The organism is Microcystis sp. M169S2 (assembly GCF_020245865.1).
Classification (GTDB): domain Bacteria; phylum Cyanobacteriota; class Cyanobacteriia; order Cyanobacteriales; family Microcystaceae; genus Microcystis; species Microcystis ichthyoblabe_A.
The window spans coordinates 1-57,671 of the sequence record NZ_JADBUB010000012.1 but is presented as its reverse complement, the minus strand read 5'-3'; the positions used below and the strand labels follow the sequence as shown (position 1 = coordinate 57,671).

At 43.8% G+C, this 57,671-nt stretch carries 54 protein-coding genes and 1 pseudogene; 31 read left to right on the top strand and 24 right to left on the bottom strand.

Annotated features, from left to right (window positions below; genetic code table 11):
- Window positions 1-94 precede the first annotated feature (94 nt).
- The 7 genes from IM485_RS01435 to glmM form a co-directional block, all read right to left on the bottom strand.
- Window positions 95-595, bottom strand: a complete 501-nt coding sequence (locus IM485_RS01435) for a Spy/CpxP family protein refolding chaperone (RefSeq protein ID WP_104398214.1) — start codon at window positions 593-595, stop codon at window positions 95-97.
- 20 nt (window positions 596-615) lie between these two features.
- The gene (locus IM485_RS01430; protein ID WP_104398215.1) at window positions 616-990 is read right to left on the bottom strand and encodes a hypothetical protein; all 375 of its coding nucleotides are present in this window, start codon (window positions 988-990) and stop codon (window positions 616-618) included.
- Complete coding sequence (locus IM485_RS01425; RefSeq protein ID WP_104398216.1) at window positions 990-1,574, bottom strand: sigma-70 family RNA polymerase sigma factor; 585 nt, start codon at window positions 1,572-1,574, stop codon at window positions 990-992. The genes IM485_RS01430 and IM485_RS01425 overlap by 1 nt, the downstream gene beginning before the upstream one ends.
- Before the next feature lie 204 nt (window positions 1,575-1,778).
- Window positions 1,779-2,948: a hormogonium polysaccharide biosynthesis glycosyltransferase HpsO gene (gene hpsO / locus IM485_RS01420; protein ID WP_104398217.1), complete on the bottom strand. Its 1,170-nt coding sequence runs from the start codon at window positions 2,946-2,948 to the stop codon at window positions 1,779-1,781.
- Window positions 2,945-3,940: a hormogonium polysaccharide biosynthesis glycosyltransferase HpsN gene (gene hpsN / locus IM485_RS01415; RefSeq protein WP_104398218.1), complete on the bottom strand. Its 996-nt coding sequence runs from the start codon at window positions 3,938-3,940 to the stop codon at window positions 2,945-2,947. Before hpsN ends, hpsO begins: the two co-directional genes overlap by 4 nt.
- A 325-nt stretch (window positions 3,941-4,265) precedes the next feature.
- Entirely contained in the window at window positions 4,266-5,993 is a 1,728-nt protein-coding gene (gene hpsL / locus IM485_RS01410) for a hormogonium polysaccharide biosynthesis protein HpsL (RefSeq protein ID WP_104398219.1), read from the bottom strand.
- 57 nt (window positions 5,994-6,050) lie between these two features.
- Window positions 6,051-7,490: a phosphoglucosamine mutase gene (gene glmM / locus IM485_RS01405; RefSeq protein ID WP_104398220.1), complete on the bottom strand. Its 1,440-nt coding sequence runs from the start codon at window positions 7,488-7,490 to the stop codon at window positions 6,051-6,053.
- Between the two features lie 535 nt (window positions 7,491-8,025).
- Between glmM and IM485_RS01400 the strand changes: the two genes are divergently transcribed.
- The 15 genes from IM485_RS01400 to lepB all read left to right on the top strand — a co-directional run bounded on the left by IM485_RS01400 (window position 8,026) and on the right by lepB (window position 22,505).
- Window positions 8,026-8,967 carry a glycosyltransferase family 2 protein gene (locus IM485_RS01400; RefSeq protein WP_104395413.1) on the top strand — a complete coding sequence of 314 codons (942 nt, stop codon included), beginning with the start codon at window positions 8,026-8,028 and terminating at the stop codon, window positions 8,965-8,967.
- A gap of 258 nt (window positions 8,968-9,225) precedes the next feature.
- On the top strand, window positions 9,226-10,425 hold the full coding sequence (locus tag IM485_RS01395; RefSeq protein WP_104395412.1) for a hypothetical protein: 1,200 nt from the start codon (window positions 9,226-9,228) through the stop codon (window positions 10,423-10,425).
- Window positions 10,426-10,694: 269 nt separating this feature from the next.
- Window positions 10,695-11,351: a discoidin domain-containing protein gene (locus IM485_RS01390; protein WP_104395411.1), complete on the top strand. Its 657-nt coding sequence runs from the start codon at window positions 10,695-10,697 to the stop codon at window positions 11,349-11,351.
- 201 nt (window positions 11,352-11,552) lie between these two features.
- Window positions 11,553-12,074, top strand: coding sequence for a photosystem I assembly protein Ycf3 (locus IM485_RS01385; protein WP_002770118.1), 522 nt, complete (start codon window positions 11,553-11,555; stop codon window positions 12,072-12,074).
- Entirely contained in the window at window positions 12,061-12,228 is a 168-nt protein-coding gene (locus IM485_RS01380; protein ID WP_287740747.1) for a hypothetical protein, read from the top strand. The genes IM485_RS01385 and IM485_RS01380 overlap by 14 nt, the downstream gene beginning before the upstream one ends.
- On the top strand, window positions 12,206-12,502 hold the full coding sequence (gatC, locus tag IM485_RS01375; RefSeq protein ID WP_104395410.1) for an Asp-tRNA(Asn)/Glu-tRNA(Gln) amidotransferase subunit GatC: 297 nt from the start codon (window positions 12,206-12,208) through the stop codon (window positions 12,500-12,502). Before IM485_RS01380 ends, gatC begins: the two co-directional genes overlap by 23 nt.
- A gap of 94 nt (window positions 12,503-12,596) precedes the next feature.
- The gene (locus IM485_RS01370) at window positions 12,597-12,998 is read left to right on the top strand and encodes a phosphomannose isomerase type II C-terminal cupin domain (protein ID WP_002738428.1); all 402 of its coding nucleotides are present in this window, start codon (window positions 12,597-12,599) and stop codon (window positions 12,996-12,998) included.
- 769 nt (window positions 12,999-13,767) lie between these two features.
- On the top strand, window positions 13,768-15,984 hold the full coding sequence (locus tag IM485_RS01365) for an Hsp70 family protein (protein ID WP_104395409.1): 2,217 nt from the start codon (window positions 13,768-13,770) through the stop codon (window positions 15,982-15,984).
- Window positions 15,985-15,986: 2 nt separating this feature from the next.
- Window positions 15,987-16,484 (top strand): LysM peptidoglycan-binding domain-containing protein, encoded by a 498-nt coding sequence (locus IM485_RS01360; protein ID WP_104395408.1) that lies wholly within the window; start codon window positions 15,987-15,989, stop codon window positions 16,482-16,484.
- Between the two features lie 20 nt (window positions 16,485-16,504).
- Window positions 16,505-18,964 carry a tetratricopeptide repeat protein gene (locus IM485_RS01355; protein ID WP_104395407.1) on the top strand — a complete coding sequence of 820 codons (2,460 nt, stop codon included), beginning with the start codon at window positions 16,505-16,507 and terminating at the stop codon, window positions 18,962-18,964.
- Window positions 18,964-19,350: a J domain-containing protein gene (locus tag IM485_RS01350; protein ID WP_238141816.1), complete on the top strand. Its 387-nt coding sequence runs from the start codon at window positions 18,964-18,966 to the stop codon at window positions 19,348-19,350. Before IM485_RS01355 ends, IM485_RS01350 begins: the two co-directional genes overlap by 1 nt.
- A 2-nt stretch (window positions 19,351-19,352) precedes the next feature.
- Window positions 19,353-19,820 carry a nucleotide exchange factor GrpE gene (locus IM485_RS01345; RefSeq protein WP_104395406.1) on the top strand — a complete coding sequence of 156 codons (468 nt, stop codon included), beginning with the start codon at window positions 19,353-19,355 and terminating at the stop codon, window positions 19,818-19,820.
- A gap of 392 nt (window positions 19,821-20,212) precedes the next feature.
- Window positions 20,213-20,584, top strand: a complete 372-nt coding sequence (locus IM485_RS01340) for a hypothetical protein (RefSeq protein ID WP_002797213.1) — start codon at window positions 20,213-20,215, stop codon at window positions 20,582-20,584.
- Window positions 20,585-21,096: 512 nt separating this feature from the next.
- The gene (gene mazG, locus IM485_RS01335; RefSeq protein ID WP_287740739.1) at window positions 21,097-21,930 is read left to right on the top strand and encodes a nucleoside triphosphate pyrophosphohydrolase; all 834 of its coding nucleotides are present in this window, start codon (window positions 21,097-21,099) and stop codon (window positions 21,928-21,930) included.
- Entirely contained in the window at window positions 21,930-22,505 is a 576-nt protein-coding gene (gene lepB, locus IM485_RS01330; protein WP_002797216.1) for a signal peptidase I, read from the top strand. The genes mazG and lepB overlap by 1 nt, the downstream gene beginning before the upstream one ends.
- Window positions 22,506-22,515: 10 nt before the next feature.
- On the opposite strand, the gene IM485_RS01325 is transcribed toward lepB, so the two are convergent.
- The gene (locus IM485_RS01325; RefSeq protein WP_287740732.1) at window positions 22,516-23,004 is read right to left on the bottom strand and encodes a universal stress protein; all 489 of its coding nucleotides are present in this window, start codon (window positions 23,002-23,004) and stop codon (window positions 22,516-22,518) included.
- Between the two features lie 18 nt (window positions 23,005-23,022).
- Between IM485_RS01325 and IM485_RS01320 the strand changes: the two genes are divergently transcribed.
- Window positions 23,023-23,430 carry a ribonuclease D gene (locus IM485_RS01320; protein ID WP_287740729.1) on the top strand — a complete coding sequence of 136 codons (408 nt, stop codon included), beginning with the start codon at window positions 23,023-23,025 and terminating at the stop codon, window positions 23,428-23,430.
- Window positions 23,431-23,485: 55 nt separating this feature from the next.
- Window positions 23,486-24,340, top strand: a complete 855-nt coding sequence (gene pheA, locus IM485_RS01315; RefSeq protein WP_287740727.1) for a prephenate dehydratase — start codon at window positions 23,486-23,488, stop codon at window positions 24,338-24,340.
- Window positions 24,341-24,381: 41 nt separating this feature from the next.
- Here pheA and IM485_RS01310 read toward each other — a convergent pair whose 3' ends face one another.
- Complete coding sequence (locus IM485_RS01310; protein ID WP_104395399.1) at window positions 24,382-26,307, bottom strand: sensor histidine kinase; 1,926 nt, start codon at window positions 26,305-26,307, stop codon at window positions 24,382-24,384.
- A 91-nt stretch (window positions 26,308-26,398) separates the two neighbouring features.
- Between IM485_RS01310 and IM485_RS01305 the strand changes: the two genes are divergently transcribed.
- Both IM485_RS01305 and IM485_RS01300 read left to right on the top strand, forming a co-directional pair.
- A complete protein-coding gene (locus tag IM485_RS01305; RefSeq protein WP_287740723.1) occupies window positions 26,399-27,079 on the top strand; it encodes a RibD family protein in 681 nt (226 codons plus the stop codon).
- A gap of 36 nt (window positions 27,080-27,115) precedes the next feature.
- On the top strand, window positions 27,116-28,306 hold the full coding sequence (locus IM485_RS01300; RefSeq protein WP_287740721.1) for a GNAT family N-acetyltransferase: 1,191 nt from the start codon (window positions 27,116-27,118) through the stop codon (window positions 28,304-28,306).
- A gap of 30 nt (window positions 28,307-28,336) precedes the next feature.
- Here IM485_RS01300 and IM485_RS01295 read toward each other — a convergent pair whose 3' ends face one another.
- Window positions 28,337-28,921: a MiaE family protein gene (locus tag IM485_RS01295; RefSeq protein ID WP_104395396.1), complete on the bottom strand. Its 585-nt coding sequence runs from the start codon at window positions 28,919-28,921 to the stop codon at window positions 28,337-28,339.
- Between the two features lie 146 nt (window positions 28,922-29,067).
- On the opposite strand from IM485_RS01295, the gene metH reads away from it, so the two are divergent.
- The 4 genes from metH (at window position 29,068) to IM485_RS01275 (ending at window position 35,826) form a co-directional block, all read left to right on the top strand.
- On the top strand, window positions 29,068-32,631 hold the full coding sequence (gene metH, locus IM485_RS01290; protein ID WP_287740719.1) for a methionine synthase: 3,564 nt from the start codon (window positions 29,068-29,070) through the stop codon (window positions 32,629-32,631).
- Between the two features lie 234 nt (window positions 32,632-32,865).
- On the top strand, window positions 32,866-33,468 hold the full coding sequence (locus IM485_RS01285; RefSeq protein ID WP_287740716.1) for a J domain-containing protein: 603 nt from the start codon (window positions 32,866-32,868) through the stop codon (window positions 33,466-33,468).
- A gap of 2 nt (window positions 33,469-33,470) precedes the next feature.
- Window positions 33,471-34,535: a hypothetical protein gene (locus IM485_RS01280; protein WP_287740713.1), complete on the top strand. Its 1,065-nt coding sequence runs from the start codon at window positions 33,471-33,473 to the stop codon at window positions 34,533-34,535.
- A 232-nt stretch (window positions 34,536-34,767) separates the two neighbouring features.
- Window positions 34,768-35,826: a D-alanine--D-alanine ligase family protein gene (locus tag IM485_RS01275; protein ID WP_104395392.1), complete on the top strand. Its 1,059-nt coding sequence runs from the start codon at window positions 34,768-34,770 to the stop codon at window positions 35,824-35,826.
- Window positions 35,827-35,883: 57 nt separating this feature from the next.
- Here IM485_RS01275 and IM485_RS01270 read toward each other — a convergent pair whose 3' ends face one another.
- The 6 genes from IM485_RS01270 to IM485_RS01245 form a co-directional block, all read right to left on the bottom strand.
- Window positions 35,884-36,648, bottom strand: a complete 765-nt coding sequence (locus tag IM485_RS01270) for a Uma2 family endonuclease (RefSeq protein WP_287740710.1) — start codon at window positions 36,646-36,648, stop codon at window positions 35,884-35,886.
- A gap of 66 nt (window positions 36,649-36,714) precedes the next feature.
- Entirely contained in the window at window positions 36,715-38,391 is a 1,677-nt protein-coding gene (gene ribBA, locus IM485_RS01265; protein WP_287740707.1) for a bifunctional 3,4-dihydroxy-2-butanone-4-phosphate synthase/GTP cyclohydrolase II, read from the bottom strand.
- A 137-nt stretch (window positions 38,392-38,528) separates the two neighbouring features.
- Complete coding sequence (locus tag IM485_RS01260; RefSeq protein ID WP_104395389.1) at window positions 38,529-39,407, bottom strand: phycobilisome linker polypeptide; 879 nt, start codon at window positions 39,405-39,407, stop codon at window positions 38,529-38,531.
- A gap of 176 nt (window positions 39,408-39,583) precedes the next feature.
- The gene (gene cpcA / locus IM485_RS01255) at window positions 39,584-40,072 is read right to left on the bottom strand and encodes a C-phycocyanin subunit alpha (RefSeq protein ID WP_004268966.1); all 489 of its coding nucleotides are present in this window, start codon (window positions 40,070-40,072) and stop codon (window positions 39,584-39,586) included.
- A gap of 66 nt (window positions 40,073-40,138) precedes the next feature.
- Complete coding sequence (gene cpcB, locus IM485_RS01250) at window positions 40,139-40,657, bottom strand: C-phycocyanin subunit beta (protein WP_002771747.1); 519 nt, start codon at window positions 40,655-40,657, stop codon at window positions 40,139-40,141.
- Window positions 40,658-41,062: 405 nt separating this feature from the next.
- Complete coding sequence (locus IM485_RS01245) at window positions 41,063-41,215, bottom strand: hypothetical protein (protein ID WP_287740703.1); 153 nt, start codon at window positions 41,213-41,215, stop codon at window positions 41,063-41,065.
- Window positions 41,216-41,312: 97 nt separating this feature from the next.
- Here IM485_RS01245 and IM485_RS01240 point away from each other — a divergent pair, with 97 nt between their 5' ends.
- The 7 genes and pseudogenes from IM485_RS01240 to IM485_RS01210 all read left to right on the top strand — a co-directional run bounded on the left by IM485_RS01240 (window position 41,313) and on the right by IM485_RS01210 (window position 47,901).
- Complete coding sequence (locus IM485_RS01240) at window positions 41,313-42,536, top strand: M20 family metallopeptidase (RefSeq protein ID WP_287740700.1); 1,224 nt, start codon at window positions 41,313-41,315, stop codon at window positions 42,534-42,536.
- Between the two features lie 79 nt (window positions 42,537-42,615).
- A complete protein-coding gene (gene argB, locus IM485_RS01235) occupies window positions 42,616-43,503 on the top strand; it encodes an acetylglutamate kinase (RefSeq protein WP_104395387.1) in 888 nt (295 codons plus the stop codon).
- A gap of 168 nt (window positions 43,504-43,671) precedes the next feature.
- Complete coding sequence (locus IM485_RS01230; RefSeq protein WP_002737463.1) at window positions 43,672-43,893, top strand: DUF4327 family protein; 222 nt, start codon at window positions 43,672-43,674, stop codon at window positions 43,891-43,893.
- A gap of 43 nt (window positions 43,894-43,936) precedes the next feature.
- Window positions 43,937-45,157 (top strand): efflux RND transporter periplasmic adaptor subunit, encoded by a 1,221-nt coding sequence (locus IM485_RS01225; protein ID WP_104395386.1) that lies wholly within the window; start codon window positions 43,937-43,939, stop codon window positions 45,155-45,157.
- 416 nt (window positions 45,158-45,573) lie between these two features.
- Window positions 45,574-47,055 carry a DNA methyltransferase gene (locus tag IM485_RS01220; RefSeq protein WP_287740695.1) on the top strand — a complete coding sequence of 494 codons (1,482 nt, stop codon included), beginning with the start codon at window positions 45,574-45,576 and terminating at the stop codon, window positions 47,053-47,055.
- 257 nt (window positions 47,056-47,312) lie between these two features.
- Window positions 47,313-47,528: a hypothetical protein gene (locus IM485_RS01215; RefSeq protein ID WP_016515691.1), complete on the top strand. Its 216-nt coding sequence runs from the start codon at window positions 47,313-47,315 to the stop codon at window positions 47,526-47,528.
- Window positions 47,525-47,901, top strand: a pseudogene (locus IM485_RS01210) (type II toxin-antitoxin system VapC family toxin). Before IM485_RS01215 ends, IM485_RS01210 begins: the two are co-directional and overlap by 4 nt.
- A gap of 41 nt (window positions 47,902-47,942) precedes the next feature.
- On the opposite strand, the gene IM485_RS01205 reads toward IM485_RS01210, so the two are convergent.
- From IM485_RS01205 to IM485_RS01170, 8 genes are all read right to left on the bottom strand, one after another.
- Entirely contained in the window at window positions 47,943-48,788 is an 846-nt protein-coding gene (locus IM485_RS01205; RefSeq protein WP_287740765.1) for a hypothetical protein, read from the bottom strand.
- A gap of 62 nt (window positions 48,789-48,850) precedes the next feature.
- On the bottom strand, window positions 48,851-51,331 hold the full coding sequence (locus tag IM485_RS01200) for a CPBP family glutamic-type intramembrane protease (protein WP_287740690.1): 2,481 nt from the start codon (window positions 51,329-51,331) through the stop codon (window positions 48,851-48,853).
- 402 nt (window positions 51,332-51,733) lie between these two features.
- Complete coding sequence (locus IM485_RS01195) at window positions 51,734-54,088, bottom strand: GH116 family glycosyl hydrolase (RefSeq protein ID WP_287740687.1); 2,355 nt, start codon at window positions 54,086-54,088, stop codon at window positions 51,734-51,736.
- Window positions 54,081-54,236: a hypothetical protein gene (locus IM485_RS01190; protein ID WP_287740768.1), complete on the bottom strand. Its 156-nt coding sequence runs from the start codon at window positions 54,234-54,236 to the stop codon at window positions 54,081-54,083. Before IM485_RS01190 ends, IM485_RS01195 begins: the two co-directional genes overlap by 8 nt.
- Before the next feature lie 23 nt (window positions 54,237-54,259).
- Window positions 54,260-54,703: a DUF3531 family protein gene (locus IM485_RS01185; RefSeq protein ID WP_079206944.1), complete on the bottom strand. Its 444-nt coding sequence runs from the start codon at window positions 54,701-54,703 to the stop codon at window positions 54,260-54,262.
- Window positions 54,704-54,819: 116 nt separating this feature from the next.
- On the bottom strand, window positions 54,820-55,401 hold the full coding sequence (locus IM485_RS01180) for a CPBP family intramembrane glutamic endopeptidase (RefSeq protein WP_287740684.1): 582 nt from the start codon (window positions 55,399-55,401) through the stop codon (window positions 54,820-54,822).
- Window positions 55,398-56,456, bottom strand: coding sequence for a DUF3326 domain-containing protein (locus IM485_RS01175; protein WP_104395382.1), 1,059 nt, complete (start codon window positions 56,454-56,456; stop codon window positions 55,398-55,400). Before IM485_RS01175 ends, IM485_RS01180 begins: the two co-directional genes overlap by 4 nt.
- Complete coding sequence (locus IM485_RS01170) at window positions 56,453-56,629, bottom strand: DUF8621 family protein (protein ID WP_002734354.1); 177 nt, start codon at window positions 56,627-56,629, stop codon at window positions 56,453-56,455. Before IM485_RS01170 ends, IM485_RS01175 begins: the two co-directional genes overlap by 4 nt.
- Before the next feature lie 200 nt (window positions 56,630-56,829).
- On the opposite strand from IM485_RS01170, the gene IM485_RS01165 reads away from it, so the two are divergent.
- The gene (locus tag IM485_RS01165) at window positions 56,830-57,384 is read left to right on the top strand and encodes a Uma2 family endonuclease (RefSeq protein WP_287740679.1); all 555 of its coding nucleotides are present in this window, start codon (window positions 56,830-56,832) and stop codon (window positions 57,382-57,384) included.
- Window positions 57,385-57,671 lie beyond the last annotated feature (287 nt).

Genomic DNA, 57,671 nt, shown 5'->3' with positions numbered 1-57,671 from the left:
GTAAATGATAAGTTGAGGATGGGTTACTTGCCCATCCTTTGCGTTTTTCTAATGTATCGCCATCAAACTCGATCTTAATCCGCACTGATGGGAATTATTGTCGTCCGCGATTGCGGGAATTAGCGCGACGTTCTTGCATTAACTGGGAAAATTCCGTTCTTTGAGCGGGAGTTAACACTTGACGAATTTCCAAAAAACTCTCAAATTGCAGGTTACTCATTTCTTGGCGATTGCGAGAGATTTGCTGATGTTTAGCACGGATATCTCGATCGGAGGCATTATTCGATAATAAACTATTTAATTCTTGTTCGTTGTTTCTAATGGTTTCTCGCAACTTTTTGGTTTTTTCCTGATATTTCTGACGAATAGCGGCAATTTTCGACTTTTGGTCATTGGTAAGGTTTAATTGTTCGATTAGTCTTTCTCGAGAATTATTCATCCCACGGGGACGACTCTCAGGACGCTGGGGAGAGCTAGTTTGAGCGATAAATAGACGATCTTGGGGATAGGATAGCACAGTGGCAGTTGAGGCCAGGTTAGCGGCCAGAGTTAAAGCCATGGTTGTGCCGAGAATCGAGAGAGTAGAAAGGGACATAATTGACCTCGACAAAGAAATTAAGGATTATAGGTAGAATAGGTGAGTTGAGGCTCGTTTAAGCTCATCCAAGGGGAACTATAAACGCTAGAAGCAGCAATCGGTGGAGCGATGCTATGGTTCCAACTTTCCACTAAAAAAGCTTCTAACTGCTCGTCGGAAATTTGGCTCAGTTGTGGATGAGGATCGGACCAACGATAGGAAGCAAAAATCAGCACAGATAAGGCAGTAATACCAGTTATCCACCCCAATAAAGGCGGCAATTTTGGGAAATTTACTGGCTTTTCTTCCCTAATCATTTGCATTAACTGTTCTTCTTCATCTATCGGTCGAGGTGGCAGCGATGGACGATAGCGACGCAGAAAATTAACCACTTTGTCATCTTCTGGGGACATTAGAGAACTCCTTGTTTTTGCAAAAATTGACCCATGGTTTTACGCGCATAATGAAGACGTGATTTCACGGTACCGAGGGGAATTTCTAAGATTTGAGCGATTTCCTTTTGGGGTAAGTCCTCTAGATCGTGAAGGACAAGGACAGCGCGATGTTCTAAACTGAGAATTTCCAACCCTTGTCGGACCACTTCCTCATAATGCAGTTGCATCAAATCGGGACTATCTTGGGGACGGGATTCGCTATCAAGGGAGTTTTCCTCATCAGTGCTTTTGGCGATCCTCATTTGTCTTTTGGCTAATTGTCGCCGACCATCGATCGCCACATTCCAAGTGATCCGATAAACCCAAGTGGAAAAGTATTCAGGTGAACGCAATTTCGGCAACCCGTGCCACACTCTTAAAAAGACCTCTTGGACAAAATCCTCTAGGAATTCCCGTCCACAGAGTTGATAGAGAGTAGAGCGGATTTTTGGTTGATAAAGACGGTAAAGGTGACGAAAAGCACCCCGATCACCCCTTTGACATTTTAAAATTAACTCTCGATCGCTCACACTTTTTTGCTTCTCGGTTATCACCTCGATCATTCCCCTCACCCCTAGCTACTTGTCCCTTTAGACTAGGGGGTGTCAAGAATGGTTCATAACCAGTGATCAGTTATCAGTGATCAGTTATCAGTTATCAGTGATCAGTTATCAGTGATCAGTTATCAGTTATCAGTTATCAGTGATCAGTTATCAGCTTTTTTCTCCCCACACCCCACACCCCACACCCCACACCCCATCTCCCCATCACCGAAGGAGTAATTGTTGATAGAAATCCAATTGTTTTTGAGCGAGGGCTTTATTAGTATAATTGGTCATTACTCTCTGATAACCCCTCTGGCCTAATTCTTGAGCGAAGCTGGGATTATCTAAGAGAGTTTGTATAGATTTAGCCAGTGCTTCCCCATCTTTTTCGGGAAAAATTAACCCCGTATCAGCAATAACAAAGGGAATTTCTCCTGAATCAGAACCAATAACAGGAACCTGACAGGCCATAGCTTCAATTAAAACATGACCGAATTGTTCTTTCCAACCGACGGCCGTTAAAGTTTTGACCTGATAGGTGATTTCTGAAGGCAAAACTAAAGTGTTCATCAGGTTAATATAATTAACTACTTGATCGTGGGGAACACTTTCCACTATCATCAAGCGATCGCTTATTCCTGCGGCTGTAGCTTCGCTGACTATTTTATCTTTCAAGATGCCCCGACCTAACAGTAATAATTTCCAGTTACCTGTTAATTTAGTTACAGCTTTAATCAGCGTTAGAATGCCTTTTTCTTCCACAAAACGACCGACAAAACCAATCACAAATTCATCGCTTTCAATGCCTAAAGATCGGGCTAAATCGGGTTGCTCGCTGGGGGAAAAAAGAACTTCATCCACGCCTAATTGTGGTAAAACGGTGTATTTACCCCTGTAACCCCGTTCTTTTAAAACATCTACTCCGTCCTGATTACCAGCGATTAAACCATCGGTATTTTTCAGGTTATAAGCTTCTAACCAAGAGATGGGAAATTTAGGAGTATAGGGAAGATTCCACCAAGTAAAAAATACATTTTTAGCTCGTAGATTTAAGAAACGGTTCAGAGTAATAAATTGTGCATAACCGAGAGATTTAGAACCCTGTTCTACTTGAATAATATCAGGTCTAAATTTTTGCAATAAAGGAATTATATCAGTGCCAAAAGTTAATAAAGATTGATTATTTTGGCTAAAATTAGAGATAGGAATGACTTGGAAATTGTCGGCTATTTTCGGTTGACTTTCAATGATTTTATTTTGGACTCCTCCCGGTTGCCAACGTTGGGGAACAACAATAGTAACCTCAATATTGGGATTTAATCTTGTCAGGGAGCGCAGTTTCTCACAGTTGAGATCAACGACATAGGTATGACTAGCGACTAAAATTCTCATAGATTATCTAGTTTTGTATAAATTTGGCCATCATTCCAGAGGGACTTAACTTGAGTTTTCAGAGCATCCAGAAAACCTAAACTATAAAAAATTCCCCTAGAGAGGATTTTAATCGGGGAACCACCCTTATTACAGGGAGGATTGCCAAGAACGTGACAATCAAATAATTTAGCATAGAGTCGCAATTGTTGCGCGGGAGTGAGATTTTTCAGAGCCATCAGAAAGTGATTATGATAAAAAGTCGTCTGATAACTCAAAGAACGAGTGCTAATATCATGACAGCCGCCGGTTTCTTCCCCTAAATGAACCAGATAAGCGGTGGGATCGTACCAGACATGATAGGGAGTCTGGCGTAACCTTAAGCAAAAATCCGATTCCTCGCGCACGGCACTGCCACGAAAGCGTTCATCGAACCAAATGCCGTATTTAGTAAATATATCCCTTCTAAAAGACATATTACAGCCCCGGGCCGAGATTACCTGCTGGGGTTTAGTGGTGTGGACAAGATCGATGTAATACCAAGCAATGCCGGGATCCATGGCTTGGGGGGGTAAAAAGTCGATTTCGTAGGGTTTGCTGGTATCTGTCACCATTTTTTGGGAGTCACCCAATTTCATGCGATCGAATACTCGACCGGCCACTACACCTATCTCAGGATTCTTGACAAAATTCTCACTATGTGCTTTGAGATAATTATCCGGTAGCCGCACATCATCATCGATAAAAAGAACGATATCGCCCTGGGTCCGACGGACTCCATAATTTCTGGCACCGGGTAAACTCGCCCAATCTAGCCGATACCAGCTAATTTTGTGCTGATTAGCCAGATTTTCTAGATAGGATTGTATTTCAAGGCTATGGGTAGCGGTTTGGTCGATAACTAACACCTCAAAATTGGGGTAATCTTGTTTGAGTAGGTCATCGAGAGTATCTTTAAGGGGTTCTTCACGTCGATAGGTGGGTATGATGACAGAAATCGAGGGAAAATTCATAGCAGTAATCAGTAAACAGTAATCAGTAAACAGTAATGGCTCTTCGGTTTGTGTTATGCAATGGACGGGGGTTATAAGGGATGTAACCCTTATATAGAAAGGCATTTAGCGATTTTTGTTGATTTTTTTTGTCTAGAGCGAACTAATCAATTAAGTCTCTTGCCAGATAAGGATTTAGTCGATTTATGCCCCCCGATCAAACCAGACCAAGTAACGAAGAACCACAGTAATCAGTAAAAAGACAGTAGAAAACCGCACACTTAAAAACTCACATCTGATAACTGATAACTGATAACTGATAACTGAAATCTCCAGCACCCATATTTCAAGATAAAGAAACACCCTTGCGTTTAAAATTTAAGCCCTTTTTGGAGGATTTTGTTTCGGTTTCTCCCGCTAGAATTTTAGCCTCTTTTTCCTGTTTTTCAATCACGGGTAATTTAAAAATTACGCCCGCAAATATCCAGTAATAAACCCCCACAGGATCCGTATCGAGGGCATACCAATAGGGAAGATAGGCAACAAAGAGCAGCAAAACCGAATAACTACCAGCAAAACCTCGCAGAGTCGGATCTTTGAGGGAAAGATAGGTGCGAAAAGCCAGATAAACTAGATAGGTCATGAATATCATGTACAAGGCAAAACCAATGTATCCCAACTCCAATAAAACTTTACTGTGATAGGTTTCCAGGAAAGAAATATCACCAAAAACCCTAGCAGAAGCTGTGGCCACACCAAGTCCACGCCCTAAAATACCGCCCTGATTACGGATAGCAAAATCCAACTGTTCTTGAAGAAAAGCGGTGGGGGGACTGCTTTGCCAACGGCTGATGGCACTATCGTAGCGTTGTTGGACAAAATCGGGGTTAAGGAAGGAAAAACCGATAGCTAGGAGTAAAGCGGCGGCAAAAATAATCGGCAAAAATCGTTTTAAGTTAGCGATTTGTCCCGTAAGAATCGTCAGCAGACCAACAATTATCGGTACAGCAAAGAAAGCTAATCTTTGCCCGGATATCACTGCATTAATAAAAACTAGGGTTAAACCCACTAGGGCTGCTAGTCGCCATTTTTGGGAAATTTCACTAAAGGCACTGGCATAACAAATTACGGCACTAGAGACCAAAAACCAAGCCCAGTGCCAGGGAGAAACAAAGGTACCAGGTAAACGTATCATATTCACTTCTGGACTATAGACTAATCCCCCACCGACCAAACACCTTGCCTCTAAGGTGGCTTTGAATAGTGCATCAGCCACATAGCCTCTAGTTCCTACACAACGGCCTGTTTTCAGCATCCAGTATTGCATTAGTCCTAGGACACAACAAATAATCACTAAAGTCACCAAAAGACGACCAAAAAATAATAGGGTGGGTTTATCTTTGATCAAGTAATAAGTGCAGAAGATCAAGGGTACATAACCTAGCAAAACTTTAAACCCTAATAGTCCTTGCAGAAAAGGCTCACTTTGCCGACAGGGAACCTGAACCAAAAAGCCGTTTCTGAAAACTCTCATTCCTTCTACAGATGCACAAGTAGGCAGAAATTGTCTCTGTAAATTGACGGCTAATAGACAGACTACACAGAAAACAAAGATTAATAATAGGGTTGTAGCTAATTGTTTCGGGACAATAATCGGTAATCGCTTTTTTCGACATTCTAAAACTAAGGCGATTAAAGCGGGTAGATAAAGGATATCTTTACTTAGCTGGAGGATTGGATTACCCCCAAACCAATAGACAATAGTTCCAGTGAAGGGGACATAGATAATAAATGTCCAAAGAGCCGTGCGAGGATAGCTAAAGGAGAAAACTCCTAAAATTAAGGCTAAACTTACTGCAGCTCCTATCTTGGGATCAAATAATAAGCTGAGGGGTAATCCGATCAAAATTGCTGCACAAATAGCAAAAACAATCAACCCCGTTAACTTTTGTTTACTTTGTCTTTCTTCTTTTTTGAGGGCAAGTTTCTCCTTGATGTTAGGCGGGCGACTATCGGCTTTTGTTTCCCCTTGTTTATGCTTTTTTTTCTTGCGATCAATACTTAGTCCAGTCATAATTATCCCTTGCTAGGCTAGGCTAAGGGCATTATAATCCCTGTTCCCCTCGATCGACTACAAAAGATAGCTTCGGACCGCTTCTACGAGCCTTTCTGTCCAAAAACTGGCTAATTCTAAGGTTTCTGCTTCCACCATTACCCGAATTAACGGTTCTGTTCCGGAAGCTCGTACCAAAATTCGGCCTTTTTCTGCCATGGCTATCTCAGCTTGGCGGATTTCTCGCCGCAAAGGTTCACATTGCTGCCAATTACGTCGCACTTCTCTATCTTCCACCCGCACGTTGCGTAAAATCTGCGGATAGGTGACAAAGCTATGATCGACTAAATTAGCCAAGGAAACCGCCGATTTCTGCACTAAAGCCGCTAAATGTAGGGCGGTTTGCATTCCATCCCCGGAAACTCCGTAATGATGGCAGAGAATATGGCCGGATTGTTCACCCCCTAGCATGGCTCCAGTTTCCCACATTTGCGCCTGAACGTGCTGATCGCCCACGGCAGTCCGCAAGAATTGACCCCCCAGTTTTTGCCAAGCGCGTTCAAAGCCTAAATTAGCCATCACCGTTGCTACTAATAACCCATCGGGTAGCTGTCCGGCTTCCAGGAGGGAACGACCCCAAAAATAGAGGATATAATCGCCATCTACTACTCTACCCTGACTATCCACGGCTAGAACCCGATCAGCATCGCCATCGAAGGCAAACCCTAAATCCGCTTGCTGATTAATCACCGCCGCCTGTAAGCTGTCTAAATGGGTAGAACCACAATTAACGTTAATGCGATCGCCATCGGCTCGATCGTGTAGGCAGATAACTTCCGCCCCCAAGGTTTGGAATACTAAAGGTGCTAGGTTAACAGCTGCCCCCCAAGCTAGATCCAAAACTATTTTTAATCCCGATAGGTTAATATCCGTCCCGACGGAATCAATCACAGCTTGATAATATTTTTGGATTAATTCGGGACAAAAAGTCGCTTTTCCCCAATTTTCTGGTTTATCTGCTAATTCTAAATTGCCTCTTAAACCCGCTTCTATCTGTCCTGCTAAAGTGCCAGATAATTTTAAACCGCTACTGTCAAAAAATTTAATGCCGTTATCTTCGGGAGGATTATGACTGGCAGAAATCATAATTCCCCCCATCGCTTCGCTTTCTCTGGTTAAATAGGCTACGCAGGGGGTAGGACATAATCCCAGTTGCCAGACTTCTATTCCCGCCCAGGTTAAACCCGCAGTGATAGCATTAGCTAACATATCACTGGAATTACGCGAATCTTGACCGATAATTACTGGTTTGGTGACACCAGCTTGATTTTTTAATACCTGTCCCGCCCAAAATCCGATTTGTAGCGCTAGGGGGGCAGTTAATAATTCTCCCACTTGACCGCGAATTCCGTCCGTGCCGAACAGGGGTGATGACGGTAATTCGATCAAACCCCCTAAGGATAACAGGGGATGCGATCGAGCTTTTTGCCCATTTTGATACGATAGAGACGCTACCATGGCCGATTCCTTTCCTCACACAACACATTCAGAGGATAACATGATCACCGATTTTTTAAAATCAATGTTCCCAGTTGACCTTAATCCTCCTCCCGGAGTTCCTTACATCTGGTGTGGGGTGTGGGGAGATGGGGTATGGGGTGTGGGGTGTAGGGTGTAGGGTGTGGGGTGTAGGGTGTGGGGTGTGGGGTGTGGGGTGTGGGGTGTAGGGTGTGGGGTATGGGGTGTGGTGTGTGGGGAGATGGGGAGATAGGGAGATAGGGAGATAGGGAGATAGGGAGATAGGGAAATGGGGAGATGGGGAAATGGGGAGATGGGGTGGTGGGGTGTGGGGTGTAGGGTGTAGGGTGTGGTGTGTGGGGAGATGGGGAGAATAAATAAAAATAGTCTCCTGAATCCTGCCTCCTGAATCCTGCCTCCTGTCTCCTGTCTCCTGAATCCTGTCTCCTGAATTAAAGATTGTTGATTTTTGCAGGAGGTCTAATCAAGAAACCGAGGTTATTTGGTAAGCTAAAACGATAATCTTGACCCCCGAATGCCTGTGTTGATCAGTGTTGTCATCCCTACCTACAATCGCCAAGCAATCTTAAAAAAATGTTTACTCGCCCTAGAAAATCAGCGTTTAACCGATAATAAGGTGGAAAACTACGAAATAGTCCTTGTCGATGATGGCTCTACCGATGGGACGATCGCTTGGCTAGAAACTCAAAAAGCCAATTTACCCCATCTGCAACTGTGGCAACAGGATCACGGCGGACCGGCGATCGCGAGGAATCTGGGGGTGGAAAAAGCTCGTGGTGATACAATTATTTTTATCGATAGCGATCTGGTGGTGACAGAAAATTTTTTGCAAGCCCACGCCGACGCTTTAACCGCCGGGGCAGCAAGTCTTGGCAGCGATCGCTTATTTACCTACGGCAGCGTCATTAATACCTGTAACTTCGATCATCCCACCAGTGAACCCTATAAAATCACCGATTTCTCCGCCGCCTATTTTGCCACTGGCAACGTGGCGATCGCTAAAAAATGGTTATTAGCAGCGGGATTATTCGACACCCAGTTTCAACTCTACGGTTGGGAAGATTTGGAATTAGGGGTGAGATTGAAGCAATTAGGACTAAAATTAATTAAATGTCCTGGAGCCGTCGGTTATCATTGGCATCCCCCCTTTAATCTCGCTCAAATTCCCAATCTCATCGACAAGGAAATTCAACGGGGACGAATGGGAGTGCTTTTTTATCAAAAACATCCCACCTGGGAAGTGCGGATGATGATTCAAATGACTTGGATTCACCGATTGTTGTGGGGTTTACTTTCCCTAGGCGGAACCCTGAATGAACGCAGCCTCTCCCCGCTGTTACAATGGTTAATCGATCGAGGTAAACCGCAATTAGCCCTAGAAATTGCCCGCATTTTTCTCAATTGGTACAACGTGCGCGGCGTTTATCAAGCTTATCGGGAAGTGCAGCCTCAGTGAAATGTCTTGCCAAACACCGATGGGGTGTGACAGGATTTAGCATCGACAACCGACTCCCTAAAACCAGAGACTTTGTACCTCACCATATTTGCCGAGAGAAAACTTAATATTTTCTTTCTTTTTCCGATAATTGCTGCCACAATCAAAAGCAATCGGCAGCGAGAGCAGCGGAAAACATTGACCACCTTTGCCCCTTGTCAATTATCGTCTGAGATTGGGCATATTAGAAGTAAATTTTCCTAGAGGAGGAATCCCATAATGAGTATCGTCGATATTTTAATCGGTTTTGTCGGTGGAGGTGCGATCGGGGGTGGGGCTTTATATGCCCTGCAACAGGGAAAAATCAGGGAAGCACTGCAAAAACAGGAGAAAATTCGGGCGGATTTAGGTGAAACCGAAGCGGAGTTAGAAGATACCAAAGGACAGTTAAAACGACTCGAACTCTCCCAAGAAGGAATTGGCAATATCGAAGCCACCCATAGAGAAGAAGTAGCTAAATTGCAAAAAGAGTTAGAAGACAGCCAAAGACTTTTACAAGAGGCAGTCAGCGCAAATCCAGTTCAAGCCATGGAAGTTGCCTATAAAACCCAAATTCAGGAACTTGAACAGGAATACGAAACTAAAATCGAGGAATTGCGCCAAAGCTATCAAAGTCAAATTCGCGAGATTATCGACGGCAAGCAAGCAGAAATGGAAGCTCTGCGTCAAAGTCAACAGGCGCAGATTCTAGAATTAGAAAAGGGCTATCAGTCGCAAATTCAACAACTAGAACAGGGTTATCAAAGCCAACTGTTAGAACTACAAAACGCCACCCAAACAATCCAACCTGGGGAAGAAATCAATCCTTTTGATGGTTTTATCACCGAAGAAACCCTAGGATTGGAAACGGAATTTGCTCCTGAAACTCTGCTAGAAGCCACAGTTTATGAACCAGAATTCGCCAGTGCAATCAATCCTCTTGATGGTTTTATCACTGAAGAAAATCTAGACTTGGCAGCGGAATTCACTCCTGAGATGGATAGGTTTGGCGAAGAGGAAGAAACTAGAATGATCGGTAGCCTAGAAGAATTATCGGGTAATTACGATCAGAACTACAGTCAAGAAACCCTTGACAGTGACACGGGGTTCCCTGATTTATTAGACACTGACTCGGAAAAATTCGCCGCTGCCCCAAATTCTCTAGATGACTTATTTGCCGATATTACTGACAGCAATAGCCCCGAACTATTCGAGCCTTTTGCTGAAGAAACTCCTAAAGTTGAATCTAACCGCCAATCTGTTCTCAGCAACCAAGAAGAACTAGATTTCTTTAGTATGTGGGATGATGCGGGAGTGAGTGATCTAGAATCCCTGCCTTCTGACGAAGAATTTCCCCTCGATGATCTGTTTAACGATAATTTATTCTCCGATGGGGACAATAGCAAAACCACAATGCCAGAATCTCATCGAAATTTTTAGGTGTGAAACCCCGTCCCTTGAGGACGGCTTTGTATTATAATACAACTGTCCATCGCTACCCCACGACGGTGGAGACATAAACCCTAACACCAAAGCTGGCAACACCACGGGACAGTGTCTCCGCATCCGTTCTCCTTCAATAACATAATAAAAATTGAAAAACTGTATCAAAAGTAACAGACGAGAGGAAAAAAAGCGAATAAGATATGCGAGGATATTCCATATCCGCTTGGCTTTACTTAACTTTACCTTCTTGAGTAGATTTCATGATGAAACTAACTACTAAATCACTTGTGTTATCCACTGCCACTTTCGGACTAATGCTAGGGGTGGCACAAAACGCCCAAGCTGCTCTGATTACTGGTGTCACCATCTCGAATACGAGCCCCAATCTCACCCAGAATTGGGCAGTAGGCAATGTCATCAATGGGAGCGGGTTGCCCGGCAACACACCAAGTCTGGGGGGAATACACGCTCTCTCGGCCTCTAATAATGCTTGGCGGACAAACAGCGGCAACCTTCCCAGTGTAGCTAATCCTCTCAGCATTACTTTTCAGCTCGGTGCTGTTCCCACTGATCTGATTGGATTTAGTTTCTGGAATATAACTGGTCCTAGTTCTGGAACTATTGCTAATACTATGGGAGTTCAAAACGCAAACCTTGAATACTCCACCGACGGAACTAATTTCTCTAGTTTATGGACTGGCTCCTTCCTAAGAGGAGGTGGTACTGCTAGTGGTCCACAAGTAGTCGATTTTAGCCTAGTCAAGGCCACTCATGTTAGATTGAATATCACCAGCAACCATGGTCAGGCACAACGTGTTGGCTTCAATGAGATTGCCTTTAAAACAATCCCCGAACCTTCTGCCTCCCTTGCTCTGTTGGGCTTAGGCTTAGCGGGTGTTGGTTTGAGAAAAAGAATTTAATCTTTAGATAGTAGGTTGGATGACACGATAATCTCATAACAGGGTATTTCTTGGGTTTCGTTCCCAAAGTCCAGCCTACTTACTCAAAATCTCGATTGAAGCCGCGTCATTCTAGCAGGAAAAACTAGAAAAACAGCCATTGAATTGCCCGCGAGTGCTATAAAGGTAGATAGTCATCTCGATCGCCCACTCGACCTAACTATGCCACGCACTCAACGTAACGATAACTTTATTGATAAATCTTTTACCGTCATGGCGGATATCATTTTAAAGATACTGCCCGCCAATAAAAAAGCCAAGGAAGCCTTTGTTTATTACCGCGATGGGATGTCTGCCCAAGCTGACGGCGAATACGCCGAAGCCCTCGATAATTACTATGAAGCTTTAACATTAGAAGAAGATCCTAACGATCGCAGTTATATCCTCTACAATATCGGTATTATCCACGCTAGTAATGGCGAGCATGAAAAGGCTCTGGAATATTACGAAGAAGCTATCCAACTTAATCCCAGAATGCCCTCCGCCTTGAATAATATCGCCGTTATTTACCATTTTCAAGGGGAAAAAGCCAGAGAAGACGGACAACAGGCCGAAGCAGAAGCACTCTACGACAAGGCGGCAGAATACTGGAAACAAGCCATCCGATTGGCCCCCAATAACTACATTGAAGCCCAAAACTGGCTGAAAATTACCGGGCGATCGGAAATTGATGTTTTCTTTTAAATTGAGGAGTCGATCGATAGGAGACGGGAGAGGGGAGATCATTTTTATTTATTCTCCCCACACCCTACACCCCACACCCTACACCCCACACCCCACACCCCACACCCTACACCCCACACCCCATTTCTCCCATGATCGATCGAGCAACAGTTGAAAAAATCGCCCATTTAGCCCGTTTAGAAATCACCACCGCTGAAGAAGAACAATTTGCGGGGCAATTAAGCGGGATACTGGATTATTTCGAGCAGTTAAGCGAATTAGACACAGAAAATGTGCTACCCACCACGCGAGCGATCGAGATTCAAAATATCACTCGCACTGATAGTAATAGACTTTATCCCGATCACGAGGTCTTAGTGCAGGAATCGCCGGCTCCAGAAGGGGATTATTTCCGGGTTCCCCGTATTCTCAACAGCGACGAAGAGTGAATCAGTGATCAGTTGATCACTGATTTAGATGCCATCTAGGGTTTTTGCTGCTATCTTGGACTAAGATCAGACCTAGCAATGGAGACATAATATAATGATCGCAGCCCAAGATGTGGCACCATTTCAGCTTATTTCGAGCGTAGAATCGGCAGCAACAGAATTTAGGCCCTGGGGTTCCTTCACCACCCTAGAGGAGGGTCCCGGTTATAAAATCAAGCGGATTGAAGTGAATCCGGGTCATCGTCTCAGTTTACAGATGCACTACCATCGCAGTGAACACTGGATTGTCGTTTCGGGGACGGCAAAAGTCACCTGTGGAGATAACGAGGAAATCCTCGGTGCTAATCAGTCCACCTATGTGCCGCAGTGTACCGCTCACCGTCTGGAAAACCCCGGGGTGATCAAATTGGTATTAATTGAAGTGCAGAATGGGGAATATTTAGGAGAGGATGATATAGTGCGTTTTCAGGATGATTATGCTCGTCATCAGAGCTAAGACCGTGTTTAGGGAGACAGAAAGGCAAGAAACTATATTTTCGCTCCAAAAACCTGTTTAGGTCAGTCTGCCTGACTGTCTTCCCTGCTGTCAAGGCTTGTCAAGTTCTAGAAAAAATTTCTTTTCGGGCTAGGTAGCGGTTTTCCTCCATGGCAGAAAAATAAACTTCCCCTAGACCCTGTGTGGGAAGCTTGAGGAAAGCTGGGCTAGGGGAAATAATTTATTCCTTTGCTGGATTAACTCTAGCATATAACTCTCATTTGTCAGGACTATAACAGCCAGATGTCAATTCTGTGACAAAGAAAAGCCGAGCAGGAGTCGGGCAAGAGACAAGGGGCAATGATTATTTATGTAGGGTTTGCTGAAAAAGTTTTTCCTGGGGGCAGGGTGTGGGGTGTGGGGTGTGGGGTGTAGGGTTTTACCGATTTTCAGGTGGTCAACTACCTAATTTTCAGGGAAAAAGTCCCGGAATTTTCCCCCCGATCACTCCAAGTGCTGGCACTTTTTGAGGGGAAAAAAGTCTAAAAGTCTTACCCAACAAGGTTTTTAGATTTATTCAGCAAACCCTATGTAGGATGGAGTGAGGAAACGGCTTGATCTTGTTGATAAATGCGGTAAAAAATCCCGAGAATTTGCCAAAAATCAACTATATGTGCATTGGTTAATATGTATAGAATAAAATCTATTAACGATAGATAGTATTTCCTTTAATAAATAGAGTAATCATGGGTATAATTAAGAGCAATCTTAGAAAAGATGAAGGTATCCGATGGGTAATATTGTCGGGATAGATTTGGGTACGACAAATTCAGTAGCGGCATTTAAATTAGCGGGGGTGGAGGTAGTGACCGCCGCAGATAACTCGCCTCCGGAGAGAAAATTAACCCGATCGCTCGTCTCCCTAGCCGGAGAGGGGCTGATCGTTGGAGAAGAAGCCTACAGACAGATCAAGGCGAACCCAGAAAACGTGATCATGTCGATCAAGCGTTTGATGGGTAGGAGTTTTAGCGATACTATCGTTCAGGAACAAATACCCCGTTTAAGCTATAAAGTCACTCGCTCGAGCTGGGGTACGGAGGATAGTCTATCGGTATGGTTAGGGGGCAAGGAATACGAACCGGAAGACATATCGGCCGAGATTTTAAAAAAAGTAGTAGCTAATGCCCAGAATTATCAAGGGGCTAACGGTCAGAAAAGCAGGATACAGGAAGCTGTGATCACTATTCCCGCCTATTTTAACGATAAACAGCGTCACGCCACCAAGATGGCGGCAAAACGGGCTGGTATCATCGCCCGGGAGTTACTCTCGGAACCGACCGCGGCGGCAATTTCCTACGGTTATAAACCGGATTCGGAGGAGGTAAAAAACATACTGGTGTACGATTTCGGTGGCGGTACTTTCGATTCTTGTTTGATCACCGCCGCAGGAAATCAATTTATAGAATCGGGGAAAGCTGGGGATCTCTGGTTAGGAGGAGATGATATAGATGCACAATTAATGCAATTTGTCAAGGAAAAAGTGGCACAAGAAGAAGATCTAGAGGATGTGGACGCTCTGATCGCCGCGATGCCCCATTATCAAAGAGTAAGATTTTTAGGGGATTTCAAGAGCGCCGTAGAGAGGGCAAAGATAGATTTAAGTAGTGCTGAAAGTGCCACCATTATCCCCGCGACCCCGCTGATCGATGAGATGGGTATGGCGATCACCATTGCCGTGACGATTAAGAGGAGTGAATTTGAAGAGATGATCCGGCCGCTAGTGGAGAAAACGATCGCCATCTGTCAAGAAGCGATCCGGTATTCCGACTATCCCGAAGATCTGATCGATGTGGTGTTATTAGTGGGGGGTTCCTCCCAGATTCCTTTCGTGCAAGAGGAAGTTAAAAAAGTTTTCGGTTGCGAGAGGGTGGTAGTTCACCGACGGCCGATGTATGCAGTAGCGGAGGGAGCAGCGATCGTGGCTGCTGGTTTAACAGAGAAGGTGATGACAGTATCGCGTGATTACTGTATCCATTTGGCCGACGGCAGCCAAGAGCTGATCATCAGACAGGGAGATATATTACCCGTTAAAACCATCAAAACTTTTAAAACCGAAGCGGATGATCAGAGTCTGATCCATTTTAAATTTTATAGTCCGGATCGGGTGCGGGCAGAAAGTACCGGGGAGAAGTGCGACGAGAAAATTGGCGAAATGTGGTTAGCTCTCGATCGACCCTATCCAAAGGGCACAGAAATATTACTAGCCGTTTCCCTAGACGAACAGAATAATTCTCTATCGATGGTGGCAAGTTTAAAAAATGACCCCTCGATCAAAGTGAGTTCCGATTTTTCCCGCGGGGGTGAGGACGAGGAGATCTCGCGACAGGTAGAAGAAAGTATCGAGGAGATGAACCGTAAGGAGTTATTAACCAAGGTGGGGGCCAAATACGTCTATCAAATAGCTGGGGAAATAGTTCGGGCGGCCAATCAAATCCGCGGAGAGGATGGAAAATCGCGGCAAGATCGGGTCAAGGTGGCCAGGGAAAAATTACGGGAGTTAAAAACTTACTCCTGCGAGGATAGTAGTCAGGGTCAAATCTTGATCTCCGAGTTCGACTTCGTTTTAAAATACTGTCAGATTCTGGTTCCGGAAGAACAAAAGGCACGCATCGAGCAACTGATCGAAGATTTAAATAAAGCTATCAATAACGGTAATCTCTCGGCTATACAGCGATTAAATGAAACAGCACTACAGGAGAGGAAAAATTTATCCGAATTGTTGCTGCTGCTGCTATTGTGTCGTAGCGTCATCACCCGTACTGGAGTGGTAAATCAAGCCAGCGCGGATAGTATGGCGAGAAAATTCCTAGGGGTTATCACCGCGTTGCAAGCGGGGGATCGAGAAACGGCGGAACGAGAATTACAGCGATTATTACCGGAAGTTCGCCAGAATTGCGAGATCGAATTACCCACAGGCAATGTGGCCACTGGATTAACCCGATTTTAATTATGAGTAAAATTAATTGTCCCGTTTGTCAACGATCGAACGTGGAGGGGAATGTTTGCCCCAATTGCGAGACGGATTTATCCTCTCTACGTCTTTTAATGGAACTATCCCCCGTTGTCGATAATCGGACTGCAACTAACCGCCGTGGTTTATTACTGGGATTGGCTCTTTTGCTGTTAATTTCGGGGATTTTTCTGGGTGCTATCGCTTCTAATCTATTCCCCCGTTCCCTACTCCCTGTCACCGAATCTAGTCCCGTTACCCCTCCTGTTGGGGAACTGATCGAGCCATCGAAGCAGCTGACTAAAACTGTCTGCGTGGATGGGTTTAACTATCGGGTTAGAGCGGGTGATTCTCTATCTCGTATCGCTCAACGTTTTTACGGAGATGAGTCTCTATTATCTCCCATACTTGAGGCTAATCCTTTGTTGCTTGATCGGCCCGATTCTCTCGAGGTCGGTGAAAAGTTATTTATTCCCAACTCTGATAAATCCTGTTAATTTTACCCAGTACGAATATTATGTTAGTTTTCTTGGGCTATGCTATTGGATTTGTTTTAGCTTTTTTTCTCGCCATTAGTTTAACGGCTGTTTTTTTAGGGTTTCCTACTAATAAAGACAATAACTATTGGTCAAGAAAATCAGAAATATTAACTGGCTTTGGTGGCGGAGTTGTCATCATATTTTTCCTCTTTGTCCTCAAAAATTGGCTGGCTTTAGATGATAATTTTATCAATTATTTTTATATCACTACACTGGGGATAAATTTATTTTGTTTTTCTGGGCGAATAGAAGGAATTAAAAAGGGCAGAGAACTGGCGAATAAGGCGATAAAATTACAAGCGGAAGATACGGGAAACCCTTTCGAGAAAGGAAAGTTATCGGAGGCGTTAAAATTCTACCAAGAGGCTAACAAATTAATTAATGATCCTAAGTTAAGATGTTTAGAGAAAAATCTTGAACAAGAATTAGAAAAAAGAAAAAAATTTCTGGATTTTTTTAAACAGGGTAAGGAGTTGGGAAATCGGGGATATTTTAAGAAGGCTTTAGAGGTACTGGAAAGCGCACAGGCTCTTTATTCCCATAACCGAATCCGTTTAGAAATCCAGCAATGTCAATTACAGGTAGAGCAAGAAAATATCTGTCAAGTAAGACTGAAAAAAGCCCAGGAATTGGCCCGACAGGGACAACTAAAACAATCGAGAGAGTTAATAAATAAAGCCCTAGCAGATTTCCAGCGACTGGACGTTAAAAACCTATTAACTAAAGTAGAACAGATAACGATCGGCTTCAATTATTTTGAACAGGGAGTGGCTGCCGAAAAAAAAGGCGATCTAAACAAGGCTATAAATAGATATCGAAAAGCCCTACTCATGATACCGGAATTAATCGATATAAACCGGCGATTAGGCATAACCAATATTAAAGCGGGGAACTATCGGGAGGGAATAGAACAATTAGAGGGAATCGAAGATAGGGAATCGATCTACTTTCGGGGTTACGGTTATGCGAGATTAAAGGAATGGAGGAAAGCACGTCGGGAATGGAAAAAGATCGATCGACCGGAAATTAAAGAACAGATAGAGCTGCTCACCCGATATAGCCAAAGGGAAAAATTAACTCTACAGAAGGAAATACAAGAACTAATTCCAGAAGAAAACCTAGAATTGGCCCGCTCGAAAAGCGAGGTGTTTTTAGAGAAATTCGGCGATGACCCTCAAGTTAGCCAGAACTTAAGCAATCATATCGCCCCCCGCATAGCCCATCAACTTTGGCGGTCTCAGGATCGAGAAAAAATCCTGATCAACGCCGAGAGGGAATGGGAAAGAAAACGCAATCTAGAATCATTGCACAATTTGGCAATCGCCCTTTATTATCGATCGGTAGAAAATCCCGCTACCCTAGAGAAATTAATACCCGTCTGGTTATCCGCTACGGCGAATTTAAATCTCAACACCAGTATCAGGAATGTGGTTTGGAAAGTTATCGATGACGGTGATATACGCGACTTAGAGGCACAATTAACCCGAATACTTGAGGAGCTGATCGATCGAACCAAAGAAGACCTAAATTACTACCTGCAACTTCGCGATCTTTACCGTCGCGATACTGTCGCCCTAGGGTTATTACGCGATAATCCTGTAGAGGGAATCTATATCGAAGGGTTAACCATCCTACCCGGGTTGTATCGGACTCACCCCGATAGAAATACTGTTAAACTGCCTGATCAATTCTGGGCGACTCTCTATACCCGTTGGGGGGAATCGGTGGCTGCCTGTTTGCAGGGGGATCGGGTTCGCGGGGTCGCTTTAAAACCCCTAACCTGCCAATCTAATCTCGAACAGATAGCTAATACTTTTGTATCATTCCATCAAGGTTGTCATTATCTACAACAGAAACAGTGGCAAAAAGCCGAGAATCCTTTAAAAGAGGCGAAACCAGCCCTTAAAAATCACCCAGAATGGATTGAGGAGATCGATCGACTTTACCTAGAATTACAGGAGGAGATTGAGGGTTTCGAGAATCTATTAAGAATGAATAAAAATTGGTACGAGTTAGTACAAACTACTAACTCGAAAATGTATTACGTCCGAGATCAAGCCTTGGAAATAGTCGGGAGATTGGATGAGCAAAAGATAAACGAGTCTAAAGCTTTAAGCGAACTGGAGAAATTAAAACAGATAGATTACAATAATGCCATACTAAACGAATTGATTGAGGAGATTATTTTTAGAAAAGACGTAAGGGAAGTGGGGCGATTGATGGATCGCAATCAATTTTCCGAGGCGATCGAAAAGGCGAAACGATCGAGATCGCAAAAACTCCGTCACCTTACCGCCCAACTCTGTCTCGATCTTTTAAGAGAAAATTATCAAAAATTACCCCCAGAATTACTGATAGAACTTGTTAGATCGGCTTACGAATTATGCCCCGACGATCCAGAGTTTCGAGAAGTCTATAAACTATTTCATATTATTTAATGGGAGTTAGATTAATGTACGATAATTTAGATAGTAATCCTTACGATATTCTAGAAATTTCTCCAGCTGCTTCCACTGCCGAAATCACTAAAGCTTTTGGTCTGGCTATGAAACGCCGTAGCTATTCGATGGATAGCATCGCTAAAGCGCGTAAAATATTAATGAATCCTCAAGATAGGATAGTTGCGGATTATTTACGTCCTCATCTCCCTCTGGTTCAACGCTTGAAAACCATGTCTTTTTCGGAATTGTCTAAACCTTTACCATCTTTAGAAATCTTAAATAGCATGGATGATATTAATAATTACGATCAAGAACAACTTAAAAAAGTTGCTGGCGAACTGGCTTCATCGATACTCAAAGACATTAATTTTTTCGAGGACTAAGAATGAATAATTACAAAATTAGCGAAGAAGATAGAAACAAATTATTAAGCCAAATAAGAAATTTATTCAAAGAGGAGGCAAGTTTAAAACAAGCTTTACGGCAGCAAGGAGAGAACAATCGCTCGCAAAAAGAACAAATTTTTTTAGAACTATTAGAGGTGTTTGATACCCTCGAATCGTTATTAAATTTTTTAGAAGATCGACCCGAACCTGATGAGCGAGTCTGGAAAAGATTACCGAAATCTTTAAAAAGCGTACAGACAAAATTATTAAGTATCCTAGAAAAACGTCAGGTGCTGAAAATAGAACTGTCCGATCATCAGCCAGATTTTACTATTTGTCAGGTGGTGGAGCAAGAAATACGCCCCGATTTGGCAGAACAGACGATCACAAAAATAGTCAGGCAGGGATTTACCATCGAGGATAAATTACTCAGACCGATGGAGGTTATTACATCTAAGCAAGAATAGATAACCCCCTTGCCACTTCCCACTCTCAACTCGGCGTTCTGGCGATCCCGTCCACCTATTTCCTGAGAATTCTAGAGGTAATTGTAAATATTTGTTACAACGAGACGAGGAAAAATCTGAGGACAGGGACAGAAGAAAGGATTATGGACGGGGATCAAGGATTTCAGCAGGAAACTGCATTGGGGATCAAGAGAAACCGATTGTAACGTTTTCGATACCTCTCGCCGATTCTCGTAATAGTTCGATACACATAACATAGATGATCGGCGATGATTGTAAATTTATATTGCGAATAGCTCATCTTCTTCGGTGTTTTCCCTATACTGGTTTTCATCAACTTTGAGCCGACGTGCAGAAAAGTTAGACCACCAAGTTTGTAAGAGGTCAGAAAGATGCAATTAACCGCAAGAAATAACTGGGGCCACGTTTCTTTAGCAATGCTAAAAAGCTTTCTTCTCTGGAGTTTCGTCCTCACTGTCTGTTTATTAGTAGTGGGATTTCCTTTAGTAGTATTAATGATGACAGTGGGGGCATTGTCTGCGATTATCTTACAGTCAGTTTTACCGATTAGTTCCGTGCTTTTAGTGGCGGGAATGATTATTGGTATTAACATTTTGGCTATCCTAATTAGTGCCGCTTTATTAACAGCAAAAGGTGTTCATCCCCATGAAGTTAGCTGGTTGCACTGGTTACACGGTGAGGTAAAAACCTCTCATCAAGCTGTTTATGCTTCTTGTCCCCTAACTTGCGGAGTAGTTCATTAAATCTGATTTTCTTACAGTGGAATTGCTTATCTTTTTTCTATTTAGATTTATTTAAGTTTTCAACTGCCTTATCGGTTGATTATACACACTCCAAGCTAGTGCAACCCGGTTTCCCCGGGTTTTTTCATTATTATTGAGCTAAAGCAGTTATCTGAATGGTGAGGTACAAAGTTTTCGTTTTGGGGAGTCGGTCGCCGGTCGTCGATATCAAATTATGAGAAAGGCTGTAACTGAATATTAGAAGATAGGGAAATAAAAGCGGCGTTGCTGAATCAAGGTATGAATGCCAACTGTGCATCGTATCCAAAAGTTAGTTTGGGTCTAGGTTTTAAAAATCCCACAAGAAGAAGATTCATAGCTCAAATCAGCAACGCCATAAAAGCTTTTTTGCTGTGATAGGTAAACAGTGATCAGTTAACTGAAAACTCACATCTGATCAGTGATAACTGATAACTGATAACTGATAACTGATAACTGACCGGTATAATGGGGGAGAAAACCGGAAAAAATCGATGTCTAGCCTTCCAGAAACCGACAATCCCAGCTACAAGGTCATCTTAGAGGCATTAAACCATTTAATCAGCGTTGTTGCCCGTTTACGAGATCCAGAAAGCGGCTGTCCTTGGGATTTAGCCCAAACCCCGGAAACCCTGATTCCCTACGTTATCGAAGAAGCTTATGAGGTGGTAGCGGCGATTAAAAGCGGTGATAAAACTGCCATTGCCGAGGAATTGGGCGATTTACTGCTACAGGTGGTTTTACAAGCCCAAATTGCCAGTGATGAGGGTAATTTTAGCCTAGAAGAAGTGGCTAGAGGCATCACCGATAAATTAATTCGTCGTCATCCCCACGTTTTCGGGGAGCTATCCCTAGAAAATCCTGAACAGGTGCGTCAAAATTGGGAAAAAATCAAAGCTGAGGAAAAAAATGACCCGACTATTAGCGGCAAATTAACCCGTTATGCCCAAACTTTACCACCCTTGATGGGGGCGATGAAAATTTCTCGGCAAGCAGCGCGAGTCGGTTTTGAGTGGGAAAATATCGGAGGAGTCTGGGAAAAATTCGACGAAGAGTTAGCAGAATGGCACGATTCCCTAGAATCGGGCGATAAAGAGCATCAACAGGCCGAATTAGGCGATTTACTCTTTACTATTGTCAATCTTGCTCGCTGGTATGATTTGGACCCCAGCATCGCTTTACAAGAGACTAATCTGCGTTTTATTCAACGTTTTTCCCTAGTGGAATCTGTGGCAGAAAAGCCTCTCCATGACTATACACTAGAGGAATTAACAGTTTTTTGGCAGCAAGCGAAAGCTAAGTTACACCAACCATCATCTGGGCAATAATGCAAGAGCAAGAAATTAATAAGGACAAATCCAAGAGTTTTTGGGCTTCTATTCGAGAAAATCTGCAAATTATCACTATAGCTTTAATTTTAGCCCTACTGATTCGCACTTTTGTGGCTGAACCTCGTTTTATCCCCTCTGATTCTATGTTACCCACTTTAGAACAGGGCGATCGCTTAGTAGTGGAAAAACTTTCCTACGATTTCCATCCTCCTCGACGGGGGGATATCGTCGTCTTTGAACCGCCGGCACAATTACAATTACAGGGATACCAAAAGGACCAAGCTTTTATTAAAAGAGTGATTGCCACAGCAGGGGATGTGATTGCTGTCAAGGAGGGCAAAATTTACCTGAATAATCAACCCTTGTCAGAGGATTATATTCTAGAATCCCCTCAATATAATTTAATGCCTTTGCTTGTGCCGGAAAATAACTTATTTGTCATGGGAGATAATCGCAATAATAGCAATGACTCCCATATCTGGGGGTTTTTACCGGAAAATAACGTGATTGGTAGGGCGGTTTTTCGCTTTTTTCCTTTTAATCGTTTGGGGATTTTAGGGGGGAATAGCTAATCAGCAATTTTTAGTCTTGATGATGTTGAACAATTAAGACGGAACAGGGGGCATGATGGAGAACATAATTACTCACACTACCTAAGAATAACTCTCCTAGACCCGATCGCCCACGCCGACCGATGACAATTAAATCAATATTTTCCTCTCGCGCCACTTTACAGATAGTTTTGGCTGCATGACCGTAAATTTGCCGGTATTCTCCCTTTACACCCATTTCTCCCGCCTGATTAGCTCTTTTTTGCAACATTTCTACCCCTTTCTGCTCGAATTCTTCCCATTGTTGCCGCCAAAAATCGAGAGTGAGATCATTACCCTGGGCGGGGTAAATATCGGCTAAATTGGGCGGAATCGGTAAAGGGCTATAATCTTCTTCAGGGGAAAGGACGTGCAGTAGTAGAAGGTTAGCTTCGTACTTACTGGCTAAGGATACAGCCTCCTTAAAGACACTCTCCCCCATCTCTGATAAATCTACTGCTATCAAGATTTTTTGATACATTTTTCCACCTCTGCAACCATGCCTTATTTAACGGAATCCGACGCTATTAGGAATGCGATCGATCACTTTTCTCATTTTCCCATTCTTTGGTTAGATACGGAAGTGGCCGATTACGATAGCAAGACTCCCCGTTTGTCTCTGATTCAAATTCTCGCTGATTCCACGGACTTAACCGGGGAGCGGGTGACAATTTTGGATGTTCTCGATCAACCCGATCTTACTAACTATTTTATCACTAAAATCATGCTGGTTGACCGGATAGAAAAGGTTTTTCACAATGCTAGTTATGATTGTAAATTTTTGGGCGGTAAAAGCCAAGTTAAAAAAATTACCTGTACCCTAGAGTTAGCTAAAAAGGTTCCCTACTATATTGCTCCTTTACCCAATTATCAACTGAAAACTGTGGTTGAATTAGGTTATACTTGATATTTATGAGAATGGCTGTAATAGCTAGAAAAAATTGCTTGCGGGGATAATCTAAATGACTGTAAAGATCGCTTATCTGGGACCGGTGGGAACCTATTCAGAAACAGCCGCTTTAGCCTATGCTAATAGTTTACCACCCCAGCCTCGTCAATTAATACCCTATCCTAGCATTGCCTTGGCCTTGCGAGCGGTTGTCCAAAATCAGGCCGATTTAGCAGTAGTCCCGGTGGAAAATTCCACCGAAGGAAGTGTGGTAATGACTCTTGATGCTTTATGGCAATTACCCGGGTTACAGATTCAACAAGAATTAGTTTTACCGATTTCCCATGCACTTCTATCTCCTCGACAATCGCTAACAGAAATTAAAACCGTTTATTCCCATCCCCAAGCTTTAGCCCAATGTCAAAAGTGGCTAGAAAATAATTTACCTAACGTGCCGATTATTCCCACCAATTCTACCACAGAAGCGATTCAAATTCTCGATCGAGAGGCTAATTCGGCCGCTATTGCTTCTCCCCGGGCGGCAAAACTCTATAATGTACCAATATTAATACAACCAATTAATGATTATCCCGATAATTGTACCCGTTTTTGGGTCATGGCTTTAACTTCTCATCGCCAAGGTGAGCGGATGTCCCTCGCTTTTCAGGTTTTAGATCAACCCGGCGCTTTAGTCAAACCTTTAGAAGTTTTTGCCAAACGTCAGCTTAATTTATCTCGGATCGAATCGCGACCAACTAAAATATCTTTAGGGGAATACATATTTTTTATTGATCTAGAAATTAATCCAGATCAACAGCATTTAATCGCGGCAACTTTAGAAGAATTAACCAATTATACCGATGCGATCGAGGTTTTTGGTGCTTATCAGGTGGTTAATTTGCCTAGAGAAAGTTTAGAGGAATTATAAACTAAATTCCTCATAAATTACAGAAATTAAATAGAGATATTTTAGCTTTTAAGAGAGGGAAGAATCGGCAAAGATGAGTTTTCCTCTGGGGGAGAATCAAGCTTTCTTTCCCCCACTAGAGGAAGAATAATTTCTACAGTTGTTCCTAAACCTTGACCTTGACTAGAGATAGTAATATCTCCCCCCATCATTTTCATAAAATTCTTAGAAATAGCTAATCCCAAACCCGTACCGCTAAATTTTCTAGTTGTGGAACCATCAATCATCACAAAAGGACGGAATAATTTTGATTGTTGCTGGGGGTCTATACCGATTCCTGTATCGATTATAGTAATAATAGCCTGTGTATTTTCTAGGCGAGTTATTAAAGAAATTGTGCCTGTATCAGTAAATTTAATTGAGTTAGAAATAACATTCAAAATTACCTGTTTAAATTTAGTGTGATCAGTATAGACTATGGGATTTTCTGGACACAAAATTCGATTAAATTTTAAGTGCTTACGTTGCAGCGAAGCTGTTTGTAAATTAATAACTTCATTGATAATTTGATGTAAATCTACTGGTTCATGATTAACAGAAAGTTTGCCCGCTTCTATTTTAGCAATACTGAGAATATCATCAATAATTTCCAACAGATGTACGGCTGCCTTATCCGCTTGTTGCAGATATTCTTTTTCCTCCTGCTCACTGTTACAAAATCCATCCATAACGCAACGAATTGAGCCAATAATACCATTAAGAGGGGTGCGTAATTCGTGGGAAGTATTAGCCAAAAATTGGTTTTTTAATTGATTAGCATTTTCCGCTTCTTGCCGACTCTTAACTATTTCCTCTCCCCAAAGACGTAACCTTTCGAGCATTCCCTCTAGGGCCGAGGCTAACTGATTAATTTCTCGAATATTAAAGTTTTCTGGTCTAATCTTTTGGGAAGGAATTTTCTGAATATTTAAGGCATAATCTCGCAGTTTTTCTAAAGGTCTAGCTAAATCCCCAGCAATAATTACAATAGCTACTAAATAAGCTAATAATAAACCAGAAATAAGATAAAAAATTGCCTCCCAAATTTGTTGTAGAGGAGCCAGAGATTGGGAGAGGGAACTAATGGCTAAAACTATCCATTTTTGGGATGATTCTCCCGTAACTGGACTGGGGAGGGAACTGTAACCAGCGACTAATTCTTTGCCATCTTTCTCGAAAGAAAATAAATGGAGAAATCTCTGTTGACCTCTAACAGCATTACTGATGATTATATTGAGGCGTTCCGCATCAGCTTCTTGACTGATATGGCGACCAATGCGATCAAAATAGGGATGAGCGAGAATAATACCATTTTCAGAAATAACCACGGGATAACCCGATAAAGAACCGGGTAAAACCTTCTCACGGTAAAGTAGAGAAGTTTGCAGAATCAGACTAGATTGTAATTGTCCTTGATTATCGTAGATGGGAACAGCAAAAACTAATTCTAATTGACGATTATTATTGGGAGATTTGGTTAAAAGTTGTCGAGGTAAACTTTTAATTAAAATATTTTCGATGTTTCCAGCAAAGCTAGTCCGTTTCTCTGTCCATCTTTCCAGAGGTAAAACTTTGATAATTTCTGGTTCACAGGCTCGACTTAATAAAGGTTTCTTGGTTTTAATATCAATTAATTCCAGACAGTTAATCTGATTAGGAAGCTGCGCCGTGAATTGTTGTAAAAAAGCTTGTTTTTCGGCTAAGGTTCCCTGTTTTAAAACCAGACTTTCCCCCGCAGTGATCAGATTGACCTGCAAAAATTGAATTGATTGCTCAATATTGTCTGCTTTTCTGATGGCACTTTCGGTGAGATTTTGACGGGCCGTTTCCAAAAAAGCCGATCGCGCCTTACGATAGGTGACATAAACACCCATCAGTAGTACAGGTACACTGACTAGGAGTAGGCGAGAGAGCAGAATACGACGAAAGGAGGATTGACCGATAGACATGGGCAGAAATCGGTTTGATTCTGGCTATCAAACTCCAAACTATACTAGCGTATTCACCAATCTGACCCGGTGATATCCCTCATCATTTGCCATGAATCATCCTCACACCACCGTTATTTTAGCCATGAGTGCCGATGGTAAAATTGCCGACGCTTACCAGTCAGCGGCCAGATTTGCCTCTGCTACCGATAAAATGCGTCTAGAACAACATTTATCGCGCATGGATGCCGCTTTATTCGGTGCTAACACCCTGCGTGCTTATCAAACCAGTCTTTCTATCCGTCATAGCGATTTTCTCGCATACCGTCAACAACGGGGATTATCCCCGCAGCCGATACAGATCGTTTGTTCTCATTCAGGCCAGCTTGATCCCCGGATGAAATTTTTTCAGCAGCCTTTCCCTCGCTGGTTAATCACGGCAGCGGAAAAAGTGGCGGCATGGGAAAATCGGGGTTTATTTGAGCTTGTTTTAGTATGCGGCGATTGGAAGACCATTTTTAGTCAATTTACCGCCCTAGGTATCAAAAAGCTGGCGATTTTGGGAGGAGGTGAATTAATTGCCTCTCTTTTAGCTGAAGATCTAATCGATGAAATCCATCTAACCATTTGTCCGTTGCTGTTAGGAGGCAATAAAGCGGCAACTCCCCTGGGAGGCCCTGGATTTATGGCTGATTCTGCCAGAAAATTACAACTTTTGAGCGTGGAAACCGTGGAAGCAGAAATTTTCCTACATTATTCCCTTGAACGAGATTCCCATAAATCCCAAAACTAGATTACCTTAAATAAAAAGGTTGACTTATCTTGTCCCATGGTAGAACAGCTTAAACCTCAATATTCTGTGGCTTGGATTGATAAAATGAGTGAGATTCCCCAACAAAAATGGGATGCTCTCGCTCAACCCCTAACTACTCCCTTTCTAGAGTGGCAATGGTTACATAATATCGAAACTTCCGGCAGCGCCACGGGACGGACGGGGTGGCAACCTGCTCATCTCACAGTTTGGTGCGGTGCTGAGTTAATTGCCGCCGCTCCTTTGTATATTAAAAGTCATAGTTACGGTGAATTTGTCTTTGACCACCAATGGGCAGATCTTTCCCATCGTTTGGGGATTAGATACTATCCAAAACTGTTAGGAATGACCCCTTTTACTCCGGCGGTAGGTTATCGTTTTTTAATTGCTCCGGGGGAAAATGAACTGGAGATTACTGCTTTAATGATAGCGGCAATTGATCATTTTTGTGATCAAAATAATCTGTCGGGTTGTCATTTTCTTTTTGTGGATCCCCAATGGCGAATTTTAATGGAAAATTTGGGCTTTACTCCCTGGTTACACCATAGTTATATCTGGAATAACAAGGGTTTTCAAAGTTTTGAAGATTATCTGACGGTTTTTAATGCTAATCAACGCCGCAATATTAAACGGGAACGGAAAGCGGTGACTAATGCGGGGTTAATTATTAAAACTCTGGCTGCCGAAGAAATTCCCCATCATTTATTCCCGTTAATTTATCGGTTTTATAGCAGTACCTGTGATAAATTTTACTGGGGAAGTAAATATCTGACACAGAAATTTTTTGAACAATTATATCCGAATTATCGTCAGCGAGTGGTTTTGATTACTGCCTACCAAAATGAAAAGGATACTAAACCGGTGGGTTTATCTTTTTGTATTCGCAAAGATACTAATCTTTATGGTCGTTACTGGGGCAGTTTTCAAGAGTACGACTGTTTACATTTTGAAGCTTGTTACTATCAACCGATCGATTGGGCAATTAGTCAAGGTATTACCATGTTTGACCCCGGTGCGGGAGGACAACATAAAAAAAGACGGGGTTTTCCCGCTACTGCTAATCACAGTTTACACCGTTTTTATCATGGCAAAATGACTCAAATTCTCCGCAACTATATCCAAGAAATTAATCAAATGGAACAGGAAGAAATTGAGGCAATCAATCAAGATTTACCCTTTTCTAAAAGAGAAATTGAGTTCAACGAGTAATTTAGATAGGGTTTGTCCCTATTAGTGCAATCAACTATGAATACGAGGTTCCGGGTGCAGATTGGCTAAAATCTCACTTTCCATCGCCGCTAGGGTTTCTAAACGTTGCTCGATCACTGTCCGTTCAAAATAATCCGCTGCTAATAGCCAATAAATACCATAATGACGCGCTTCGGAAGCCATTAAACCGCGATAAAATTGAGCTAATTGAGGATCGGGACAATACTCTCCCAATAAACCTAATCTTTCGTGGGAACGCGCCTCAATTAAAGCTGATATTAACAGAGAATCCAAAAGGCGATCGGGTTCTTGGTGACGAATCTGGGCCTTTAATTTAGCACCATAAGGGGGAGAATTTAAGGGAGCGAGGGGAATTCCCCATTTATCTAACCATTGATTGACCTGTTCAAAATGTTCTAATTCCTCTTGGGCGATCGCTGTCAATTTCCGCACGAGGGAAGCGTAGGAAGGATAACGAAACATGAGATTTAAGGCTACTCCTGCCGCTTTTCGCTCACAATGGGAATGATCGAGCAGAATAATCTCTAAATTATTAATTGCCTGTTCTATCCAATCCCTAGAGGTGGCAGTAACCAATAAATCAATCTTTCCCATCGTCGCTGATTCCAATTTGCTGCATCTTTCACCCTAACCCAAAAAGTCGAACAACACCAGTCAAAAACTAAGGACATGGCTTCTGTGATAGCCTAGATGATCGATGAAGCATAAACTTTCAAAATACTATAGCAGCAAATCTCTCTATGAATAGCCCCTTTCTCGACTATCTCAACGGTCCAAAGCATCCCGTCCTCGTCTTTGATGGGGCGATGGGAACTTCCCTACAAAGCCAAAATCTGACGGCCGAGGACTTTGGTGGGGCAGAATACGAAGGGTGTAACGAGTATCTTGTCCATACTAAACCTAGCGCCGTAGCCAAAGTCCACGAAGCCTTTTTAGCCGTGGGTGCGGATGTGATTGAAACCGACACCTTTGGGGGAACCTCGATAGTTTTAGCCGAGTACGATTTAGCCGACCAAGCCTATTATCTCAACAAAAGCGCCGCCGAACTGGCCAAAGCTTGCGCTAATAAATACTCTACCCCCGAAAAACCCCGTTTTGTGGCGGGTTCCATGGGGCCGGGGACAAAACTGCCCACTTTGGGTCATATTGACTTTGATACGCTCAAAAATGCCTACGTGGAACAGGTAGAGGGTCTCTACGATGGCGGGGCAGATTTATTATTAGTAGAAACCTGTCAGGATGTCCTGCAAATTAAAGCGGCTTTAAATGCTATTGAAGAAGTATTTCAGAAAAAAGGTCAACGATTGCCCCTCATGGTTTCGGTGACGATGGAAACCATGGGAACGATGTTAGTAGGAACAGAAATTAACGCCGTTGTCTCTATTTTACAACCCTATAAAATCGATATTTTGGGACTTAACTGCGCCACTGGTCCCGATTTAATGAAACCCCATATTAAATATCTCTCGGAAAATTCCCCTTTTATTGTTTCTTGTATTCCTAACGCTGGTTTACCGGAAAATGTCGGCGGTCAAGCCCATTATCGCCTCACTCCCGTAGAATTAAAAATGGCTTTAATGCACTTTATCGAAGATTTGGGAGTACAAATTATCGGCGGTTGTTGTGGTACTCGTCCCGACCATATTCAAGCTTTAGCGGAACTAAGTCAGGGTTTAACTCCGAAATCTCGTCATTATCATTATGAACCCTCCGCCGCTTCTATCTACAGTACCCAACCCTATATTCAAGATAATTCTTTCCTGATTGTCGGGGAAAAATTAAACGCCAGTGGTTCTAAAAAATGTCGGGAACTTCTCAATGCTGAAGACTGGGATAGTTTAGTATCTATGGCGAAAGCGCAGGTAAAAGAAGGGGCGCATATTCTCGATGTCAACGTCGATTATGTGGGCCGGGATGGGGTGCGCGATATGCACCAATTAGCCTCTCGTTTAGTTAATAATGTCACCCTACCTTTAATGTTAGATTCCACCGAATGGGAAAAAATGGAAGCGGGGTTAAAAGTAGCGGGGGGTAAATGTATCCTCAACTCCACTAACTACGAAGACGGGGAACCGCGTTTTTATCAAGTCTTGGATTTAGCGAAAAAATACGGCGCGGGGGTAGTAATTGGAACCATTGATGAAGAAGGAATGGGACGCACTGCCGAGAAAAAATTCCAGATAGCTAAACGGGCCTATTATGCGGCGATAGAATACGGAATTCCTCCCTACGAAATCTTTTTTGATCCTTTAGCTTTACCGATTTCTACCGGTATCGAAGAAGACCGAGAAAATGGCAAGGCTACTATCGAAGCAATGGGCCGAATTCGCCAAGAATTGCCAGAATGTCACATTCTTTTAGGTGTGTCTAATATCTCCTTTGGCTTGAATCCGGCAGCGCGTCAGGTATTAAATTCCGTCTTCCTCAACGAAGCGATGCAGGTGGGGATGGATGGGGCAATCGTCAGCGCTAATAAAATTCTTCCTCTGGCAAAAATTGAACCAGAATATCAGCAAGTTTGTCGGGATTTAATCTATGATAATCGTCGTTTTGATGGCGATATATGTGTTTATGATCCCCTGACCAAATTAACCGAATTATTTGCGGGGAAAACTACTAAAAAAGACCCCTCTAGTAATGCTAATTTACCCGTGGAGGAACGCTTAAAACAGCATATTATTGATGGGGAAAGATTGGGACTGGAAGACGCTTTGAATCAAGCTTTACAGGACTATCCACCCCTAGATATTATTAATATTTTCCTCTTGGATGGGATGAAGGTAGTGGGTGAGTTATTTGGTTCGGGACAAATGCAGTTACCTTTTGTTCTCCAATCTGCCCAAACTATGAAAGCATCTGTTGCTTTTTTAGAACCCTTTATGGAGAAAAAAGAGGGGGATAATAATGCCAAAGGGACTTTTATTATCGCAACAGTTAAAGGGGATGTTCACGATATTGGTAAAAATTTAGTTGATATTATCTTGACAAATAACGGCTATAAGGTGATTAATTTGGGCATTAAACAACCCGTAGAAAATATCATCGAAGCCTACAAAGAACATAAAGCCGATTGTATCGCTATGAGCGGTTTATTGGTGAAATCAACGGCTTTTATGAAGGAAAATCTGGAGGTTTTTAACGAAAAAGGAATCACCGTTCCCGTTATCCTTGGCGGGGCAGCTTTAACTCCCAAATTTGTCCATGATGACTGTCAAAAAACCTACAAGGGACAGGTTATCTATGGTAAAGATGCCTTCTCTGACCTGCATTTTATGGATAAATTAATGCCCGCTAAAGCTGGCGGTCAATGGGATGATAGTAAAGGCTTTTTAGGTAAGTTTGCCGAGGCAGAAAAAACCCCGGTTGTTGCCGAAGAATTAAAGGTTAATCCCGATACTATTTTTACCGATGGCAGCGTCAACCAAGAATTAGTTATTGATACCCGTCGTTCCGAAGCGGTGGAAGTTGATATTCCCCGACCAACACCGCCCTTCTGGGGTACTAAAATATTAACGGCAGCAGAAATTCCCATCGAGGAGGTTTTCTGGTATTTGGACCTACAAGCTTTATTTGTCGGTCAATGGCAATTCCGCAAGCCAAAAAGCCAATCGAAGCAAGAATACGACCAGTTTTTACAGGAAAAAGTTCATCCAATTCTAGCAGCATGGAAAGAGAAAATTGTCAAGGAAAATTTACTAAACCCCACATTAATTTATGGTTATTTTCCCTGTCAGTCGTCCGGTAATTCCCTGTTAATTTACGATCCCGAATCGATACAAGCAGGCGAAAAACCCGAAAATCTGCAACCAATCGCCATTTTTGAGTTTCCGCGCCAGAAATCCGGTCGTCGTCTCTGTATTGCTGACTTTTTCGCCCCGCAGGAATCCGGTATTATCGATGTTTTCCCGATGCAAGCGGTGACAGTGGGGGAAATCGCCACGGAATACGCTAAATCTCTCTTTGATGCCAACGAATATACCGAATACCTCTATTATCACGGCATGGCTGTCCAAACCGCCGAAGCCATGGCCGAATGGACCCACACCCGCATCCGTCGCGAGTTAGGTTTCGCAGAGTTCGATCCCGATAATATCCGCGATATACTACAACAGCGTTACCAGGGTTCTCGCTATAGTTTCGGCTATCCCGCTTGTCCCAATATTCAGGACCAATACAAGCAACTAGATCTGTTAGGATGCGATCGCATTGGGATGTATATGGACGAAAGCGAACAATTGTACCCAGAACAATCCACCACCGCCATTATTACCTATCACCCCACCGCTAAATACTTTAGTACCTAATCAGTGATCAGTTATCAGTGATCAGATTTGAGTTTTCATTGCAATTATCGACTTAGATCTATAATATGCCAGCAATTTTTTTCATTATTAACCATATGACAAAGTGGCCACTGCTGTGGTATTAATTTAGGATAGGAAGTTTTCGGGAGTCAGTCGTCGGTCGTTAATACCAAATTAGCCTACACTTCATCTTGATAAGAAAGGCTAGATTTTTTGCAGCTTCTTAGGGAAATTATGACCACTAATCCTCTTAACTCGCTCATTTTAGAGCAGATTAGTCATATCTGTGAGCAATACTCGATCGAAAGTCGTATTCTCGAAGATTTTGCCGATTTTGTCATCAAAAACCACCATAAAAAGTCTCCTAAACCATCGTTAACTAAATCAAAAACTACAGCCACCACCACCACAGTCCCAAAAGTTAAACCTTTAACTCTAACGCAACTTAAACAGGCAGTTTATGCCTATTTTGAGGTTAGCAATACCACAGAATTAAAAAAATCGAGTATGTTTCAAATGGCTACTAGAGCCTTTGATAACATCAATTTATCTCAGCGAGAAAGTTGGGAAAAAATTTACAGAGAGTATGTAGGTATTTTACCAGAAGAAGATGGGGAAACAGGTAAGCATTGTATTAATGGTATTAATATATTTAAATATTTTTATCCCTATCGTGTTTTCGAGCTTGATCCAAAAACTGCCACTAAGGAAGACATTAAAAATGCCTATTATCGTCTTTCTAAGATCTATCATCCCGATAACCAAGAAACAGGAGACGCAGAAGTTTTTGATTGTTTAACTGTCATGTATAAGTCTATCACCACGGAGATAAAATAATCATGCCTCAGAAAGCAAATACCTTCCTGATCCGAGATACCGAATTAGCTCAATGGTTTTCTATTACTCTTGAAAAACTAGACAAAATTGTTGATATTTTTGATGCTGATCCTAATGATGATTGGGATTTAGTTGAAGGTGTCGATTATCAATTTGTCAACAAAAAAGATAAAGTTAGATTGTTTTCTTTTGAAGGTGCTTTAAAAATTGCTTCCTATATTGATCAGCATGAAAAGCGAGGAATTTTATACAGATTTAGAGAATTTTTTACTAAGCACGATCAAAAAATTCGTCGCTCTTTGGCACGAAAATTAATTTTTAATGAATTGGCTGACTCTGGCGAAATTAAAATTTATCAAGGAGTGGCTATGATTCATAAACAGAGTTTGCGGCGAATTTTAAAAACTAATGGAGCCAAGCTAAATCAAACATTCAATAATCTTAAACTCCACGAATCTTCATCTTTGAAAGTTGATGATGAAGAACTTGCTAAGGTAATCAAAAATACTAAAACAGAAGTTCGTCCTTTAAAAATAGGAGTAGATTTTTACGAAGATGAAAAAAGAGAGTTTTGGTTCTCTGAAAGTGGAGTTGTTCGCATTTCTAAATCCATGAGTGAAACTTTGACGAATAAATCGCGCCAAGAAATGTGTAAAATGATTGAAATCGAGTTTCCTCTTGCCTTTAAAGAAATTCAGGAAAATCTAGATGACGATACCAAACAAAAAATCGAGATTGAAAAGGCTAAAAAACGAGCTAAAACTAGAGATAAAAACACTTGTCAGGTGACAGGGCAAAAACCGGATAAAGATGTAAAATTTAATCTCGCTGTCCATCATCTTTACTCTGTCCAAAAATATCCCCATCTAGCGACATTAGATCTGAATTTGGTGACTATTAAAGAAGAAATTCACCAAGAATTCCACGGTAATTTAGGGGGATTTAATAAACCTTGTACCATCGAGGATTTTATCGAATTCTTGCACGTTTACTATCCCGAACATCATGGTAATTTAGCCTTAAAACTTCAGAAAACTAAGAAAAAACTGGAAAAATTAGCTAAATAATCATTCAATTTCGGGGGGTGAATAGCTCCAAGGTGATTATAGATTTTTTTAGGGAAAGAACGACCACATCTCATCATGAGCGATAATTAATTTATTGAAAATTTGGGTTAAAACTCCTATCTGACGAGGAACAGCCGCATCTAAATCATTGGCAACTATTGTCAACTCCGCCCATAGTATATATGATAGTTGAACTCTAATTTAGGATCTAGCTGGGTCTAGAGAGGATAATATGGATAAGATCAAGGTAGGATTGTTGTTTGGTGGTCGATCGGGAGAACACGAGGTATCTATCAATTCGGCTCGATCGATCCTGCAAGCTTTTAATTATCCCGAAAATCTTGACAAATACGCCGTTATCCCCTTCTATATCGATAAAAATGGCTGTTGGCATTCGGCAGCAACTGCTAGACAAATTTTAACCTCTGGGCAACCCCTAGCTATTGAGAGTGATATAAAAGTCAATATCTGGCAATTTCCTCCAGAAGTGAGCCAAATTGAGGTTTGGTTTCCAATTCTCCACGGACCGAATGGAGAAGACGGCACTTTACAAGGATTACTCACTCTCATGCGGGTTGCTTTTGTGGGTAGTGGGGTCCTGGGTTCATGCCTAGGCATGGATAAAATTGCCATGAAAACTGCTTTTGCAGCCGCTGGATTACCCCAAGTTAAGTATAAGGCCATAACCCGCTCGCAAGTGTGGTCAAATGCCTGTGTTTTTCCGCAATTGTGCGATCAAATCGCCGAGGAAATAGGTTATCCTTGTTTTATTAAACCCGCTAATTTAGGTTCTTCGGTGGGTATTAGTAAAGCACGCAACCGGCAAGAATTAGAGGCTGCTTTAGATAGTGCTGCTAGTTATGATCGACGGATTATTGTTGAAGCAGGAGTAACCGCAAGGGAGATCGAATGTGCGGTTTTAGGTAATGATAATCCCCAAGCTTCTTTGGTGGGAGAAATTACTTTTGATAGTGATTTTTATGACTATGAAACTAAATATACTGACGGGCGATCGAGTATGGTTATTCCCGCTAATATTCCCGATAAAATTGCTAATCAAGTGCGAGAAATGGCTGTAGAAGCATTTAAAGCTGTGGATGCTGCGGGATTGTCGCGGGTGGATTTTTTCTATGTGGAAAAGACTGGGGAAGTGTTCCTCAATGAAATTAATACTCTGCCGGGGTTTACTAATTTTAGTATGTATCCCCAACTCTGGAAAGCCACCGGTTTAGAGTTTGATAAATTGGTCGATAAGTTGGTACAATTAGCCTTAGAAAGACAGGAAAAATAAGGTTAAATTACCACCATTTCTAGGATAGGAATTACCTATCCTAGAGATATTTATCAATTAGATAGTTTCAGGATCAATGCCCAATTCTCGTAATTTTTGGGCTAATTTTTCCTTCTCCAAGATAGCTTGTTCTTTTTCGAGGATAGCCTGTTCCTTCGCTTGTCGTTCCTGTTCCCTTTCTAAAAGAATCTGTTCCCTTTCTAAAAGAATCTGTTCCTTTGCTTGTCTTTGCTCTAATTCAGCTTCTTGGGGAGTGGGAACCAATTGACCATCGACGGTAAAATAACGCAGTTTACGGTCAAATATGCCTAAATATAGTTCTAATTGTTCACTCCATAAATAGCCGTTTTCATTAGCAGCAATAGCCTGATATTGTCCAGCAATTAATCTAAATCCTTGCAGTTCTAAACTTTCAGGATCAAACCAGAAATAGTTAGGAGTCCGAAAGGTATTTTGATAGAGATTTTTCTTTTTATTGCGGTCAATATTGGCCGTAGAATCGGAAAGAATCTCCACGATCACATTGGGATATTTACCCCCTTCTCCCCAAACCACCCAACTTTTGCGGGGACGTTTTTCTGTATCTAAAACCACAAAAAAATCAGGACCACAAAAATCACGTTTTTTTAGTTGTTCTTCGTTATAGTAGATGGTAAGATTGCCCGAAGCATAGTAATTACTTCTTTCTTGCCATAACCTTTCTAAACAACCGATCAGAATTGTAATTTGTTGTAGATGTAAATCACTTTCCAAGGGTGGTTCATCACTCCATAAATCGGTGGGGGGACAGGTAACTTCCGGTAAAATGTCGAGAGTTGTCATAGTTTTTCCCCGTTACACTAGCTTTGTTTAATTATAACTGTTACGCTCTTTTCTGGTCATAGAAAACTAATTTTTTGCTGACTCACGAGTAAAACTGTAGATAATTTGGGTAGCTAATTGTGGTAATTGTGAGAAATCTTCATCGGACATTTTTTGACGATCGAGTTTCATTTGTAATCCCGTCATCGAATCGTCTCCGTCGGAAATTAAAAATTCTAGGCGTTCAATTTCCGACCAATCTTTAATATCATTTAATATCTTGTCAATAACCAGAAGATAAGGATGGGAAGGATTTTTATACCAATTACTGCTGACACCCTGACGAATATCTAAACCTAAATGTACGATCAAAGGGGCGCGATCAAAAAGGGCATTGGCTACCGGTCGGGTTTCTTCTTGGAGAGATAATTGATTAGCGCGACTTAACTGCCGTAATTTCTCTAATTGATGATATCTTTGCGAAATTGACGGCGGATTTTCCCCCCAACTAAGAGCGATGGTGACTAGATAGGTTTGTAGGAATAGATGTCCTAACTTTTCCGCTTTTGTGGCCAAATAATTGGAATTATAATCATTAGCCTCGATCAGCAAAGGTACTCGCTCGACTATTTGCAAACCATAGCCTTTTAATCCGGCAATTTTACGCGGATTATTGGTAATTAAACGAATATTTCTCACTCCCAAATCGTTGAGCATTTGCGCTCCCATGCCGTAATCGCGCAAATCGGCGGGAAATCCTAACCTTTCGTTGGCTTCCACCGTATCTAATCCCATATCCTGTAAAGAATAGGCTTTTAGCTTATTAATTAAGCCAATTCCCCGGCCTTCCTGTCGCAGGTAAACCACCACCCCTAAACCGTTGTTTTCAATCATTTTTAGGGCAGCTTGTAACTGTTGCCGACAATCGCAACGCAAGGATCCCAAAGCATCCCCGGTCAGGCATTCTGAGTGCATTCGTACCATTACAGGTTGATCACCAAAGAGAGCGGGATCGCCTTTCACAATAGCGATGTGTTCGGTTTGATCTAATAAATTTCGGTAGGCATAAAGCTGAAAAGTGCCGAATTGACTAGGAAAATTACAGACCGTTTCCCGATGGACAAAGCGATCGTGTTTTAAGCGATAACTGATCAGATCGGCAATGCTGATTAACCTTAGATTATGTTGACGAGCGTATTCAAATAGTTGCGGTAAACGGGCCATGGAACCATCGGGATTTTGGATCTCACAGATAACTCCCGCCGGATACAACCCGGCTAATCGAGCTAGATCCACGGCTGCCTCCGTATGACCAGCGCGTTTTAAGACTCCACCGGCTTTAGCACGAATCGGGAAGACATGACCGGGACGGGTGAGATCGTCGGGACGAGTGACTGGATTAATGGCAACTTGCACGGTTTTCGCCCGATCTTCTGCCGAAATGCCAGTTTTAACGCCTAAATGGGGAGCGGCATCGATGCTAACGGTAAAAGCGGTTTGATTGCTATCGGTGTTTTTTGTCACCATCAAAGGTAATTCGAGAGCATCAAGACGCTCTCCCGTCATTGCCAGACAGATTAAACCGCGAGCTTGCACTGCCATGAAGTTAATCATATCGGGGGTGGCAAATTGGGCCGCACAGATTAGATCTCCTTCATTTTCGCGATTCTCATCATCAACTACTACAATAGCCCGTCCGGCTTTGATTTCCGCTAAGGCAGTATCGATAGAGTCAAAAGCGCTCGAAGTGACAGTCACAGGCATTAAAACGATAGAACTATTTTCATTCTACAGGTTTGCTCGATCTGCTGAGGGTCAATTTCTGCCAGTTCCCTAGAAAAAAGTCTCCCGGTGAACCTGACGGCTGCCCGGGAGACTTTTAGCTATCTTAAGCTAGAAAATTAGTTCAAACTAGCGGGGGTGATGCTGGCAACTTTGCCACCGAGACGGTTGATCTGTTGCAGGGTGTTATTTAACTGTTCAAAGGGGACGATAATCGCTTTGCTACTGCGACGGACACGGGGATAACCCGGTCTGCTAATAGCGGCAATTTCCACGCGATAGAGCTTACCCACATCACCATAGGCCACACTACCACCAAGAGCTTTACTGGGGGTGTTGCGTTGAGCAGAGGGACGATAGGCCCAACCATCGCTGCCACCGGAGGGACCGACTACTGCGGAAGCGCCGTTTTGGGCTAATTCCACCGCTAAACGGGAGGTTTTGCCGGCAATCTGAGAGCGATCGCTGTTGGCATAACCGCGATAGAGTTGGAACATCCGGGTAAATCCCACGGTTTTTTGACCGGGTTGGCTGGCAAAACCACGATAGTAGGGAACGATGCTATCACCGAAGTTTTCGGTATATTCGGCGGAATCGATATAGGAGTCGATATCGGCCTCGAATCCTTTGTTTTCATAGAGATCGAGGTGATAGACCACTTCCGACTCATCGTAGGGAGCGCGACCTAAAAGATGTTTGATATTAAGTTCGATGACGCGGGTTTGGAAGTTACCGTAGAAGAATTTGTTCTTATACAGTTCCGATTTGGCCACGGCGCGGACGAATTCCCGCACGGTGATCGAACCGTTGCAGAGTAAGGATTCGGCACTGGTAAGGCGCTCGGAACGCATGATATAGTCATTGCCTAGCACCTGACGATAGACGGCGCGAATAACCGCCTGTGCGTCGTCACGGGACCAATCGGGACGTAATTCCACGGGAGCAACCTCGCTAAAAGCGGTTGTCCCTAAACGGGAAGCTGAGGTAGTAATTGCCACTAAAGTTCTCCTACAAAAAAATGATCATTTTCTGACCCCTCAAAACTAGGGGAGGATCAGTTCGATTACCTGGCCGCCTTGACGATGGATATAACAAGGTCTGGAAGAACAGGTGATTGCTAACCCTTTTGCTAACAACCTCCTGTCTTTCCAGACCAGCAGTTTTTTCGATTGGACTAGCTGAGAGCGTTGATAGCGTAGTCGATATAGGAGTTGGCTTCTACCGCAGGGTCGCCACTTAAACCATGGTTGGCTTTGATGTATTTGAGAGCTTCGATGTACCAGCTAGGAGACAGGTCGAAGGTGCGGTTGATTTCGTCGATACCAGCGATGAGGTACTCGTCCATCGGACCGGTTCCACCAGCAACTAAGCAGTAGGTCACCATGCGGAGGTAGTAACCGATGTCACGAGCGCATTTTTCTTTACCGCGTTGGTCCGCCGCAAAGTTAGCCCCTTGCATTTGGGTGGTGTAGGGGTACTTGTTGTACACAGCTTGAGCAGCGCCAGAGATCAAAGAACTGGCTTTTTCGGTCAACGCTTTAGCGGCGGTGAGGCTGGCAGAAGCTTGACGAAAACGACCGAAAGCAACTTGGATTTCGGTGCTGCTTAAGAAACGACCTTGAGAATCAGCGGCTGCTACGGCTTCGGTAAGGGGGGTTTTCATTGTTTGGTATCTCCCAATAATCTTGCAATAAGTTTCCTACGGTTTAATTAAGACTAGCCCTGGGGACTAGGCGACAGCAGCGGCGGCGCGGTCGAAGTAGCTGGCAATTTCAGACATTAAAGCACTGCAATCGCCGGGGGTGACACCGTTGCGATCGTTAGCGATGGACAAAGCAGCTTCTTTCATTTTGCTTACGCCAGCAGCTACGGAAGCTCCTGGTACTCCTAAAGCTACATAGGTTTCGCGAAGACCATTTAAGCAACGATCGTCGAGAACACTGCCGTCGCCAGAGAAGGTAGCGTAGGTAACATAACGCAAGATGATTTCCATGTCGCGTAGGCAAGCGGCCATACGACGGCTGGTGTAGGCATTACCACCGGGGGTGATCAGTTGGGGCTGTTCAGCGAACAGGCTACGAGCGGCGTTGGCAACGATGGTGGAAGCGTTACTGGTGATCCGGTTAACAGAGTCCATCCGTTTGTTGCTGTCGGCAACCATGGCGCTGAGAGCGTCTAGTTGCGAAGAGCTTAAATATTCGCCACGAGCATCAGCTTGGGATACTACCCGGGTGAATGCGTCAAACATTGTCACAATCTCCTAAATTTAAATGGGATTTGCTTGCAATTAAAATTTTCCCTCTTAAGGGATTTCACGGTGAGTCTGGACGAGCCTTGACCGTGATTGTTGCGATTTACTTTAAGAAACCTGAAAAAACTTCACGGCTCTCTCATAAATCACCTAGGGAGGTTAAACAAGTATCCAGCTTAACTTTTGTCTGTTATCTTGGCCCCTCAAGTTAAATTTATACACTGCTGTCGAAACTTTGTTTGTTACAAATTATTAAGTTTTTTGCTGTCTTTTTGTAACGGCCACTTAACAATAACTCGATCGAGTTGGTCATCAATTCCTGACATGGCTCAAAGCCTCTCACTGTCGGGAAATCAAAGACAGCAAGGCTTTAAGGGTATAAAGGGCAGCAAGATAAAAATTTTAAGTTTTTTTTAATATTTTCCCGATTTCCCTTCCCCTATTACCCAAGGATCGCCCTTTCCAGCCCTCAAATACGATGAAGTTTTGTAAAGAAGGGTGTGGGGTGTGGGGTGTGGGGTGTGGGGTGTGGGGTGTGGGGTGTGGGGAGAACAAAGCTGTCTCCTGCCTCCTGCCTCCTGCCTCCTGCCTCCTGTGGCTCCTGAAGTTAAACTAGAAACCAGTGATCAAAAAAACTAGCCGTCCGAACCCGATGATTTCCTCCTTTCCTGTCCCCAATAGCTTAAATTGCCCTCAAATTCGCCTTGCTATTCGTTCTCTACAGCCGCAATTAGTCCACTGGCGCCGACAAATACACCAAAAACCAGAACTAGGCTTTCAAGAACATCTCACCGCCTCCTTAATCAGTCAAACCCTGACTAAATACGGAATTGACCATCAAACCGGCATCGCCGGCACCGGAATTGTCGCCACCATCGCAGGCAGTCAACCGGGGCCAGTTTTAGCCCTGCGGGCCGATATGGATGCACTACCGATCGCCGAAGAAAACCAAGTCCCCTATCGTTCCCAACATCCGGGCCAAATGCACGCCTGTGGTCACGATGGCCACACAGCGATCGCCCTCGGCACAGCAGTTTACCTAGCACAAAACCGTCACGATGTCAAGGGGATAGTAAAAATTATTTTCCAACCCGCCGAAGAGGGGCCGGGGGGGGCGAAACCGATGATCGAAGCGGGAGTGCTGAAAAATCCCGACGTGGAGGGAATTATCGGGCTACACCTCTGGAATAATCTGCCTTTAGGGACAGTGGGCGTAAAAAATGGGGCCTTAATGGCGGCGGTGGAATGTTTCGATCTCCAGATTCAAGGCCGGGGCGGCCACGGGGCAATTCCCCATCAAACCGTCGATTCACTACTGGTGGCGGCCCAAATCGTCAACGCCTTGCAAACCATCGTCGCCCGCAACCTTAACCCCCTCGATGCCGCCGTGGTGACTGTGGGTAAATTAGCGGCGGGAACCGCTAGAAACGTGATCGCCGATAGTGCTAATCTCAGTGGGACGGTGCGCTATTTCAATCCCCAGTTAGGGGGCTATTTCCGACAACGGATGGAAGAAATCATCGCGGGCATCTGTCAAAGTCAGGGGGCTAGTTATCAATTCGATTACTGGCAATTGTATCCCCCGGTAATCAATCATGATCAGATGGCGGAATTAGTGCGCTCCATCGCCGCACAAGTGGTGGAAACCCCAGCCGGAATCGTTCCCGAATGTCAAACCCTGGGAGGGGAAGATATGTCCTTCTTTTTACAGGAAGTACCGGGCTGTTATTTCTTCTTGGGATCCGCCAATCCCGAATTAGGATTAGCCTATCCCCACCATCATCCCCGTTTTGATTTTGATGAATCGGTGTTAACCATGGGAGTCGAGATTTTTGTCCGTTGCGTCGAAAAATTCGGCAACTCTAAGACTTTCTAGAAATCCGTTCAAGGTGAACAGTTTTTGTCAAACCTGAAACCGCTAAACTGATCACTGAATCAGACGAGTAAAAAAACCCATGAACAATAACATCCACGAAAACGATACCCAACGGGTGAAAATCCTCAGCGAAGCCCTACCCTATATACAAGAATTTCGCGGTCGCACCGTAGTGGTTAAATACGGTGGCGCGGCCATGAATAACAGCGATATCAAAGACACGGTCATGCGAGATATCGTTTTTCTCGCCTGTGTGGGGGTTCGTCCCGTTATTGTCCACGGCGGCGGTCCAGAAATCAATAGTTGGCTGGATAAATTAGGCATTGAACCCCAATTTAAAGACGGTTTACGCGTCACCGATGCTGCCACCATGGATGTGGTGGAAATGGTGCTAGTCGGACGGGTCAATAAAGAAATTGTTGCCCTGATCAATCAAGCTGGTGGTAGAGCGGTAGGATTATGCGGTAAGGATGGCAATCTGATCACTGCTCGTCCCGTGGGGAAAGAGGGCATTGGTTTTGTGGGAGAAGTCAGCGGTGTCGATACTAGCGTTGTCGAATCCTTGGTCAATAGTGGCTATATTCCCGTGATTTCCAGTGTGGCCGCCGATGAAACCGGCCAAGCTCATAATATCAATGCCGATACGGTAGCCGGAGAAATAGCGGCGGCTTTAGGGGCGGCTAAACTGATCTTGATGACCGATACAGCCGGAATTTTAGAGAATTACAAGGATCCTTCCACTTTATTGGCTAAATTGGATATCCAACAGGCCCGGGAGTTGATTCAAAAAGGTATCGTTGCCGGCGGGATGATTCCCAAAGTTGGCTGCTGTGTGCGATCGCTGGCTCAGGGAGTTCAGGCCGCTCATATTATCGATGGTCGTCTTCCCCACGCCCTTTTACTGGAAATTTTCACCGATCGAGGCATCGGTTCCATGATTGTGGCCTCCGGTTATACTAATCTATAGTAGTAATTACCGTACTTTTGGTTAAAAAGACTTGCCTAAAACCAGAGATCTGGTGTACAAATAAGTTAATAAACGCGCTTCTCGCTCCTTTGTAATGGCAAAAGTCTTAGTCTTGAGTTAGTTTAGTCGGGAAGCGCAAAATCTGAAGTATTCATAGCAATTGAATTTATGACCAAACAAGCTGTAGCTCACCCGATGGTGAAGTTTCAACGCAAGGCTAGCAAGTGGATAGATGCAAAAGTAGTCAAACCTAGCGATAGTATCTGGAAACTGGCTCTTTTATACGGAGATGAGTGGGCATACTGGAAGCAGGAGCTGCTCGATTTCGGTTTCTCCATGCAAGACCCTCTCAGCGAAGTGGTAGCGGTAGAAGCTTGGGACGAAGAATAAGCGACCATCGACTCAAAAGCAGCTTTCTACCAAGATTATCGCCATGGGATCGACTCCGATTATCCTTTCCGCTCTGGTTATCTTATCCTTAAGCGCGAGTTGTTCTCCCAGGACCGAAACCCAACCACCGCCACCAGCGGCCCGTACTACTACCGTCAACGTCACCACCGCTAAACTGGCAACCATCGGACGCAATCTCGATTACACGGGAACTACCCGACCTTTGAAAGTGGTTTCTCTGCGATCGCAAGCCACTGGTCAGTTACTTAATCTCGTCGTCGATGTGGGAGATGAGGTGCAATTAGGACAAATCCTCGCTCATGTTGATGATCGTCTCCTCGCCACCGTTGTCCGGCAAGAAAAAGCCGCCCTGTCAGCCCTAGAAGCGGAATTGGCCCGGGCGAGAATTGAAGTCAGTAACGCTGAAATTGAAGTGGAGCGCCTACAACTACAATACCAACAGGCCAAAAATGATGGCGAGCGTCTGCAAAAATTAGCCCTAGAAGGAGCGATTCCCCTGCAACAGGGCGAAACAGCCCAAACTACAGCTGCAGTAGCTTTAAAAGCCGTTAATAGCGCGAGATCGAGAATTAAAGTCGAGGAACAGGTGGTGGCGGCAATTATCGGCAGAATTGCCGCCCAAAAATCGGTCATCGCTCAGGAACAACAACGTCAGGCCTACGCTATTCTTAAATCACCGGCGACGGGGATAGTTATCGAAAAACTGAAAGAGCCGGGGGATTTAGTCAGTATCGGCGATGAAGTCCTCAAAATTGGTGATTTTCAACAGGTCAAGGTAGTAGTATTATTATCAGAATTGGATTTAAAAACAATTAATTTAGGACAAACGGTTAATGTCAGCCTTGATGCTTTCGGTGAGAGAAATTTTTCCGGTCGCATCAACAGGATTTTTCCCCTCAGCCAAGGCACGGCCCGGCGGATTCCCGTGGAGATTACTCTACCCAATGGGGATGGTTTAATTAAAGGGGGATTATTGGCCCGGGTGCGGTTTAATAATAATTCTGCCGCGCAGGTGATTGTCCCCGAAACAGCAATTGTCAGTCAGGGGGAATCCCCAGCCATTTTTGTCCTTTCCGAGTCTAACTCACAAGTGCAAAAACGTCCCGTTCGTCTCGGTCAAGCGCTCGACGGTCAAGTAGAAATTATCACCGGACTTGAACCGGGGGAGCGTTTCGTCGTTAATAGTAGTAAACCTTTGCAAAATGGCGAAAAAGTCCGGGTCAGTATCCTGAGTAATCCTTGATTAGTTGGGGATTGCTAGATAGACTTAAGAAAATTAAATTTTGAGCGCAGGCAGTTCGAGCAACTCACTGACCACGATGCGCTTCTTTTTGCATGAGTGCATGAGTAGAAAACGGGTTTCTCGGAGAAACCCGTTTTCTGTGGGTTACTCAACGGATTTAGTATAATTCCTCTTGACAAAATCCCAGCACTTGACATATACTTATTTATATAATGGGAATCCGTGCCTGCCTGCGACCCCCTCATTTTCAGGCAAGATAGACTTAAGAAAATTAAATTTTGAGCGCACACAGTTCGATCAACTCACAGACCACGATGCGCCCCTACAATCATATTATTGTAGGGGTGAATTGTATTCGTCCTCTTTAAGGGGGAATAATAATACAATTGAGAATGCAGTCAATCCCCTTAATCTCTATGGTCAATAAACTATACTACGGTGATAACCTAGAAGTGCTGCGGAAATATATCAAAGATGAATCGATCGATCTTTGTTATATCGATCCACCCTTTAATTCTAAACGCAATTACAACCAAATTTATAACAACTTAGGTAAGGAAGATCAAGCACAAGCACAAGCGTTTGTAGATACCTGGACATGGGATAATCACGCTAACGAAGCTTTAGAAGAAATTCAAAGCAACTATCAGGGTAAATTTACCAGTCAGACTATCGATTTAATTGACGGTTTAACTAAAGTTTTAGGTAAAGGCAGTCTTCTCGCTTATCTGGTGAGTATGACTCTGAGGATCGTGGAAATCCATCGAGTTTTAAAATCTACCGGTAGCTTTTATCTCCACTGCGATCCTACTGCTAGTCATTATTTAAAAATAGTTTTAGATACTGTTTTTTGTTCTCAGGGGGGTGATTTTAAAAATGAGATAGTTTGGTGTTATGGTTCAGGAGGTGCTAGTAAAAATCATTTTTCTAAAAAACATGACGTAATTTTTTACTATTCTAAATCAAGTAATAGTGTTATTTTTAATGTTGATTTAGTAAGAGAACCTTATTCTTCTCCTGAAAAAGTTGAACATAAAATTATTAAAGGTAAAGCATATCAAAGAAAACATGAATTGGGACGGATTCCTTTTGATTGGTGGACAATACCTATCTTAACTAATACAGCAAAAGAAAGGTTAGGATATCCCACGCAAAAACCGGAGGCATTGTTAGAAAGAATAATCAAAGCAAGTAGTAATAAAGGAGATGTAATTTTAGATGCCTATTGTGGGTGTGGAACGACTATCGCTGTAGCAGAGAGATTAGAGAGAAACTGGATTGGAATTGATATAACCTATCAGAGTATTAGCTTAATGTTAAAGCGACTAGAGGACTCCTTTGGTAAAAATTTTTTAGATAAAATTGAACTAAATGGTATTCCCAAAGATCTAGAATCAGCCAAAGCATTAGCCACTAAACCCGATGATCGTACCCGCAAAGAATTTGAGAAATGGGCGGTTTTAACCTATAGTAATAACCGGGCTGTGATTAATGACAAAAAAGGGGCAGATAAAGGAATCGATGCCATTGCCTATTTTCAGGGAGATAAAGACAATCGGGAGAAAATTATTTTTCAAGTAAAATCCGGTAATGTCAAATCGGGAGACATCAGAGATCTACAGGGAACCATGACACTACAAGGGGCAGCCCTGGGTATATTTATCACCTTGAAACCCCCCAGCAAAGATATGATCCAAACAGCCAAATCTGCGGGAATTTATCGCGGTCGTTATATGAGTCAAAGTGTCGATAAAATTGAGATTGTGACAGTACAAGAAATCCTTGAACAGAAAAAACGTCTCGATGTTATCCTCACCTTTGAAGTCCTGAAAGCTGCCGAAAAACAAAGGGAAACCCAAGGACAACAAATGAGTTTAGATATACCCTTTCCCGAATAAAACTCTTTTTGTTATTTTTGGGGATAGGGTGTTAAAAAGTTCCAAACCGACCCTAAGGAAGATATTCCCTGTAGAATGCTAGATTATGCCACCAGACTCTATTGACGCTATCCCCATAAACCTATCCATTCAGTGGTTATTTATCGGGTGCATCTCATATTTTTGGCTCTCTCGTAAATTATTCTATTAAGTGCTATAATTTTATTGATGAAAGAATTTTTGCTGGTAGCTAGTTAAGCTTAGAAGGAGTTGATGTTATGTTAGTTAAAGGAATCAAAAAAGGCAAAACTATTGAGTTATTAGAGGAAGTTGATTTTCCTGATAATGAAGAGGTATTAGTGGAAATTAGAGAGGTTAATGATTTTTGGTCAACCTTGCAAGATTTTAGGCAAAGAGTAGATTTGGCAAGTCTTGATGATGATACTTTTGATAATTTGCGCGACAATTCAACGGGGAGAGATGTTCGTTTATGACTCTCAAATATTTGCTAGATACTAATATTTTGTCAGAGGCTAAACGACCTCACCCGAATCAGAAGGTTATGACGAAGCTAAGATTATCTAAACGGGAAATAGCCACAGCTACTCTGGTTATCCATGAGCTATTATTTGGTTGTTTTCGACTTCCTCTGTCTAAAAAACGCCAAGACTTAGAGGATTATGTAAATAACGTTATTTTAGTAGGCACAATTAAAGGTCAAGGTTGTCTAAAGTCGGTAAGAGTCCTACTTTTGTCGATGGTCAAATAGCGTCTATTGCTTTTACCAACAATTTGAGTTTAGTTACCAATAATGTTGATGATTTTAAAGATTTTAAGGGTTTAATGATTGAAAATTGGTTTATCTAATCTGTAATTGTTCTGTGCAAATACTCGATAAATCATTTCAGCTAAAAAGGTCTAGGGTGAATAATCTTAGCCGTCACCTTTCCCACCCCATAATGCTCCCCCAGAAAGGTAATCACCGCATGAAAGAGATTTTTTGTTGTGGGCGGAAGATAGTTGTAAGGCCATAAAAAAACGTTGAAAGGTCGCGCTCCCAGTTGCTCTCTATATCTAAAAGTATCTTGCTCCGACAAACTCACCACCGCACCGAGTCTTTGGGCCAGGGCGATACAGTTCTGAAAATTTTCGGTGGCATAACATTGAACGTCAAGCTGATTGCACCGACCGCGCTTCACTAAATCCGCCTGAAATGGCTGAATGCTGCAAAAAATCGGTTTCTGGTACTGAAAATCTAGAGACTGGAACTCCCCCTCTGAATAATGGGCAAAAAAATGGTCATCGATCTGAATCCCATCGCCATGGCGAGCCTCATGGATCAGTTCGGCAAGGGTCAGGGAACGATACTGGGGCGACTGAACCCAGACCACCGGCATTAACTTGTACTCTCGCGCCTCCCGACTCACCCGCCTCTGTACCTCATCGGACACCCCCCGAAAATCCAGGAAGACCACCTTATAGTTTTGGCTTTGGATGTCTTTCATGACCTGGCCGAGGGTGTTAGTGGAGGAATGAAACCGAATTTGAGGTTGAGAAAGCCAAGTTCCATTGGGAACTCCGGCGATCGCTAATCCTGGACAGAGGCATCCCCACAAAGTTGCCACCCAAATTGCCGTTTTCTGAGATAGTCGTCGGTACTTCCCGGTCATTAACCTATCCATTGTTCGCATCTTCCCTCCGATTTTTCCACTCCGCTCTACATACTGTAATTCTCGATCGGCCCATTTCTCCATTTTCTCTCCCTGTTGATAGAGTTCTTGGCAGTAAGCTAAGGTATTGTCCGATCGAGACAAGATTAAAAACTGCCACGCTTCGATCGCCTTGTCAGTCGAGATAGACCGTTCAAAAACAGCAACCAAACCACCACCACCAACCAATGCACCACCGAGATCGTCCAGAGAGAACTGGTCAGCCAATAGACAACAGTGCAAGTTAATCCCAATAAAGCCGCTAAAATCAAGAAAATAGGCTGAAAAAAAGTCGGATTGCCCTTTTTGTAAAAAATAATTGCATTGAGGGGATGATAGACGGTAAAAAGCGTGATGCTGACCAGAGCAGAGAGGATCAGGTTAGCAGTGGAAGTTGCCGTTTCGGGATGGGGAATTAACAGCACCCGAAAGACGAATTCCTCCCACAATGCCGGGGAGAAAAAACAAAAGACGAGCATTTTCAGTATCTCTAACGGCCTCCGTTCGGGGGAGCGCCAACGTAAAAAACCCGACCGGAAACCGATAGTTAGGGCGATCGCACCGTATAATCCCAATCCAATCGCCGTCACCCCCCAATCCCGACCGGTAAGGGGCAGCACGATCGCTCCCAGGGTGCGACGGAGCATCGGCGCGATCATCGGCATTTCCCCGAATAACTTGGTCGGTGCGAGGGGTAAAATCTCCGGCATCGCTCCCCCGACCTGATTAGTACGGAGGAACCAGAGAGTAGCTCCTGACCGCAAGAAAATCTCACCGATCACATCATTGCTGCCTCGCGGTAACATCGATCGCCAGCTTAGTAGAGCGTTAGCCAGTGTATTTTCCCGAATCAAGCCTTTTCCGCGACTATCGGTGATACCGGCGAGAATTTCGGCGTTTTGCCGCCAATCAGCCCGGATCACCCCCCGGGGAGCTAATACTTGTTCCAAACGATCGCCCAATTGTCCCAAACGTTGAAAACGCAAAGTTTCTGGGTCATCGGCATGGGTTGTCAACCAAGCGGCGATCTGCGGATCGGTTTCAAACTGGTGGCGCAGGGTAGCGATCGTGATATAAAGGGCCTGATTCGAGTCCTGGACGCAGGAAGTCGCCGGGGTAACACTAGAAACCCCCGTCCCGTCCCCGATCCGATAGCGAGCCATCATGATCTCTAACTGCTTGTGGAATTCTGTCAGGGGGGACAGAGAAACCCCGCCAAAGTTGTAATCCTCCAAGAGGTCTAATTTTACGATCGCATCGGATAGGGGTCGGGAATTAAGCCATCCCCGCTCTAAACTACCCGTATAGTTCGCCCAACTCTGATATCCCGATAAAATCCCCTGGGGATTGTGTGCATACACCTGATCGTAATCGAGCTGCCACTGCAGCTCTCCCGTCTGGGCATCCCGAATCACTTCGTAGAGAAAATAGGAAAAATGACCCGTTACCGTTGCCAATTGTATTGATTCACCCTTTTTACCGCCGATTCCGCCGAAAAGATGAATTCCTATGCCTTTATCGCCCTCTTTCCACGATTTTTTTTCACCCTCCGGTAGGACTGTTACCCGACTAGCGGTTCCTTTGCGGGCGGGGGTATCGTTCCAAGTGCCACGGGTGATGTAATCTTGACCCGATCGCAGCCCAGTCAGGATTTCCGTCGGTTGCAGTTGAAACAGCGATCGAGGTTTGATTGCTTGAACGGTAAAGAGGTTATCCCGTCCCCGCGCCCCGTAGATATACCAGCCCTCCTTTCCTTCGCTCGCCGCTGCTAACTGTCGGGGGGTCGAGATAAAACGTCCTCCGGAAACTAAGGGTTGTTGGGGAATGCGGATTACTTCCGAGCTGCCGTCGAATTGTCCACTGTCGCGGTTATAGTGTTGCACTCGGAAAAGTTCGCTGCCACAGGGGGGTGAACCGGGGCAAACCTTGGGGATGTCGCTGGGGGTTCGGGGGGGAGCTTCGCCGATAATTTTCACCAATGCCACAAAGCGCCCAGTAACGATCAAGGGCATTCGCTCCACTTGTAATGACGTTTCCCCGATTTCTGCATCGGGAAAGCTGACCACCACATCATCGAGCGGTCGCGATCCAGCCAGTGCTTGCAGTGGTCCAACCCCTGAACGACCATTCAAGCGAGTTGGTAGGATATTTCCCTGTTTTTCACTCTCGATCGCCTCCGGGGTGAAGCGAATATCCTTAGTAACCAGTCCTAAATATCGAGCCAGTGCCGGGGATTGCCGCCAACCTAAACGAACTTTTTGACCGACTAAATCTGGCTGCGGTGCTTGGTAAACCTGCAACCAAGTCCAATCTTCCCCCGGTGTCGCCGAATATTCCTCCGGTTTTGGCAAAATCAGGCGACCGATCCAGGGGGCGATCGGGCGATACCATCGCGGATCGAGGGATTGCTTTAGGGGAAAATAGCCCGGTTGATTGACCGCTAACCGACTCATGATCCAGTAGTCAGCCTTGGCTTCTTCCACAGGCCGCGGACTGAACAGAAAAACCGCTAGAGCGATCGCTGCTAGGGAGAGAAGTATCCAGACAATCCGGGAAATCGTTCTTTTCATGGCATAGCTGACGCTCATCGATCGAGTCAGGTTTCCCCAGCCTACAGCGTTTAGACTAAATCCCTTGAGTATAGGCTACATAGGGTTTGCTGAATAAATGTGAAATGTAGGCAAGGTAAGGGTTTTGTGGCTTTTCTCGCTCCCACAGGTGCAAGATTTTGAGAGAATCGTCATTCAAAACCTTGCGTCTTCATCGGCCCGCGTCCTGTAGGGGCGAAGCATTCGGATAGAAAATCTACGGTTTCACCGATAGGTTATTGTCCGAATGCTTCGCCCCTACTTTTTGCCGCAAACCCTACATATCAGGAGAGGCAAAGGGCAAAACCGAGAATAAATAATCAGTTTTTAATAACCGGATTTAGGATTAGAGTGATTTACCAGGTAAAACCAGATCACCAGTTAGATGGAGATAATCCTGTTTTATCCCTGAAATTCCGTCAAAATCCCATAGATAGCCCAGATAGCCATGGCGCGTAAATAATGACAAGCGCGAAAAGTTCCCACCGATGTAATCGCTTCTGGAGTGCGAAATTGTAGGCCATTTTCATAAACTTGTCGCACCACTGCTTCTGTAATTTGCCATCCCTGCTTTTCCATTCCCATTTGTAGTAAAAAAGCCACCAACCCAAAATTAATTCCTACCCAAACCTCCAAGGGATGAGTTGCCTGGGGATTTTCGGGAGTACCATCGGGTTTTAACCCATTTGCCGCCCCAAATTTTCCCCCATGAAACTTGAGAAAACAAGCCTGATAAATCTTACCTAAAGCTGATTGCGTGTATTGATTTTCTACCACATCCGGTAAACCCAATAAACGGGCATAAAATTGACCGCATAATTGGTCAGTCATCACCACATCGGAACCACTACCACTATCTAAATTATAATATTCTCCATTCCAGAGAGTCTGATGATAAATAGCGCGAGATTGCTGTAACCAACTGGCAAAAATTGCCGTATCTTCTCCAAGAATTGCCCCAATTTTAATCGTTGCTTCTAGAGCCGCTATCCACAAACCACCGCAATAGGCACTAATTCCCTGTAAACGCCAATCATCAAAAGTTTGGTCTGGCGCGCCGGAATTTTCGGGAATCCCATCGTTATCAAGGTCAAAAGTTTTTAAATATTGCAAAGTCAGGACAATTGACGGCCAACATTCCCGCAGAAAATCTTCATCTTTAGCCCCCGTTAATAAATAATCCCGATAGACTAATAAAACAAAATCACTGCCTAAATCTTTCCAGAGATTACAATCTTGATAACTGGTGTAATTGCTCTTTTGCCAAGGGTGTTCATTGGGGGCGCCTAAATCGTGGGGAGTGGCATTTTTGGCCTTACGAATGGCACTAGCTTGGTTATATCCAATAATCCGAGGAGTGTCGTCACTGCTGGGAATTGCCCTCGCAAAAGCTTCCATGACGGCCTTTTCTAAGCGCGGCCATAACATCAGTAACCCAAAGGAACCATAGAGACGCACATCAAGACTTTCATACCAACGATAATCAATACATTCTAACACTCCGAATTGACCGATCGCATCCTGTTCCGTGGCTGCCGTCCAGAGAGTGCCGCCGTCAGTTAGGAGGTATAATTCGTTAAATAAAGCCATTTTAAACCAATCAGCCAGATCGCTGCGTTCTAGGATCGGTTTTTGCCAGTTAATAATATTTTCTCGCCATGTATCGCCGTGTTTTAAAGCCGTGCGTACCATCGCCCAAGCATTTTGACCATTTCGACCGAAAAAGTCCGTATAACGACGATAATAGTTAATTCCTTGGGCAAATTCGGTGACTGGTAAATCCCAAGCTAAAATAAAGGGAATTTTGCGAGTTTTCCCCGGACGAATGGTAAAACGAATCGCCATAGCCGTGGCCGTTTCTTCCCCTTTTTGGGCGGGGGTTTCGTCCTCAATATCCGGTAAAGAGCCATTCATGGCGAAATAGTCCCAAACTTCGCCCCCATCGCCGGCAGGGTTCCATTTACCCCGATAAAATACCTCTAGACTCGGATTAGTGATAGTGGCAATCGCCATCTGTCCATCCCCTTCCCCGGGGTTTTCGTAATCTCGACGCATTAGACAGCCAACGCGGAAATTATCGACAATCCATTGATTATAATTGCCCTCACTTTCCCCCCATTTTGATTGATATTCATAGACGGGACTGCCATCATCTCTCACCTTAACCACTGGGGATTTAATTGCGTTAGTAAACCAACCGATTGTATTTTGCCAAGTCAGCATAATACTAATAGTAATCGGTTTATCGGTGGGATTATGCGCCGTCCATTCAAATAGGGCAATAGGATAACTACTTTCTTGATAATTATGCGCCCAAATCGGTGAGAATTGTTCGCAAATTAATTGAGTCTGAAAAACATTTTTATACTCGTACCAACTGCGGGGATAAAGGGCCGAATAGTTTCCCTTTTCGGCTGGATACCACGACCAGCGCGATAAAGTTCCATCCGTCGGGCTTTCCGTCGCCATAGCGTAGGCTTGGGCGCTTCCGTCTTCTGTTTGTTCAAAAATGCTAAATTGACAGGCAGGAAGGCTATTAAAACTGTGTTCACCGCCGTCCAGATGCCAGAGGTTAAAGTCACCTTTGGGGGAACGTCCGATGCAACCGGCCCCAAATCCCCCCAGAGGCATCCCATGCCAAGGACCATCATCTAAATTGCTGGCGTAGCGGACGCTGTAGGGTTTTTCCCAACCTTTGCCTAGAGGACGTTTCCAAGCGGCGGCGGGAATTTCTGGAAGGGAGACGAGATTAAGCATAGATGTGGTTAAGTGGGGTGTGGGAAGTGGGGTGTGGGAAGTGGGGTGTGGGAAGTGGGGTGTGGGGTGTGGGGTGTGGGGTGTGGGGTGTGGGGAGAATAAATAAATAAAAATAAACTCCTGACTCGGAGAATTCTGACCCCACCAAGAAACTTTTTCAGTAAAACCTAATTATTCGCTAAAGAGATAATTACTGCGATCGCTAATTGGCCAATCTTGATTTTCTCCCCCGATAATTAAACGTTTAATATCGACAAAATCCTTACTTAATTGGGTCAAGGCATTGATTAAAATATCTAAAGCAATAAGATCGCTAGTACCAAGGTCAAACCAACAACGTCCCCAAGTACCTAAGTATTCAAAATCGGTCATATTGTGCATCGGTGACATAAAGGCATTTTCGGCCATATCTGGATCGTATTCCATATAACTAATATCGACTCCCACCTCCTGTACCTGTAGGTTTTCGGCATTGAAAGCCCCTAATTTACCCAAATAAAACCAAGAGGCAAAAACTTCTTCTACATACTGCTGTTCCATATTCGAGGGAACTGTCGAAAATTCCAGCCAAAACCAGACATCAAAAGGATTAAATTCGCGAAATTGCACTTCCATTTTTTTTATAGGAGACAGGAGTAGTCACTGATAACTGATTACTGATTACTGATTACTGATTACTGATTACTGATTACTGATAACTTACCCACTGATAACTGATTACTGATAACTGATTACTGATTACTATTCTGTAATTTCCAGAGAAAACTAGCGAGGAGATTGGTGATAATATGGGCGAGAATTGGGATTAATAAATTACCGGTGATGATGACGGTATAACCGAGGGCAAAACCGACAACAGTTGCCCAGATAACATAGGGCCATTGCTGGGAACCGCTAAAATGGAGGATGCCAAAAATTAGACTAGAAACGGTTAAACCAAAGATATTTAAGCCCAAAGCTGGCAAAATCACCCCGCGAAATAATAATTCTTCACTTAACCCTGGAAGCAATCCAATCCAAATTAAATCGGGCCAAGCTAAAGGTTTAATGACTAATTGTAAGTAAGAGTTAGCACTATGGCGATAACTAGACCAAAAACGATAGAGAAGCCCACTAATTCCACTAATTGCCCCCGCTAAGGCTAATCCGAACAGGAAATCTGGGAGAGTCCAGCGAATGGCGGGAATAGCGATCGCACCGAAATATTGCCAAACTTTGGCGACTACCAGCAAGATAATCGCCGTTACCGCCATAATGGTGAGGACTTGTGTGCGTGTCAGGGGATCAAATTCGGAATTAGGGGAATTAGTCACGGATTCTCGGATAAACAGCGTAAAGAGTTTAAATTAGGGCGAAGAGATGGGAGGCTAACCCCTGCCCGTTGACAAACGATCGCACCGATCGCCTCTGTATATGAGTGTACCCTAATTGCTTTCAACCCTAGGGGTTCTGGGGCCACCTTCATTCTTGTACTATTTTCCTGCACAGCAATCAGTACAGTTTTTTCTTGACAAAAACTTAAAACTGTGCTAGAGCCGCAGGCACCAGCGGGAACGATCAGCGCGTCCACCTCCCGGCGCCAAATAGCATCGGGACTGGGCTGCTTGACCAATTGGGGGGCGCGACTCAAACCCACCAAAACGCAGGGTAAAAAAGTATAACCGATTTCTTCGGCTGCGGCCTTGGGGGAAAGTTGCGGATCGAGGGGCAGCGGACTTAAAGCGGGGGCGTGGGCTGCCGGTATTTGGAATTGTCGCACCACCAGATGGGAAATTACCGCCTCGGCCCCGGCAAGGGGATCCACCCCCTGACCATGGCGATAATTAGCCAGGGCAATGCTATCGGGATCGTCGGGAAAACGGGCAACAATGGCGATCGCTTCTGCCCGGCCCTGGTTAATCAGTTTTTCTGCTCCCCGCAGCAAGCTGTCAGGATTGCCAATTGTTCCCCAACTAGCCCCGGAGGCTGCCTGTCGCAACTGCACATTTAAGGGGGCATCGGTGATAACGTAATCGGTCAGATCTAAGCCTAGGGTGGCCCGGACAGCATCGGCAGCCTGAAGGTGTCTTTGCAAGAGGTCAAATTCAATGGCGCGATCGAATAGTAACCCGATGCGATTTTGATGGACGGGACTTAATCCCCAATCCCCCCGGGCAAAACGATCTAAAGCGTAACCCTCTACATAGTAGGTGTTGCCTAGGGGCCAGTACAGTTGTGCGCCGTTGAGGACATTGGGATGGGTAATTAGGCGATCACAAACTTGAGCGATCGCTCTGGCCACGGGAATGCCATCCCCAGCATAACCGCCAATCGCTGCCCCGATGCCGGTGGGGATAATTAGTACGGCGGTATAGGGACGGGAATTCACGAGGCAGTGGTGACAATCGCTTCGACTTTGACTTGATTATTCTCGGTATCCACTTCTGTGATTGCCCAACGCAAGGGTTCACCGCGTTTGGCTAATTCTTTTTCGATTTCTTGCTGCAGTTGTTGCGGGGTTTCCTGTAGGTCGATTTCGGCACTAATAAAGTGAGTGGTCATGGGAATGGTCTAGAATAGTTATCCCCTCAGTTTATCAAGATTTTGCCCTCTTGCGCTGGTTTATCAGCCCTCTGGGTCAGGAACCACAAAGACACGAAGAACACAAAGATCGATCGCTACTACATCGTTAAACTGATCACACAAAGTCGATAAGAGCCATTCTCGTACTATGATTAATACTAGGCTTTCCCCTAGAGATTATGATCGCAGTTCCCAACTACATCAGTCCCCAAGAATATCTCGCTATCGAGCGCCAGAGTCAGATCCGTCATGAATACCGACGTGGTTTGGTTTATGCGATGGCCGGCGGTACGGATAATCACGAGCGCATCGCCTTCAATTTTCTCAAAGTCATTGACGAACATTTCGGCGACTCTACAGACTGTCGGTTTCACTCGGGTAATGTCAAGGTTAACTATCAAGATCAGTTTTATTACTATCCCGATGCTTTTGTTACCTGCGATCCGCGCGATCGCCAAGATCGTTATCTGAAACGCTATCCGAAACTGATCGCGGAAGTGCTTTCCCCCAGTACGAACGCTTTTGACAGGGGCGAAAAATTCCAAGATTATCAACAGATAGAAACTTTAGAAGAATATGTATTAATTTCCCAAGAAATCCAGCGCGTGGAATGCCGTCGTCGTAATTCTCTGGGGACATGGGAAACGACTATTTACGAGACAGGCGATCGCGTAATCCTGCCAAGTATTAACCTAGAGTTAGCGATCGCCGATCTCTACCGGGGAATAGATTAAAGTTTGACATACCCCACGCCGTAAATGGACGTGGATTCTTCTCGCATCACTGCTGAGAATTTCTGGCTCAACGAGTCCACTTGAATTAGATTCTTGGGGAAATCCCACCCAGAGGTGGTTCTCTCCTCAGACTTTCGCGACCTTACAGCCCACATTCCGCACCCTCAACTGTCACAGATCAAAAAAGCCATTAAAGTAGTACATAATAACTAAAATTAATTCAAAGGTTAAAAGGGTTAATGAGAATATATAGCATTAAAAGGGGTATGGAGCGAGAAAGAGAAAAT

Coding starts and splice junctions, on each gene's coding strand:
- IM485_RS01400 (WP_104395413.1), top strand. CDS start 8,026: ATGCCTGTGTTGATCAGTGTTGTCATCCCTACCTACAATCGCCAAGCA.
- IM485_RS01430 (WP_104398215.1), bottom strand. CDS start 990: ATGTCCCCAGAAGATGACAAAGTGGTTAATTTTCTGCGTCGCTATCGT.
- IM485_RS01185 (WP_079206944.1), bottom strand. CDS start 54,703: ATGGAAGTGCAATTTCGCGAATTTAATCCTTTTGATGTCTGGTTTTGG.
- metH (WP_287740719.1), top strand. CDS start 29,068: ATGAATAGCCCCTTTCTCGACTATCTCAACGGTCCAAAGCATCCCGTC.
- cpcA (WP_004268966.1), bottom strand. CDS start 40,072: ATGAAAACCCCCCTTACCGAAGCCGTAGCAGCCGCTGATTCTCAAGGT.
- IM485_RS01370 (WP_002738428.1), top strand. CDS start 12,597: ATGATCGCAGCCCAAGATGTGGCACCATTTCAGCTTATTTCGAGCGTA.
- mazG (WP_287740739.1), top strand. CDS start 21,097: ATGTCTAGCCTTCCAGAAACCGACAATCCCAGCTACAAGGTCATCTTA.
- IM485_RS01280 (WP_287740713.1), top strand. CDS start 33,471: ATGCCTCAGAAAGCAAATACCTTCCTGATCCGAGATACCGAATTAGCT.
- argB (WP_104395387.1), top strand. CDS start 42,616: ATGAACAATAACATCCACGAAAACGATACCCAACGGGTGAAAATCCTC.
- IM485_RS01425 (WP_104398216.1), bottom strand. CDS start 1,574: ATGATCGAGGTGATAACCGAGAAGCAAAAAAGTGTGAGCGATCGAGAG.
- IM485_RS01365 (WP_104395409.1), top strand. CDS start 13,768: ATGGGTAATATTGTCGGGATAGATTTGGGTACGACAAATTCAGTAGCG.
- gatC (WP_104395410.1), top strand. CDS start 12,206: ATGATCGATCGAGCAACAGTTGAAAAAATCGCCCATTTAGCCCGTTTA.
- IM485_RS01310 (WP_104395399.1), bottom strand. CDS start 26,307: ATGTCTATCGGTCAATCCTCCTTTCGTCGTATTCTGCTCTCTCGCCTA.
- IM485_RS01325 (WP_287740732.1), bottom strand. CDS start 23,004: ATGTATCAAAAAATCTTGATAGCAGTAGATTTATCAGAGATGGGGGAG.
- IM485_RS01220 (WP_287740695.1), top strand. CDS start 45,574: ATGGTCAATAAACTATACTACGGTGATAACCTAGAAGTGCTGCGGAAA.
- pheA (WP_287740727.1), top strand. CDS start 23,486: ATGACTGTAAAGATCGCTTATCTGGGACCGGTGGGAACCTATTCAGAA.
- cpcB (WP_002771747.1), bottom strand. CDS start 40,657: ATGTTTGACGCATTCACCCGGGTAGTATCCCAAGCTGATGCTCGTGGC.
- IM485_RS01435 (WP_104398214.1), bottom strand. CDS start 595: ATGTCCCTTTCTACTCTCTCGATTCTCGGCACAACCATGGCTTTAACT.
- IM485_RS01170 (WP_002734354.1), bottom strand. CDS start 56,629: ATGACCACTCACTTTATTAGTGCCGAAATCGACCTACAGGAAACCCCG.
- hpsL (WP_104398219.1), bottom strand. CDS start 5,993: ATGACTGGACTAAGTATTGATCGCAAGAAAAAAAAGCATAAACAAGGG.
- IM485_RS01320 (WP_287740729.1), top strand. CDS start 23,023: ATGCCTTATTTAACGGAATCCGACGCTATTAGGAATGCGATCGATCAC.
- IM485_RS01285 (WP_287740716.1), top strand. CDS start 32,866: ATGACCACTAATCCTCTTAACTCGCTCATTTTAGAGCAGATTAGTCAT.
- hpsO (WP_104398217.1), bottom strand. CDS start 2,948: ATGAGAATTTTAGTCGCTAGTCATACCTATGTCGTTGATCTCAACTGT.
- IM485_RS01240 (WP_287740700.1), top strand. CDS start 41,313: ATGATTTCCTCCTTTCCTGTCCCCAATAGCTTAAATTGCCCTCAAATT.
- IM485_RS01345 (WP_104395406.1), top strand. CDS start 19,353: ATGAATAATTACAAAATTAGCGAAGAAGATAGAAACAAATTATTAAGC.
- IM485_RS01165 (WP_287740679.1), top strand. CDS start 56,830: ATGATCGCAGTTCCCAACTACATCAGTCCCCAAGAATATCTCGCTATC.
- IM485_RS01275 (WP_104395392.1), top strand. CDS start 34,768: ATGGATAAGATCAAGGTAGGATTGTTGTTTGGTGGTCGATCGGGAGAA.
- IM485_RS01230 (WP_002737463.1), top strand. CDS start 43,672: ATGACCAAACAAGCTGTAGCTCACCCGATGGTGAAGTTTCAACGCAAG.
- lepB (WP_002797216.1), top strand. CDS start 21,930: ATGCAAGAGCAAGAAATTAATAAGGACAAATCCAAGAGTTTTTGGGCT.
- IM485_RS01395 (WP_104395412.1), top strand. CDS start 9,226: ATGAGTATCGTCGATATTTTAATCGGTTTTGTCGGTGGAGGTGCGATC.
- IM485_RS01295 (WP_104395396.1), bottom strand. CDS start 28,921: ATGGGAAAGATTGATTTATTGGTTACTGCCACCTCTAGGGATTGGATA.
- IM485_RS01215 (WP_016515691.1), top strand. CDS start 47,313: ATGTTAGTTAAAGGAATCAAAAAAGGCAAAACTATTGAGTTATTAGAG.
- IM485_RS01300 (WP_287740721.1), top strand. CDS start 27,116: ATGGTAGAACAGCTTAAACCTCAATATTCTGTGGCTTGGATTGATAAA.
- ribBA (WP_287740707.1), bottom strand. CDS start 38,391: ATGCCTGTGACTGTCACTTCGAGCGCTTTTGACTCTATCGATACTGCC.
- IM485_RS01380 (WP_287740747.1), top strand. CDS start 12,061: ATGTTTTCTTTTAAATTGAGGAGTCGATCGATAGGAGACGGGAGAGGG.
- IM485_RS01225 (WP_104395386.1), top strand. CDS start 43,937: ATGGGATCGACTCCGATTATCCTTTCCGCTCTGGTTATCTTATCCTTA.
- IM485_RS01270 (WP_287740710.1), bottom strand. CDS start 36,648: ATGACAACTCTCGACATTTTACCGGAAGTTACCTGTCCCCCCACCGAT.
- IM485_RS01305 (WP_287740723.1), top strand. CDS start 26,399: ATGAATCATCCTCACACCACCGTTATTTTAGCCATGAGTGCCGATGGT.
- IM485_RS01360 (WP_104395408.1), top strand. CDS start 15,987: ATGAGTAAAATTAATTGTCCCGTTTGTCAACGATCGAACGTGGAGGGG.
- IM485_RS01340 (WP_002797213.1), top strand. CDS start 20,213: ATGCAATTAACCGCAAGAAATAACTGGGGCCACGTTTCTTTAGCAATG.
- IM485_RS01355 (WP_104395407.1), top strand. CDS start 16,505: ATGTTAGTTTTCTTGGGCTATGCTATTGGATTTGTTTTAGCTTTTTTT.
- IM485_RS01205 (WP_287740765.1), bottom strand. CDS start 48,788: ATGGAGAAATGGGCCGATCGAGAATTACAGTATGTAGAGCGGAGTGGA.
- IM485_RS01350 (WP_238141816.1), top strand. CDS start 18,964: ATGGGAGTTAGATTAATGTACGATAATTTAGATAGTAATCCTTACGAT.
- glmM (WP_104398220.1), bottom strand. CDS start 7,490: ATGGTAGCGTCTCTATCGTATCAAAATGGGCAAAAAGCTCGATCGCAT.
- IM485_RS01390 (WP_104395411.1), top strand. CDS start 10,695: ATGAAACTAACTACTAAATCACTTGTGTTATCCACTGCCACTTTCGGA.
- IM485_RS01385 (WP_002770118.1), top strand. CDS start 11,553: ATGCCACGCACTCAACGTAACGATAACTTTATTGATAAATCTTTTACC.
- hpsN (WP_104398218.1), bottom strand. CDS start 3,940: ATGAATTTTCCCTCGATTTCTGTCATCATACCCACCTATCGACGTGAA.
- IM485_RS01200 (WP_287740690.1), bottom strand. CDS start 51,331: ATGAGCGTCAGCTATGCCATGAAAAGAACGATTTCCCGGATTGTCTGG.
- IM485_RS01195 (WP_287740687.1), bottom strand. CDS start 54,088: ATGCTTAATCTCGTCTCCCTTCCAGAAATTCCCGCCGCCGCTTGGAAA.